Source organism: Halococcus salsus, assembly GCF_009900715.1.
Classification (GTDB): Archaea; Halobacteriota; Halobacteria; order Halobacteriales; family Halococcaceae; genus Halococcus; species Halococcus salsus.
The window spans coordinates 222,054-278,465 of sequence record NZ_JAAAJC010000002.1; the positions used below are offsets into that span (position 1 = coordinate 222,054).

At 68.2% G+C, this 56,412-nt stretch carries 55 protein-coding genes (2 of these 55 running past the window's edge); 27 read left to right on the forward strand and 28 right to left on the reverse strand.

The genetic code is table 11. From position 1 onward, the window contains the following. The 8 genes from GT355_RS08240 to GT355_RS08275 form a co-directional block, all read left to right on the forward strand. Positions 1-889: the 3' portion of an acyl-CoA mutase large subunit family protein gene (locus GT355_RS08240; RefSeq protein WP_160134213.1), read on the forward strand. The gene continues 812 nt to the left of window position 1, outside the view; the window shows 889 of its 1,701 coding nt (coding positions 813-1,701); the start codon falls outside the window, past its left edge; it ends in the stop codon at positions 887-889. 62 nt (positions 890-951) lie between these two features. Then, a complete protein-coding gene (locus GT355_RS08245) occupies positions 952-2,859 on the forward strand; it encodes an acetate--CoA ligase (RefSeq protein WP_160134214.1) in 1,908 nt (635 codons plus the stop codon). A 123-nt stretch (positions 2,860-2,982) separates the two neighbouring features. Further along, positions 2,983-4,632, forward strand: coding sequence for a bacterio-opsin activator domain-containing protein (locus tag GT355_RS08250; RefSeq protein ID WP_160134215.1), 1,650 nt, complete (start codon positions 2,983-2,985; stop codon positions 4,630-4,632). 149 nt (positions 4,633-4,781) lie between these two features. Beyond that, positions 4,782-6,758, forward strand: coding sequence for an acetate--CoA ligase (gene acs / locus GT355_RS08255; RefSeq protein ID WP_120073051.1), 1,977 nt, complete (start codon positions 4,782-4,784; stop codon positions 6,756-6,758). 12 nt (positions 6,759-6,770) lie between these two features. Continuing rightward, positions 6,771-7,382, forward strand: a complete 612-nt coding sequence (locus tag GT355_RS08260; RefSeq protein ID WP_160134216.1) for an acetate uptake transporter — start codon at positions 6,771-6,773, stop codon at positions 7,380-7,382. A gap of 229 nt (positions 7,383-7,611) precedes the next feature. Continuing rightward, positions 7,612-7,923: a DUF4212 domain-containing protein gene (locus GT355_RS08265; RefSeq protein WP_160134217.1), complete on the forward strand. Its 312-nt coding sequence runs from the start codon at positions 7,612-7,614 to the stop codon at positions 7,921-7,923. Beyond that, positions 7,924-9,783, forward strand: coding sequence for a sodium:solute symporter family protein (locus tag GT355_RS08270; protein ID WP_160134218.1), 1,860 nt, complete (start codon positions 7,924-7,926; stop codon positions 9,781-9,783). A 24-nt stretch (positions 9,784-9,807) separates the two neighbouring features. After that, entirely contained in the window at positions 9,808-10,245 is a 438-nt protein-coding gene (locus GT355_RS08275) for a hypothetical protein (protein WP_160134219.1), read from the forward strand. Positions 10,246-10,288: 43 nt separating this feature from the next. On the opposite strand, the gene GT355_RS08280 is transcribed toward GT355_RS08275, so the two are convergent. The 6 genes from GT355_RS08280 to GT355_RS08305 all read right to left on the reverse strand — a co-directional run bounded on the left by GT355_RS08280 (position 10,289) and on the right by GT355_RS08305 (position 14,473). After that, positions 10,289-10,723: a universal stress protein gene (locus GT355_RS08280; protein ID WP_120073061.1), complete on the reverse strand. Its 435-nt coding sequence runs from the start codon at positions 10,721-10,723 to the stop codon at positions 10,289-10,291. 114 nt (positions 10,724-10,837) lie between these two features. Then, on the reverse strand, positions 10,838-11,218 hold the full coding sequence (locus GT355_RS08285) for a universal stress protein (protein WP_160134220.1): 381 nt from the start codon (positions 11,216-11,218) through the stop codon (positions 10,838-10,840). A 31-nt stretch (positions 11,219-11,249) separates the two neighbouring features. Continuing rightward, positions 11,250-11,525: a DUF7520 family protein gene (locus GT355_RS08290; protein ID WP_120073065.1), complete on the reverse strand. Its 276-nt coding sequence runs from the start codon at positions 11,523-11,525 to the stop codon at positions 11,250-11,252. 177 nt (positions 11,526-11,702) lie between these two features. After that, on the reverse strand, positions 11,703-13,484 hold the full coding sequence (locus GT355_RS08295) for a cbb3-type cytochrome c oxidase subunit I (RefSeq protein ID WP_160134408.1): 1,782 nt from the start codon (positions 13,482-13,484) through the stop codon (positions 11,703-11,705). Between the two features lie 150 nt (positions 13,485-13,634). Next, complete coding sequence (locus tag GT355_RS08300; protein ID WP_120073069.1) at positions 13,635-14,003, reverse strand: DUF6684 family protein; 369 nt, start codon at positions 14,001-14,003, stop codon at positions 13,635-13,637. Positions 14,004-14,068: 65 nt separating this feature from the next. Next, positions 14,069-14,473 carry a DUF7541 family protein gene (locus tag GT355_RS08305; RefSeq protein ID WP_120073070.1) on the reverse strand — a complete coding sequence of 135 codons (405 nt, stop codon included), beginning with the start codon at positions 14,471-14,473 and terminating at the stop codon, positions 14,069-14,071. A 133-nt stretch (positions 14,474-14,606) separates the two neighbouring features. On the opposite strand from GT355_RS08305, the gene GT355_RS08310 reads away from it, so the two are divergent. Further along, entirely contained in the window at positions 14,607-15,467 is an 861-nt protein-coding gene (locus GT355_RS08310; protein ID WP_160134221.1) for a cytochrome c oxidase subunit 3, read from the forward strand. A 36-nt stretch (positions 15,468-15,503) separates the two neighbouring features. Here GT355_RS08310 and GT355_RS08315 read toward each other — a convergent pair whose 3' ends face one another. After that, positions 15,504-16,646, reverse strand: a complete 1,143-nt coding sequence (locus tag GT355_RS08315) for a CBS domain-containing protein (protein ID WP_160134409.1) — start codon at positions 16,644-16,646, stop codon at positions 15,504-15,506. A gap of 94 nt (positions 16,647-16,740) precedes the next feature. Here GT355_RS08315 and GT355_RS08320 point away from each other — a divergent pair, with 94 nt between their 5' ends. Next, on the forward strand, positions 16,741-17,049 hold the full coding sequence (locus tag GT355_RS08320) for a lycopene cyclase domain-containing protein (RefSeq protein ID WP_160134410.1): 309 nt from the start codon (positions 16,741-16,743) through the stop codon (positions 17,047-17,049). On the opposite strand, the gene GT355_RS08325 is transcribed toward GT355_RS08320, so the two are convergent. The 6 genes from GT355_RS08325 to GT355_RS18240 form a co-directional block, all read right to left on the reverse strand. Continuing rightward, entirely contained in the window at positions 17,046-17,459 is a 414-nt protein-coding gene (locus GT355_RS08325) for a Rieske (2Fe-2S) protein (RefSeq protein WP_120073077.1), read from the reverse strand. The two genes, GT355_RS08320 and GT355_RS08325, sit on opposite strands and share 4 nt — an antisense overlap. A 62-nt stretch (positions 17,460-17,521) precedes the next feature. Beyond that, a complete protein-coding gene (locus tag GT355_RS08330) occupies positions 17,522-17,878 on the reverse strand; it encodes a hypothetical protein (RefSeq protein ID WP_160134222.1) in 357 nt (118 codons plus the stop codon). Positions 17,879-17,978: 100 nt separating this feature from the next. Further along, the gene (locus tag GT355_RS08335; RefSeq protein ID WP_160134223.1) at positions 17,979-19,118 is read right to left on the reverse strand and encodes a pyridoxal phosphate-dependent aminotransferase; all 1,140 of its coding nucleotides are present in this window, start codon (positions 19,116-19,118) and stop codon (positions 17,979-17,981) included. A gap of 115 nt (positions 19,119-19,233) precedes the next feature. Beyond that, complete coding sequence (locus tag GT355_RS08340; RefSeq protein ID WP_160134224.1) at positions 19,234-19,722, reverse strand: Lrp/AsnC family transcriptional regulator; 489 nt, start codon at positions 19,720-19,722, stop codon at positions 19,234-19,236. 80 nt (positions 19,723-19,802) lie between these two features. Further along, positions 19,803-21,413 carry a bacterio-opsin activator domain-containing protein gene (locus GT355_RS08345; RefSeq protein WP_160134225.1) on the reverse strand — a complete coding sequence of 537 codons (1,611 nt, stop codon included), beginning with the start codon at positions 21,411-21,413 and terminating at the stop codon, positions 19,803-19,805. A gap of 74 nt (positions 21,414-21,487) precedes the next feature. Beyond that, positions 21,488-26,323 (reverse strand): PAS domain S-box protein, encoded by a 4,836-nt coding sequence (locus GT355_RS18240; RefSeq protein WP_160134226.1) that lies wholly within the window; start codon positions 26,321-26,323, stop codon positions 21,488-21,490. A gap of 83 nt (positions 26,324-26,406) precedes the next feature. Between GT355_RS18240 and GT355_RS08355 the strand changes: the two genes are divergently transcribed. The 5 genes from GT355_RS08355 (at position 26,407) to GT355_RS08375 (ending at position 32,182) form a co-directional block, all read left to right on the forward strand. After that, entirely contained in the window at positions 26,407-26,973 is a 567-nt protein-coding gene (locus GT355_RS08355) for a thioredoxin family protein (protein WP_160134227.1), read from the forward strand. 72 nt (positions 26,974-27,045) lie between these two features. After that, a complete protein-coding gene (locus GT355_RS08360) occupies positions 27,046-28,344 on the forward strand; it encodes an ABC transporter substrate-binding protein (RefSeq protein ID WP_160134228.1) in 1,299 nt (432 codons plus the stop codon). Beyond that, positions 28,341-29,243, forward strand: coding sequence for an FAD-dependent oxidoreductase (locus tag GT355_RS08365; protein ID WP_160134229.1), 903 nt, complete (start codon positions 28,341-28,343; stop codon positions 29,241-29,243). The genes GT355_RS08360 and GT355_RS08365 overlap by 4 nt, the downstream gene beginning before the upstream one ends. A gap of 64 nt (positions 29,244-29,307) precedes the next feature. Further along, positions 29,308-30,957, forward strand: coding sequence for a long-chain fatty acid--CoA ligase (locus GT355_RS08370; RefSeq protein ID WP_160134230.1), 1,650 nt, complete (start codon positions 29,308-29,310; stop codon positions 30,955-30,957). Between the two features lie 73 nt (positions 30,958-31,030). Beyond that, positions 31,031-32,182 (forward strand): acyl-CoA dehydrogenase family protein, encoded by a 1,152-nt coding sequence (locus GT355_RS08375; RefSeq protein WP_160134231.1) that lies wholly within the window; start codon positions 31,031-31,033, stop codon positions 32,180-32,182. Positions 32,183-32,200: 18 nt separating this feature from the next. On the opposite strand, the gene GT355_RS08380 is transcribed toward GT355_RS08375, so the two are convergent. Both GT355_RS08380 and GT355_RS08385 read right to left on the reverse strand, forming a co-directional pair. Further along, positions 32,201-33,391: a GNAT family N-acetyltransferase gene (locus tag GT355_RS08380; protein ID WP_160134232.1), complete on the reverse strand. Its 1,191-nt coding sequence runs from the start codon at positions 33,389-33,391 to the stop codon at positions 32,201-32,203. Positions 33,392-33,432: 41 nt separating this feature from the next. Continuing rightward, a complete protein-coding gene (locus GT355_RS08385; RefSeq protein ID WP_160134233.1) occupies positions 33,433-34,248 on the reverse strand; it encodes an undecaprenyl-diphosphate phosphatase in 816 nt (271 codons plus the stop codon). Between the two features lie 120 nt (positions 34,249-34,368). Between GT355_RS08385 and GT355_RS08390 the strand changes: the two genes are divergently transcribed. The 3 genes from GT355_RS08390 to GT355_RS08400 are packed head-to-tail and all read left to right on the forward strand — an operon-like array spanning position 34,369 to position 38,540. Beyond that, entirely contained in the window at positions 34,369-35,922 is a 1,554-nt protein-coding gene (locus GT355_RS08390) for an O-antigen ligase family protein (RefSeq protein WP_160134234.1), read from the forward strand. 57 nt (positions 35,923-35,979) lie between these two features. After that, a complete protein-coding gene (locus GT355_RS08395) occupies positions 35,980-37,155 on the forward strand; it encodes a thiolase C-terminal domain-containing protein (protein WP_160134235.1) in 1,176 nt (391 codons plus the stop codon). Further along, positions 37,155-38,540 carry a zinc ribbon domain-containing protein gene (locus tag GT355_RS08400; protein ID WP_160134236.1) on the forward strand — a complete coding sequence of 462 codons (1,386 nt, stop codon included), beginning with the start codon at positions 37,155-37,157 and terminating at the stop codon, positions 38,538-38,540. The genes GT355_RS08395 and GT355_RS08400 overlap by 1 nt, the downstream gene beginning before the upstream one ends. Positions 38,541-38,583: 43 nt before the next feature. On the opposite strand, the gene GT355_RS08405 is transcribed toward GT355_RS08400, so the two are convergent. After that, a complete protein-coding gene (locus GT355_RS08405; protein ID WP_120073103.1) occupies positions 38,584-38,793 on the reverse strand; it encodes a DUF8007 family protein in 210 nt (69 codons plus the stop codon). 82 nt (positions 38,794-38,875) lie between these two features. Between GT355_RS08405 and GT355_RS08410 the strand changes: the two genes are divergently transcribed. Further along, on the forward strand, positions 38,876-39,250 hold the full coding sequence (locus GT355_RS08410) for a cupin domain-containing protein (RefSeq protein ID WP_160134237.1): 375 nt from the start codon (positions 38,876-38,878) through the stop codon (positions 39,248-39,250). Then, positions 39,243-39,866, forward strand: a complete 624-nt coding sequence (locus tag GT355_RS08415; RefSeq protein ID WP_160134238.1) for a DUF8052 family protein — start codon at positions 39,243-39,245, stop codon at positions 39,864-39,866. Before GT355_RS08410 ends, GT355_RS08415 begins: the two co-directional genes overlap by 8 nt. A gap of 33 nt (positions 39,867-39,899) precedes the next feature. Here the strand turns inward: GT355_RS08415 and GT355_RS08420 are convergent, their stop codons facing one another. The 3 genes from GT355_RS08420 to GT355_RS08430 form a co-directional block, all read right to left on the reverse strand. Beyond that, complete coding sequence (locus GT355_RS08420; protein WP_160134239.1) at positions 39,900-41,627, reverse strand: carbon starvation CstA family protein; 1,728 nt, start codon at positions 41,625-41,627, stop codon at positions 39,900-39,902. A 105-nt stretch (positions 41,628-41,732) separates the two neighbouring features. Continuing rightward, complete coding sequence (locus GT355_RS08425; RefSeq protein WP_160134240.1) at positions 41,733-42,695, reverse strand: ArsA family ATPase; 963 nt, start codon at positions 42,693-42,695, stop codon at positions 41,733-41,735. A 1-nt stretch (position 42,696) separates the two neighbouring features. Then, positions 42,697-42,990 carry a DUF7990 family protein gene (locus GT355_RS08430; protein WP_120073113.1) on the reverse strand — a complete coding sequence of 98 codons (294 nt, stop codon included), beginning with the start codon at positions 42,988-42,990 and terminating at the stop codon, positions 42,697-42,699. Between the two features lie 191 nt (positions 42,991-43,181). Here GT355_RS08430 and GT355_RS08435 point away from each other — a divergent pair, with 191 nt between their 5' ends. Further along, positions 43,182-43,571, forward strand: coding sequence for a DUF2267 domain-containing protein (locus tag GT355_RS08435; RefSeq protein WP_160134241.1), 390 nt, complete (start codon positions 43,182-43,184; stop codon positions 43,569-43,571). A gap of 18 nt (positions 43,572-43,589) precedes the next feature. Here the strand turns inward: GT355_RS08435 and GT355_RS08440 are convergent, their stop codons facing one another. Beyond that, positions 43,590-43,808, reverse strand: coding sequence for a hypothetical protein (locus GT355_RS08440; RefSeq protein WP_120073115.1), 219 nt, complete (start codon positions 43,806-43,808; stop codon positions 43,590-43,592). Between the two features lie 110 nt (positions 43,809-43,918). Here GT355_RS08440 and GT355_RS08445 point away from each other — a divergent pair, with 110 nt between their 5' ends. The 3 genes from GT355_RS08445 (at position 43,919) to GT355_RS08455 (ending at position 45,403) form a co-directional block, all read left to right on the forward strand. After that, entirely contained in the window at positions 43,919-44,668 is a 750-nt protein-coding gene (locus GT355_RS08445) for a CehA/McbA family metallohydrolase (protein ID WP_160134242.1), read from the forward strand. Positions 44,669-44,744: 76 nt separating this feature from the next. Continuing rightward, entirely contained in the window at positions 44,745-45,059 is a 315-nt protein-coding gene (locus tag GT355_RS08450; RefSeq protein WP_160134243.1) for a DUF433 domain-containing protein, read from the forward strand. After that, positions 45,056-45,403: a DUF5615 family PIN-like protein gene (locus GT355_RS08455; protein WP_160134244.1), complete on the forward strand. Its 348-nt coding sequence runs from the start codon at positions 45,056-45,058 to the stop codon at positions 45,401-45,403. The genes GT355_RS08450 and GT355_RS08455 overlap by 4 nt, the downstream gene beginning before the upstream one ends. Here GT355_RS08455 and GT355_RS08460 read toward each other — a convergent pair whose 3' ends face one another. Together GT355_RS08460 and GT355_RS08465 are read right to left on the reverse strand one after the other, a co-directional pair. Next, positions 45,404-46,678, reverse strand: a complete 1,275-nt coding sequence (locus GT355_RS08460) for an RNB domain-containing ribonuclease (protein ID WP_160134245.1) — start codon at positions 46,676-46,678, stop codon at positions 45,404-45,406. Positions 46,679-47,050: 372 nt separating this feature from the next. Continuing rightward, positions 47,051-47,353 (reverse strand): DUF7562 family protein, encoded by a 303-nt coding sequence (locus tag GT355_RS08465; RefSeq protein WP_120073124.1) that lies wholly within the window; start codon positions 47,351-47,353, stop codon positions 47,051-47,053. Between the two features lie 83 nt (positions 47,354-47,436). Here GT355_RS08465 and GT355_RS08470 point away from each other — a divergent pair, with 83 nt between their 5' ends. Together GT355_RS08470 and GT355_RS08475 are read left to right on the forward strand one after the other, a co-directional pair. Next, a complete protein-coding gene (locus GT355_RS08470) occupies positions 47,437-47,916 on the forward strand; it encodes an RNA-binding protein (RefSeq protein ID WP_160134246.1) in 480 nt (159 codons plus the stop codon). Positions 47,917-47,967: 51 nt separating this feature from the next. Further along, entirely contained in the window at positions 47,968-48,387 is a 420-nt protein-coding gene (locus GT355_RS08475) for a DUF7988 family protein (RefSeq protein ID WP_160134247.1), read from the forward strand. Here the strand turns inward: GT355_RS08475 and GT355_RS08480 are convergent. Next, complete coding sequence (locus GT355_RS08480; protein ID WP_160134248.1) at positions 48,374-49,111, reverse strand: SDR family oxidoreductase; 738 nt, start codon at positions 49,109-49,111, stop codon at positions 48,374-48,376. The two genes, GT355_RS08475 and GT355_RS08480, sit on opposite strands and share 14 nt — an antisense overlap. Before the next feature lie 103 nt (positions 49,112-49,214). On the opposite strand from GT355_RS08480, the gene GT355_RS08485 reads away from it, so the two are divergent. Beyond that, positions 49,215-49,976, forward strand: coding sequence for an SDR family NAD(P)-dependent oxidoreductase (locus tag GT355_RS08485; protein ID WP_160134249.1), 762 nt, complete (start codon positions 49,215-49,217; stop codon positions 49,974-49,976). Here GT355_RS08485 and GT355_RS08490 read toward each other — a convergent pair. From GT355_RS08490 to mutS, 5 genes are all read right to left on the reverse strand, one after another. After that, positions 49,961-51,316, reverse strand: a complete 1,356-nt coding sequence (locus tag GT355_RS08490) for an MFS transporter (RefSeq protein ID WP_160134250.1) — start codon at positions 51,314-51,316, stop codon at positions 49,961-49,963. The genes GT355_RS08485 and GT355_RS08490 overlap by 16 nt on opposite strands. Positions 51,317-51,412: 96 nt before the next feature. After that, the gene (locus GT355_RS08495) at positions 51,413-52,831 is read right to left on the reverse strand and encodes a dihydrolipoyl dehydrogenase family protein (protein ID WP_160134251.1); all 1,419 of its coding nucleotides are present in this window, start codon (positions 52,829-52,831) and stop codon (positions 51,413-51,415) included. Between the two features lie 55 nt (positions 52,832-52,886). Continuing rightward, on the reverse strand, positions 52,887-53,831 hold the full coding sequence (locus GT355_RS08500) for a sugar kinase (protein ID WP_160134252.1): 945 nt from the start codon (positions 53,829-53,831) through the stop codon (positions 52,887-52,889). A 51-nt stretch (positions 53,832-53,882) separates the two neighbouring features. Beyond that, positions 53,883-55,976 carry a DNA mismatch repair endonuclease MutL gene (gene mutL / locus GT355_RS08505; protein ID WP_160134253.1) on the reverse strand — a complete coding sequence of 698 codons (2,094 nt, stop codon included), beginning with the start codon at positions 55,974-55,976 and terminating at the stop codon, positions 53,883-53,885. Further along, positions 55,969-56,412, reverse strand: partial view of a DNA mismatch repair protein MutS gene (gene mutS, locus GT355_RS08510; protein ID WP_160134254.1) — the final stretch only. It continues 2,184 nt past the right edge of the window; only the last 444 of its 2,628 coding nucleotides appear in the window; its start codon lies beyond the right edge, outside the window — the gene reads right to left on this strand; its stop codon occupies positions 55,969-55,971. The genes mutL and mutS overlap by 8 nt, the downstream gene beginning before the upstream one ends.

A 56,412-nucleotide genomic window follows, 5' to 3' on the forward strand; every position in this document is an offset into this window, starting at 1 on the left:
GGAGCGCGGGCTAGAGGTGGACGAGTTCGCGCCCCAGTTGTCCTTCTTCTTCAACTCCCACAACTCGATCTTCGAGGAGGTCGCCAAGTTCCGGGCCGCCCGCCGGATCTACGCCCGCGTGATGGACGAGTGGTACGACGCGGAGAGTCCGAAATCGAAACAGCTCAAGTTCCACACCCAGACCGCGGGCCAGTCGCTCACCGCCCAGCAACCGCTCAACAACATCGCGCGGGTCACGATCCAGGCGCTCGCCGGCGTGCTCGGGGGGACCCAGAGCCTCCACACCAACTCCTACGACGAGGCGCACGCGCTGCCCTCCGAGGACGCGGTGCGGGTCGCGCTCCGAACCCAGCAGGTGATCGCCGAGGAGTCCGGTGCGGCCGACATCGTCGACCCGCTCGGCGGGAGCTTCGCGGTCGAGGCGCTCACCGACGAAACAGAAGAAGAAGCGATGGCGTACATCGAGGAGATCCGCGAGATGGGCGAGGGGTCGGTCCGCGACGGCGTGCTCCACGGGATCGAGGACGGCTACTTCCACCGCGAGATCCAGGACGCCGCCTTCGAGTACCAACAGCGCGTCGAGCGCGACGAGGAGACGGTGGTCGGCGTGAACAAGTACGCCAGCGAGGCCGACACCAGCCCCGACCTCCTCCACGTCGACGAGACGGCGGAGGAACACCAGCGCGAACGGCTCGAATCGGTGAAGGCCGACCGCGACGACCAGGCGGTGCGCGAGGCGCTGTCGGAACTCGAAACCGTCGTCGAGGCTGGTGAGAACACCATGCCGGCCATCGTCGAGGCGGTGAAGGTCGGGACCACGATGGGCGAGGTCATGCAGGTGTTCGAGGCGCGCCACGGCTCCTACCGCGAGACGGTGACCCTCGCGTAACGGCGGATCCCCCGTTCGGTGAGGCGAACCCTTTTCTCCGCAACCGACGGAGCTTCGAGGCGATGGAGGGCGACGACGTGGTCGAGCCGAGCCCGGCGTTCCGCGACCGTGCGAACTGCCGGACCGACCCCCGCGACCGGTTCGCCGACGACTGGCCCGGTTCCTGGGCCGCCGCCGGCGACCTGCTCGACTGGGTCGAACCCTACGAGTCGGTGCTCGCCGGCGACCGACCGCCGTTCGAGTGGTTCACCGGCGGAACGCTCAACGCCTGTCACGAGTGTCTCGACCGCCACCTCGCCGAACGCAAGAACCACCTCGCGCTCCGGTGGGAGGGCCAGCTCGGCGAGCGCCGGAGCCTCACCTACCTCGACCTCTATCACGAGGTCAACGCGTTCGCGGCCGCGCTCCGGGACCTGGGTGTGGAGGAGGGCGAGGTCGTCACCCTCTACATGCCGGTCATCCCCGAACTCGTCGTGGCGATGCTGGCGTGTGCCCGCCTCGGTGCCCCACACTCGGTGGTGTTCGCGGGCTTCTCGGCCGACGCGCTCGCCGACCGGATGGACCGCGCCGACTCGCGGTATCTGATCACCTGTGACGGCTACTACCGCCGTGGCGACGCGATCAACCAGAAACGCCGGGCGGACAACGCCCGGCTCGCCATCGACCACGCACTGGCGGCGACCGTCGTGGTCGAGCGGCTCGGCGGCGCGCGGCTCGGGGCCGACCAGCACGACTACCACGCGCTGGTCGACGACCACGTGGGTAGGGAGATCGCCCCGGTCGCCCGCGACGCCGGCGACGTCCTCTTTCTGATCCACACCTCCGGTACCACGGGCCGACCGAAGTCCGTCGCCCACACGACCGGGGGCTACCTCGCTCAGGTCGCCTGGACCGCCCGGAACGTGCTCGATATCACCCCCGGCGACACCTACTGGTGTTCGGCCGACATCGGCTGGGTGACGGGCCACTCCTACATCGTCTACGGGCCGCTCGCGCTCGGCACGACCACGATGCTCTACGAGGGGACCGCCGACCACCCCGAGAAGGACCGGATCTTCTCGCTGATCGAGCGCAACGCCGTCGACGTGTTCTACACCGCCCCCACGACGATCCGGTCGTTCATGAAGTGGGGCCCGGAGTATCCCGCACGTCACGACCTCTCGAGCCTCCGCCTGCTGGGGACCGTCGGTAAACCGATCGACCCCGAGGCGTGGCACTGGTATCACGACCACGTCGGCGGCGGCTCGTGTCCGGTGGTCGATACCTGGTGGCAGACCGAGACGGGCGCGATCCTCGTCTCGACCCTGCCGGGTGTGGACGGGATGAAACCCGGCGCGGCGGGACCGCCCTTGCCGGGCATCGACGCCGCCGTTCTCGCGCCGGACGGCACCGAGTGTCCGACCGGCGAGGTGGGGACGCTCGCGATCCGGTCGCCGTGGCCGGCAATGCCGCGCGAGCTCGCGACCGGGACCGACTGGGGGAGCGCCGCCGTCAGCGACGACTGGCAGTACCGCTCGGGCGACAAGGCGGTCGTCGACGCCGACGGCTACATCCGGGTGCTCGGGCGGGCGGACGACGCGATCACCGTCCCGGGTCGGCGGGTCGGCGCGGCGGAGATCGAGGGCGCGGTGGTCGGGGTCGACGGCGTCGCCGAGGCCGCCGTCGTCGGTGTGGAACATCCGACACGGGGAACGGCGGTCCACGCCTACGTCAGCCCCGAAGCCACCCGGACGGCCGACGACGCGCTTCGCGAGGCGGTGCTCGGGGCGGTCGAGGCCGCCATCGGGCCGATGGTTCGACCCGAACGGGTGGTGTTCACGCCCGAACTCCCGAAGACCCGCTCGGGCAAGATCATGCGCCGGCTCCTGAAAGACGTCGCCAACGGCGAGCCCTACGGCGATATCAGCGCGCTCCGCAACCCCGAGGTCGTCGGCGAGCTCGAATCCGGCGACGGTGTTTCGGAAGAATAGGTATTTCCGAAACGCCGTCACCGGTCCAGGGCGGTGGTTTCGGTCGTCGTTCGGGAGATTCGGTCGGTTCGGTCCGTACGGACGGAAGAGCTATTTCGGAAGAGCGGATACGAACGAAACGAGATGGTAGAGATGGCCGCGTTTCTCTGCGAGCGGGGGTACGAGGGGCTCCGCCGGGCGACCCGGACCCACCGGGCCGACCTCGTCGTTCGGCTCTGTGGTGAGGTGGGACTCCGGCCGAGCGAAATCGTCGCGGTCGGGATCGACGACCTCCACGAGGTCGACTCGGTCGAGTTTCTCGCCGTCGACGGGCGCGAGGCGTTCGTTCCGGAGGCGGTGGGCCACGCCCTCCGGAAGTACGCCAGCACCGTCGACGACGGCCCCCTGATCGACGTCTCGCCGCGCCGGGTGCAGATGCTGGTTCGGGAGACCGGCGAGCGGGCGGCCGAGGCGACCGGCGACGACCGGTTTCGCGGGGTGTCGACGCGCGACCTCCGGGCCGCCCACGCGCGTCGGCTCCTATCCGACGGGACCGACCCTCGGGTCGTGCTCGCGGTGAGCGCCTACGAACGGCTGTCGGCGCTCGAACCCCACCTCGCGGCCCCCGACCACGAGGCGGTCGCCGCGGCGTTCGCCGAGGACGGGAACCGGGCCGAGCGCCCGCCGGCGCGGCTCCAGCGGGCGGTGACGGTCGCGGCCGACGTGGGCGAGGCGCTCGCCGCCGCGACCGAGCCGTCGGCGATCCACGAGACCGTCTGCGCCCGGCTGGCCGACACCGACGGCTACCGGTTCGCGTGGACCGCGACGGTGACCGGGGACGACACCGCGGTCCACGCGCACGCGGGCGTGGCGGCCGACACCGTCGAACGGACCCTCCTCGACCGGGCGGAGCTCGTGGAGGAGGCGCTCGACGACCGAACGGTCCGGACCGAGGCGGGCGAGTCGTCCACGCTCGTCGTCGTCCCGCTCGTGAGCCAGGAGCCCACCCGGAGCGTGCTGGGACTCGGGGTCGCGAGCGGGGCGGTCGTCCCGCTCGAACGCGACCTCCTCCAAGTGCTCGGCACACAGATCGGCCACGCGCTGGCGGCGGTCGAGCGCAGGCGGCTCCTCCTCGCCGACAGCGTGACCGAACTCCGTTTCGACGTCGACACCGAAGCGGCCGTTCTCCCGCGGGTCGCGGCCGGGCTCGACTGTACATTCGAGCTGGTGGGAGTCGTCCCCACGGACGAGGGGTTGTTGTGTTACGTCGCGGTCCGGAACGCAACCCCGGACGCCGTCCTCGAACGGGCGACGACCACCGACGCGGTCGGGGACGTCCGGTTCGTCGGCGACGACGAGGACGGGGTGGTGCTCGAGGTCACGCTCCATCGCTCCCCCCTCCGGACCTTCGTGACGGCGGGCGGCTACGCCCGGTCGTACGAGGTCGACGCCGGTGGCGGGACGATCGTCGGCGAACTCGCCCCCGACACCGACGTTCGCGGCGTCGTCGAGGCCGTGGCCGACACGTTCCCCGGGGTCCACCTCGCGGCGAAGCGGAAGGCCGACCACGAGGTCGCGACCGGCGGGGGCTTCCGGGGACCGCTCGCCGACGACCTCACCGACCGCCAGGCCGCGGTGCTCCGGGCGGCGTTCTTCGGCGGCTACTTCGAGTGGCCGCGCGACTCCACCGCCGAGGAGCTGGCCGACTCGCTCGACGTCTCGCCGCCGACCCTCCACCACCACCTCCGGGTCGCCCAACAGAAGCTCCTCCGGGCCTTCCTCGACGGCACGTGACCGGCGACGACCGGCCTCGGTCGGTTTCGGCCTGACCGGCCACTCCGCGAAACCCGGTGACGGGACGCGGTTCGCACCGCGTCACGGGCGGTCGTTACGATAATTAGCTAGTTGGCTTATGAAGAATGGTGTAGAACGTGGGGTCGGGTATGAGTGACCAAGACATCGAACTCGAATCCCGACTGACCGAACAGGAGTACTTCGAGCCACCGGAGGAGTTCGTCGAGCAGGCGAACGTCTCGGACCCGGCGGTCTACGACCGCTTCGACGAGTTCCCGGAGGGGTTCGAGGAGTACGCCGAGATGCTCGACTGGGACGAGGAGTGGGACACCGTCCTCGACGACTCGAACCCGCCGTTCTACGAGTGGTTCGTCGGGGGCGAGCTCAACGCCTCCGCCAACTGTATCGACCGCCACCTCGACGACCGCGGCGACGAGACCGCCATCCTCTGGGAGGGCGAGGAGGGCGAGACCCGACACATCTCCTATCGCGAACTCCACGAGGAGGTCAACGAGATGGCGGCCGCGCTCCGGGCGTCGGGCGTCGAGGAGGACGAGGTCGTCACGATCCACATGCCGATGGTCCCGGCGCTCCCGGTCACGATGCTGGCGTGTGCCCGGATCGGCGCACCGCACTCGGTGGTGTTCGCCGGCTTCTCGGCGACCGCGCTCTCGGACCGGGTCAACAGCGCGGACTCCGACCACGTCGTCACCATCGACGGCTACTACCGACGGGGTGACTTCCTGAACCACATCGAGAAGGCCGACGAGGCGATGGGGAACGTCGACCACGACCCCGAAGTACTCGTCTGGACGCGCCACGACGAACCCGAGGTCGACGTCAGCGACGACTACACCCTCGTCTCGGACCTCCTCGCCGAGCACGAGGGCGAGGAGGTCGAGCCGGTATCCCGGGACGCCGAGGACCCGCTGTTCCTGATGTACACCTCGGGCACGACCGGCCAGCCCAAGGGCTGTCAGCACCGGACGGGTGGCTACCTCGCCTACGCGGCGGGGACCTGCAACTACGTCGAGGACATCAAACCCGAGGACACCTACTGGTGTTCGGCCGACATCGGCTGGATCACCGGCCACACCTACATCGTCTACGGCCCGCTCGCGCTCGGGACGACGACCGTGATGTACGAGGGCGCGCCGGACTACCCGGACAAGAGCCGGACCTGGGAGATCGCGGAGGCCTACGACGTCGACATCTTCCACACCTCCCCCACTGCAGTGCGCCAGTTCATGAAGTGGGGCACCGAGCACATCGAGGGCTACGACTTCGACTTCCGGCACATGACCACCGTGGGCGAGCCGATCCAGCCCGAGGCCTGGCTCTGGTACTACAAACACATCGGCGACGAGGACGCGGTGATCGTCGACACCTGGTGGCAGACCGAGACCGGCGGCCACCTGATCACCAACCTGCCGGCGATCCAGGACATGAAACCCGGGAGCGCGGGGAAGCCCGCACCCGGCATCCAGCCCGCGATCTACGACGACGACGGCGAGCCGGTCGACGCCGAGACCGGGCAGGCCGGCAACCTCGTTATCGAGCGACCGTGGCCCGGCATGCTTCAAACCGTCTACGGTGACGACGAGCGGTTCATCGCCGAGTACTGGGAGCGCTTCTCGGACACCGACTCGAACGACTCCGAGGACTGGGTCTACGAGGCGGGCGACGGCGCGGTCCAGGCCACCGACGGCTACTACCGCATCCTCGGGCGGCTCGACGACGTCATGAACGTCGCCGGCCACCGGCTCGGCACCATGGAGCTCGAATCCGCGGTCTCAGAGGTCGACTCGGTCGCCGAGTCCGCGGTGGCCTCGCGCGAGGACGCCGAGAAGGGCGAGGTGCCCGACGTCTACGTCACTCTCAGGGAGGGTGTCGAGGAGTCCGAGGAGGTCCGCCAGGAGATCGTCGAGTCGATCGAGGAGGGGATCGGGAAGTTCGCCAGACCCAACGAGGTGATCTTCGTCGACGACCTCCCGAAGACCCGCTCGGGCAAGATCATGCGGCGGCTGCTGGAGAACATCTCGAACGGCGAGGAGCTCGGCAACACCACGACGCTCCGGGACCCGAGCGTCGCCGAACGCATTCGCGACCAGATCCACGCGAACTGAGGAGCCCCCAACATGCCACTCGACACCGACATCGGCGATCCCGCACCGCTCGGTCTCGTGAGTTTCGGGCTCACCACCGTGCTGTTGAGCCTCGTCAACGCCGGCCTCCTGCCGAGCGCCGGCGAGGCGGTCGTGTTGCCGTTGGCGCTCGCGTTCGGCGGAACCGGACAGCTCGTCGCGGGCGTCCTCGAATTCCGTACTGGGAACACCTTCGGCCAGACCGCCTTCTTCAGCTACGGGGCGTTCTGGTGGTGGTTCGGCCTGCTCCTGCTCTTCGACGGCAACGGCTGGCTCTCGATCCACACCCAGACCCTCGGGGCGGCGCTGCTCCTCTGGGGCGTGTTCACGTTCTACATGTGGATCAGCACGTTCGCGCTCAACTGGGGGCTCTGGAGCGTGTTCCTCACGCTGTGGGTCACGTTCGCGCTCCTCGGGTTCGGCGACCTGCTGGGCATCGACCTCCTCCTGATGCTCGGCGGCTACGTCGGCATCCTCTCGGGCGCGCTCGCGATGTACGTCAGCTTCGCCGAGGTGGCGAACTGGTCGTTCGGCCACACGGTCGCCCCGCTCGGCGACGCGCCGATGGGGAGTAGCTCGACCACCACCGCCGACACCGCCGACTGACCGCCACGGCCACGCGCCTCACCCCGCGCGCCCGTTGACTGTGCGGGGCATAAGCGCCCTCGATTAGCGGCGTAACTCATCCGTAGCATACCGGAAACCTACACAATCTTTATTAACACTCCCGTCACTGGCACACTCATGGCAGATGTAACAACCTGTCCGTGTGACGTGGCGTCGCGTCGTTCACCGTTCCGAACCGTCCACCCGTCGCCGCCGGAGGTCGGTGGGCATGGGTGAATCCGAGACGGGAACGAAGTCGGACGGCGAAACTCGGAGTGGGACGGGCATCAGCGAGGCCAACGCCAAGGAGTACTGGCGGCGGAACGTCAAGCTGATCGCCGGGCTGTTCGTCGTCTGGTTCGTCGTCTCGTTCCTCGTGGCGATCATCCTCGCGGAACCGCTCTCGACGGTCAACATCGGGGCGGTCCCGCTGCCGTTCTGGTTCGCCCAGCAGGGGTCGATCATCGTCTTCGTGGCGCTGATCTGGATCTACGTCTGGCGGATGAACAAACTCGACCGCGAGTTCGGGGTGCAAGACTGAATGACCGGACTCTCGACCGCACTGGTCCCGGCCCAGCTCGGGCTCGGGATCGACACGTGGAGCCTGATCCTGATCGCCCTCTCGATCGTTCTCTACTTCGGCATCGCCATCGTGATGCACGTCGGCGACACCGACGACTTCTACGTCGCGGGTCGGACGATCCCGGCGTGGGCGAACGGCACGGCGGTCGCCGCCGACTGGATGTCCGCCGCATCGTTCATCTCGCTCGCGGGCCTCGTCTCGTTCTTGGGGTACGACGGCACCGTCTACCTGATGGGCTGGACCGGCGGCTACGTGGTGCTCGCCCTGCTCATCGCGCCGTACCTCCGCAAGTACGGCGAGTACACCATCCCCGACTTCATCGGGGACCGCTACTACTCGAACACCGCGCGCGGCGTCGCCGCGCTCGCGACGCTGTTCGTCTCGCTGACCTACATCGCCGGGCAGATGCGCGGCGTCGGCATCGTGCTCAGTCGATTCCTGGGTGTCGACATCAACCTCGGGATCATCGTCGCGCTCGGGCTCGTCGCACTGATCGGCGTGCTCGGCGGGATGAAGGCGATCACCTGGACCCAGGCGGCCCAGTACTTCATCCTGATCTTCGCGTTCGTGCTCGTCACGGTCGCGATCTCGCTCAACCTCACGAACAACCCCTTCCCACAAGGCGCACTCGTCACGAGCGACATTGCCTCACGACTCGGCCAGTTGCAGGCCGAGATCGGTGCCGGGGAGTACTTCTTACCCTTCCAGGAGTACTCACAGCTCCAAGTCTTCGCCATCGCGATGACGCTGATGCTCGGGACCGCGGGGCTGCCCCACGTCATCATGCGCTTTTACACCGTGCCGAGCGCCTCGGACGCGCGCCGGTCGGCGGGCTTCGCACTGCTATTCATCTCGATCCTTTACGTGTGTGCGCCCGTGCTCGCGGTCTTCGCGAAGTTCAACCTCATCAGCACGCTACACAACACGCCCGTTCAGGAGGCTCAAGCCATCCCGTGGGTCAGTCGGTGGTCCGAGACCGGCCTGCTCACGATACAGGACCTCAACAACGACGGCGTCATCCAGATGGCGGGCGGCCTCGGGGCGACGGGCAGCGAGGTCATCGTCGACGCCGACATCATCGTGCTCTCGACGCCCGAGGTCGCGGGGCTCGCACCGATCGTGATCGGCCTCGTGGCGGCGGGCGGGCTGGCGGCGGCGCTCTCGACGGCGGACGGACTACTGATCGCGATGTCGAGCGCCGTCTCGCACGACATCTACTACAAGATATTCAACCCGGACGCCTCCGAGCGCCAGCGCCTGCTCATCGCGCGGGTCGTCGTCATCATCGCCGCGGCGGTCGCGGCGTACCTCGGCATCAACCCGCCGGGCTTCGTCGGTGAAGTGGTCGCGATCGCCTTCGGGCTCGCGGCCGCCAGCCTGTTCCCGGTGATCCTGCTCGGGATCTTCGACCCACGGATGAACCGCGAAGGGGCCATCACCGGCATCCTCGTCGGGTTGGTCTTCACGCTCGTCATGGTCGTGTTGATGACCTCCGATTCGATCTTCGGGACGGCGGATCCGATCCTCCCGACCTTCCTCGGGCTCGAAGCCCAGGGTATCGGGCTGGTCGGGACCATCCTCAACTTCGTGGTGGCGTTCGCGGTCTCGCGGGTCACGCCGCCGCCACCCGAGGAGATCCAGAACCTCGTCGAGGACATCCGGCTGCCCCAGGGCTCGCGGACCGGCAGCGAGACGGCCGCCGACGGCGGCGAGGTCCAGGCGGATGGTGGCGAGGTCCGGACCGACGGCGGTGCCGACCTCGCGACGGCCGCCCGCGACGCACGAACGGATTCCCCGAATCGGGACGAAACGAACTAACGTCGTGACTCGTTTCGTTTTCGAATGAACCGGCCCGACAACACCGAACTCGCGCTGCTCGCGTTCCGCCGAGCCATCGGTCTCTGGGCGGGACTGTCCGTGTTCTATCTCGCGGGCTACTACCTCTTCGGCTACCCGTTCCCGACGCCGGTCGACCTCGTCGCGATCCTCGTGGTCGTCTGTCTCGGCGTGGTCCTCGGGGTCGCGTTCAGCTTCGCCTCGCCGCTCCCGCGCGGGACCGGCCTGCCACGGATCGTCCGGACCGCCCTGATCGCGATCCCCGCCCTCGGGATCGGCATCGCGCTACAGCTGTTCATCGAGGGGCCCCAGGGCGACCGGGCCTACTACGCCATGTTCGCGCTCGCGGCCTGGCTCGGCTCGACGTTCATCACCGAGGACGAGACCGACGAGGAGGAGGGAGCGGACACGTCCGACTTCGACGTCCTCGATCTGGGTCGCTGACGCTCGCTCGAACACCGACGCCGGAAAACGGTTCGGCCGCGATTCACTCGGTCACGCGAACGAGCAACACCGGCACCGTGGTGTGTCGCAACACGTTCTCCGCGACGCTGCCCAACAGGACGTGGCTGAGTCCCGTCCGACCGTGGGTCCCCATCACGACGAGGTCCACGTCGTCGTGGTCCTCGACGTACTCGGTGATCCGTTGGTGAGGCGTTCCCCGTCGGGTGGCCGTGGTCGTCTCGAGCCCCGCCCGCTCGGCCGCGTCGCTGACCGCCTCGACGGCGCGCTCGCCGCGGGCTTCGAGGCGGCGCTGGATCCGTTCGCGGTCGTCGACGTCGAGGGTCCCGATCGTCCCCATGTTGGCGACGTAGAGCGCGTGAACGCTCGCGTCGTACTTTCCGGCGAGGTCGACCGCCCGCTCGATGACCTCGTCCATGAGTTCGCTGCCGTCCGTCGGCACCAGTATCCCCTGATACATGGGTGACGTGACGTGGCTCGGTTATTTATTTTTATCGACCATTATAGTTCGTCGGGAGGCGGAAAGACGGTCGGGGTGCACGTAGTGAGGGTCGTCAGAACGATATCGGGAGGTTCACTCGTTCGGTTCGCCCGCGACCAGCACCGGCCGGTCGGTGTTCAAGATTACCGACTGTGCGCCGTCCCGGAGCTGGATCTTCCCGGCGGGCGAGTGGCGACGACCGCCGACGCACAGCAGGTCGGCGTCGTACTCGGCTGCCGCCGTGACGAGGGCGGTCGGCGGGGCGGACTCGACCGCCTCGACCGTGGTTTCGACCCCGTTCTCGCCGAAGAGGTCGGTGACCCGTTCGACCGCGTCGTCGACCGTCCCCGGCGTGTCGGTGGCGTGGACCACGACCACGTGGAGGTCGTCGGGTGCGGCGGGCAGGTCGAGGATGGCGCGGGCGGTCGTGAGCGCGCGGTCGTGGTCGCCCGCCCCCATGACGACGGTGTACATGGGGGCGAATGGACGTGCTCGGCCTTACCGATTACGCCGTGTAGTGTCGGGAGACGTAGCCGACGGCCAACAGCACGACCCCGAGCCCGACACCCAGGGTGAGCATGCCGTAGACCGCGAGCCCGACCGGCGTCGGCTGGATCTCGAAGAGGAAGAACAACGAGACCGACTGGAGGTCCTGGATCCCGAGGGCCCCGAGGAGATAGCCCCAACAGCCCGCGATGGCGACGACGACGACGTAGACGAACAGCACCACGCTTCGACCGTCGTAGCCGGCGATGCGCCCGGCCGTCGGGTTCTCGGACATACATCGTCTACCGGGCGCTGGAGGATTAGCCTTTTGTCCGCGCGTCCCCGAACGGCGCTATGGCCGAAAAGGAGTACCTGCTAGCTATCCTCGTCGGGATCTCGGTGTCGATGGTCGTGCTGACGTTCGCGCTGGTCATCAGCTGAGGACCGCCGGTCGAAGACCGCCAAAAAACGCCTATTCTTCCGCGTCGGTCGTCGTGTCGTCCTCGACGTCCATGGCTTCGCCGCCGTCGGTTCGAGCCGCTTCCTCCTCGCCGCCGTCGGTGAGCGCGGTCTCGATACGGCGCTCGTTCCAGCGCCACTCGTGGGTGAACTGGTTGGTCTCCTTCAGGTTCCACGGGTCGGTGTCCTCGATGGTAGGTGCCTCGAACCACGACTGGACGAAGTTCCAGAGCCAGATCGCCTGGCCGACGAGGATCAGGAACGCCCCGAGCGTGGCGACCTGGTGGAAGATCTGCATCATACCCTGCGGGCCGATCGAGAGGCTGTACGTTGCGTAGCGCCGGGGCATCCCGAGGTAGCCGAGGAAGAGCATCGAGAAGAACGTGAGGTTGGTGCCGACCATCGAGAGCCAGAAGTGCCAGCGCGCGAGCGTCTTCTGGTACATCTTCCCGGTGTAGAGCGGGAACCAGTAGTAGAGCCCCGCGAAGGCCGCGAAGCCGATCAGCCCCATCACGATGTAGTGGAAGTGACCGACCACGTAGTAGGTGGCGTGGAGCGTGAGGTCGACGGGCACCGCCGCGAGGAAGACGCCCGTCACGCCGCCGATGATGAAGTTCGAGACCGCCCCGATACTGAACAGCATCGGCGCGGTGAGTCGGATGTCACCGCCCCACATCGTGGTGATCCAGTTGAAGACCTTGACGGCGCTCGGGATCGCGATGGCGAGCGAGACCGCCATGAAGCTCGCGCGGAGCCGGGGGTCGATACCCGTCGTGAACATGTGGTGGGCCCACACGCCGAACGAGAGCACGCCGATCGCGAGCGTCGAGTAGACGACGAACTTGTAGCCGAAGAGTTTTCTCCCACTAAATTTCGGGATGATGAGGCTCAACAGCCCCATCGGCGGGAGCGCGAGGATGTAGACCTCGGGGTGGCCGAAGAACCAGAAGAGGTGTTGCCAGAGGATCGCGCCGCCGCCGACGAAGAAGGTCGTCCCGAAGTTCCGGTCGAGCAGGAGCATGACGAGCGCGCTCCCGAGCACGGGGAACGCGAAGAGGATCAGGCCGGCTTGGGTCAGGACGGTCCAGCTGAAGATGTCGAGGTTCGCCCAGCTCACGTCCTCACCGCGTTCGGTGAAGACGGTGGCGATGAAGTTGATCGCGCCCATCGTGGTGGAGATCCCCGAGAGGTGGAGGCCGAGCAGCATGTAGTCGACCCCGAGCCCGGCGGTGCCGGACTGGGTGCCGCTCCCGACGCCCGCCGAGAGCGGGGTGTACATCGTCCAGGCGGTCTGGGCGGGCTGGATGTCGGTGAAGGGCACCACGATGAACCCACCCCAGATCAGGAGGGTCGCGGGCGGGAGCATCCAGAAGGCGATGGAGTTGACCCGCGGGAACGCCATGTCGTCCGCGCCGATCAGGAGCGGGATGAAGTAGTTCCCGAACGCGAAGATGATCGGCGTCCCGAACAGGAACAGCATCGTGATGCCGTGGCTGGTGAGCATCGAGTTGTAGAACTGCGGCCCGATGATCGCCTCGCTCGGCGTGAGGAGTTCGGTCCGCATCAGCGTCACCATCAGCCCGGCGACCACGAACGTGATGACCGCGAAGACACCGTAGAGGATACCGATGTCCTTGTGGTCGACGGTCGTCAGCCACCGGATCAACCCGCTGGGTTTCTCGTTGGAGTAGCCGGACTCCCGACCAACCGCGCCGCCGCCACCAACCGGGGTGTACGAGCGCCAGTCCTCGAGCCGGGAGAGCCACGCCGCCACCCCCACGAGTAACAGCCCCATTAACACCGTCAGTACTAGCTGCGCGTCTGCCATGGATCGTGGGACGAACCACGGGGTAAAGAACCCTTAGATCTCGGCCACACTCTTCCCCCGGGTCCGTGTTCGGCCGCGGTGCTGTCGAACCGTCGAAAACCGCGGCCGCGGAGTGACTCAGTTCGTGTCGTCCTCGTCGGGCTCGGCGTCGAGGGTGTCCTCGACCATCTCGTAGTCCTCGCCCGCCTCCTCTTCGGGTTCCTGTTCGGAGAGCGTAGCGTCGGTCGACGAGAGGTCGACCTCGCTGTCGGCCTCGCCCGTCGTGCCCTCGTCGCGCGAGATGATGCGACCCGAGAAGTAGGTGAGCGCCGCCAACGCGACGAACGGGATCACCAACAGTCCCATGCTGACGGTCTCCATGTAGAGGTTCGGCCCCCACGGCTGGACCGCGAGGAACACCACCACGAAGAACAGGATGATCCCGAGCGGAATGATGTTGACCGTGAGGTCGAGGAGGGTTTCACGGTCGAAGGTGCGCTCTGCCATTGCCCCACCCTCGCGGCGCGCGAATCAATAGGCTGTCGGTTCGTCGGCAGTCGAGGGGGAGGTCGTCAGGCCGAGCCGGCTTCCACGAATCGGCCGCTCGCGCCCGCGACCGCGACCACGACCCCCGCGATCAGCATCTCCGCGCCGCGGCCCACGATCCCGTTCGGCTGGGTCAGGACCGCGACGAGCGCGTCGACCGAGACCGCATCGAGCTGGGTCGCGGTGAGCGCGCCGCCGAGCACCACGAGCACGACCCCGAACCCGAGCAGAACGTTCCACGGTCGCTTGGCGTAGCCGGATTCGAGGAGGATCCCCGCGACGCTCCCGACGAACAGGAGGAGGCCGCCGACCGCGACCGGGAAGACGTTGAACAACAGCCCCAGCTCCGAGAACACCAGCCCGAGCACCACGATGATCGGCCACGGGCTCGACATCCGGTACTGGTCGCTGAGACCAGGCTGCTCGTCCATAGCGGGAGGAGGGTCGCGAGCGTAACAAACCCATCGGAAGCGGTCGTCGCCGTCGGTCGGGGGCGGTCGTCGCGGAAGCGGCGACCCCGAACGGTGTAGGAGGACTTTTACTGGTCGGTGTGCAACCGCCGCCATGGGAACAGCGGACGATACGAGCGACGACGGCGGCGGACATCACCTCCCGGCGGTGACGGACTTCCCGCGCGGGTTCGGCGAAGCCAGCTGGTGGCCCTACATCGCGTCGGTCGGCGCGGCGGGGATCTACATCGGCGCGGCCCTGTTCTTCATGGGCCACAACGGGGCTTCCATCGTGCCCGCGATCGCGGGCCCCGCCGTATTCGGGGTCTCGATCGTCGTCACGCTGGCTGGGATCTTCGGCTGGCTCTACCACGCCTTCGTCGCGAACTACTGGGAGCGCGCCGCCGACGAGCACTCGGGGAACATGCTTCGGTTCGGGATGTTGTTGTTCCTCTGTACCGAGATCTTCACCTTCGGTGCGGGCTTCGTCTACTACTTCTTCATCCGGACCGGGAGCTGGTCGGGTGCTGAGATCCCCGCCGAACTCCTGAGCCCGCTCGTCGCCGCCAACACCGTCCTGCTTGTCGTCAGCAGTTTCACCTTCCACTTCGCCGAGGTCGAACTCAGAAAGGACAACCACCGACGGTTCACCGCGTTGCTCGGGGTCACCCTCCTGCTCGGGCTGGTCTTCATCGGCGGCCAGATCTACGAGTACAACCTCTTCATCGTCCACGAGGGCTTCACGCTGACCTCCGGCATCTTCGCCAGCGCCTTCTTCGGACTCACGGGCCTCCACGGGCTCCACGTCTCGATGGGGGCGGTCCTCATCCTCATCGTGCTCGCGCGTGCGCTCATGGGCCAGTACTCCGCCGAGCGCCACACCTCGGTGAGCACGGTCTCGATGTACTGGCACTTCGTGGACGTCGTCTGGCTCTTCCTCGTCGCCGTGATCTACATCGGCGCGGTCGCGCCGTGACCCACCACACGTAACGTTCGAAAACCGAACCGCGGCTCAGATCTCGTTGAGCTTTCTGAGGATCTGGCCCCGGCGCTGTTCGTCCGCCCGGATACCCTTGCGTTCGAGCACGTTGCGTTCGAGCTTGTCGAGCGCCACCCGGAAGGCGCTCTCCGCACCGTAGCCCTCGCCCGTGCCCGCGACCTGGCCCTTGTCGGTTCGGAGCCGGATGCCACACCGGACCAGCGGCATCCCGCGGAGTTTCTCCTTGTGTTCGTGGAAGCGGACGTGGGCGTGTTGGACCTGCATCTCACCGAACTTGTCGGCGACCTGCGTCACCGACTCGCGGACGCCGTCGCGGGTGATGGTGTCGAGCAGCGAGATGTTGGTGATCTGGACGTCGATGTGGTCCTCCTCGGTGAAGGTGAGCGCCCGGAGTACGTCGGTCTTGGTGAGGACGCCCGCGACGTGGCGGTCGTCGTCGCCGGGCGTGACGATGACGCCGTTGTAGTCGTTGTCGAGCATCTTCGCGACCGCATCGCGAACCGTGTCCGCACCGGAGACGGTCTCCACAGGTGAATTCATCAGGTCGTAGACCGGGATGTCGAGCATCCGCTGTGAGTCGCCCGAGCGCTCGCCCTCGGTCGGCTGGTTCATGTTCCGGACGACGAACTCCACGAGGTCGTGGGTGGTGAGCACGCCCGTGAGGTAGCCCGCGTCGTTGACGACCGGGAGGCGTGAGATGCCGTGCTCGCGGAGGCGGTTGATCGCCTGGCCGACGCGGGCGTCCTCGGCGATCGTGACCACGTCGTCGGTCTTGATCTGGGAGACGGTGAGTGCGTCGAGGTTCTCGAGGACGGCGTCGAGGATCCCGTCGGCGGTGACGATCCCCCAGAGCTCCTCGCCCTCGACGACCGGCGCGACCTTGGTGTTGCCCTCGACCAGCATCCGGGCGACCTCGCGAACGTCGGCGGTGCGCTCGATCCGTGGTGCCGAGTTCATCACCGCGCTGACCTTCGTCGAGTCCTCGACGTGGGACTGCATCAACGAACGCTGGGTTATCACGCCGGCGTACGCACCGTCGTCGGTGACGATCAGTCCCCGCGGGCTCTCCTCGTCGAAGGCCGTCCGCACCTTTCCGAGGCGTTCGTCGGCGCTCACCGCGGTGTAGTCCGTGGTTGCGATATCGGCGATATCCATCGTGCTCACCCCGTAGGGTTGGACGCCGGGGCTAATCAAGACTGTGCCCCGTGTGACCGCCAGAGCCTTGTTCACACCGTGAGTAGTTCCCCGACTGGTGCCCGACATCGACGTGTTCGGTCGGTACACGTATCTCGTGACGGAGGTCGTCTTCGGCGCGTTCGCCTACGCCCTCCTCTCGGCGACCGGCGCGCTCGGTCGTGCCGCCAAGACCGTCGTCGCGCTCTACCCGCTGGCGTACGTCTGGGACCGCTACACCCTCGACGTGGGAGTCTTCCAGATCAACCTCCGCACCGGCAGGGAATTTCTGGGGATCCCCATCGAGGAGCACCTCTTCATGGTCGTGGTGCCCTCGCTGGTGGTGGGCTTCTACGAGGTCGTCAATCCACGGGACGACACCTAAAACGAGAGGTGGGAACTCGAAGACGGCCCGTCGTCGCCGGTGCCGCCGTCCCGGAGGTAGTCGTAGTTGTCGTCGGTCAGCACTACCTCGCCGTCGGTGACGGCGACCTCGACACCGGGCAGCGTCGTCCCCGCCGCTTCGCCGTTGTCGCACTCCCCCGAGCAGGTGTCGAACAGCGAGCCGTGTTTCGGGCAGATGATCTGCCCGTCGCGGATCGGCGCGCCCGAACCCCGGTCGAACCGCTGGGTCTCGTGGGTACAGGTGTTGATCCACGCCTCGATGCCGGGCTCCTCGTCGCAGTGGACCAGGATGACCTCCTGTTCGTTCGTGAAGGCGTCCTCGGCGGTGAAGAGGTACGACCCGCCCTCGGGAACGTCCGAAACGTCCGCGATACGCGTTCCGTCGACCATGTGGGTTGCATGGGATCGGACGGTAAAGCCGTGATGCTTCGAGGGCTGTTCGGAACTCGTCGTTAGCCCGTGGAGCCATTTCGTTTAGCGTTTTGCCTGTCGGCGTGAACGATACCCTCGTAGAGAATCAGCCCACCGCCAGCGAGGACACAGCCGAAGAACGCGACGAACGCGACTGTGTTGTCCTGTATTCCGAAAAGGAGAACACCAAACCCCAGCACGACGAAGAGATAGCCGACGCTCGCGCGCTGAAACCCTTCCAGCCACGAGAGAACGCTTGCGCCCCCGAAGACCAGCGCCGGGAGGACGACGGCCGACGGAGATCCCAGTCCGAGGACCCAATTGAGAAGGACCACAATTCCAGACCCGATGATCGCTAGCAGGTTTCCATACGACTGGCGAGAGGGAAGAGAGCTCATGTCCTCATATTCGTGTTGGAACAATAATAGTTGTTTCGAGGCGAACGCCCCATCTTCCGCTCCCCGATTACGGACTAGGAGCGAAAAGAGAACACAGGACTCACTCCAGAAACGCTTCGATCCGGTCCATCGCCTCGCGCAGCTCGTTCAGTCCCGTCGCGTACGAAACCCGGAGATGGCCCTCGCCGCCCGCGCCGAAGACGTCGCCGGGGACCATCGCCACGCCGCACTCCTCGAGGACCGCCTCGGCGAACGCTTCGGCGTCCGCCCACGGGCTCTCGGGGAAGACGTAGAACGCGCCGGTGGCCTCGAAACAGTCGATGCCCATCTCCGCGAATCGCGAGAGCACGAACCGCCGCCGGCGGTCGTACTGGGCGCGCATCTCCTGGACGTCGTCGTCGCAGTGTTCGAGCGCGTCGAGCGCGGCGTGCTGTGCGGTGGTGGGTGCCGAGAGCATCCCGTACTGGTGGATCCGGTTCATCGCGCGGATCGCCTCCGGGGGGGCGAGCGCGTAGCCGAGCCGGAGCCCCGTCATCGCGTAGGCTTTCGAGAAGCCGTTGAACACCACCGTTCGTTCGCGCATCCCCGGCAGGGTGGCGATCGAGGTGTGGTCGCCGTCGTAGGTCAGGTCGGCGTAGATCTCGTCGGCGAGCACGGTCAAATCGTGTTCGCGGGCGAACTCGGCCACCGGTTCGAGGTGCTCCTCGCGCATCGTCGCCCCCGTGGGATTGTTGGGATAGCAGTAGACCAGCGCCTCAGCTTCTTCGGCCCCAGCCTCCCGGAGCACCTCCGCCGTGAGCCGGAACTCGTCGGCTTCGCGCGTCGGTACCGGCAGGGGCTCCCCGCCCGCGAAGATCACGCCAGGCACGTACGACACGTACGACGGCTGGGCCACTGCGACCGTGTCCCCCGGGTCGCAGAACGCGCGGAACGCCGCGTCGATGGCCTCCGAAGCCCCCGCCGTCACCAGGATCTCCTCGTCGGGGTCGTAGTCGAGGTCGTACTGGCTCACCACCCGACCCGCGATGGCCTCCCTGAGTTCTCGCATCCCCCGGTTCGCGGTGTAGGAGGTCTTCCCCCGTTCGAGCGAGTCGATGGCGGCCTCGCGGGCGCTCCACGGTGCGGTGAAGTCGGGTTCGCCCACCCCGAGCGAGATCACGTCGTCCATCTCCTCGGCGAGTTCGAAGAAGCGCCGGATGCCCGAGGGCGGGACCTGCTCGACTCGTTCGGCTATCTTCACGCGAGCCACCCCCGGTGGCGAGTAGCGCGGAACCGTCGGTTCCGCGGACCATGTGAGCGGCGGCTACGCCGCCGCGAGCAGACGTGAGCAGGGAGCGCGGAACGCGCGACCGTGTTCATGGCGAGACCGACAACCGGTCGTCGTCCCGGTCGCCGTCGAACTCGATGCCGTGTTCCTTGTAGGACTCCATCAGGTAGTGGGTCACGGTCTGGGTTATTTCAGGGACTGGCGCGACCTTCTCCGAGACGAATCTCGAAACCTCACCCATCGAGTCGGCCTCGACGGTCATCGAGAAGTCGTACTCGCCGCTCACGAGCCGGAGGGATTCCACCTCGGGAAAGCCCACGAGCCGCTTCGCGATGTCGTCGTAGCCCGTCTCGCGGTCGAGGGTGACGTTACACTCGACCAGCGCACGGACGGGTTCGTCGTCGGTGTTCCGCCAGTCGACGACGGCGCTGTACCCGCGGATGACCCCGTCGGCTTCGAGCGCCTCGATGGTCGATTCGACCTCGCTCTCCTCGGCCCCCGTCATCCGGGCGAGGTCGGCGGTCGTGTATCGGGCGTTCTCGCGGAGCAACGACACCAGTTCCGCGCGGGTGTTCATGTCGCGAGGTACGGCCACTGTCGCAAAAAGGTTGCTCCCGACCGGTTTTCGCGGCGGGCCGGTCCGGACGTCGTCCGGAGCTACCCCTCCTCGTCGAGGAACGCGGTCAGGAGCTTTCGTTGGGCCTTCCGGAGGTGGCTGTGGAGCGTCGGCGAGGAGATCCCCATCGAGGCCGCGAGCTCCTCGGCGGTCGAGCCGCGCGGCCAGTCGTAGTAGCCCGCGAAGAACGCCGCCCGCACGGCCGCGCGCTGTTTCTCGGTGAGTCGGTCGTCGACCGCCTGCCGGAAGCCCGCCTCGGTCCCGACGGGGAGCTCGACCGCGCGCTTCGAGAGGAACGCCGTTCCGGGGTAGGCCGCCTCGAAGGCGTCGACCACCCGTCGGACGTCCGTGTCGGCGGCGACCTCACAGACCAACCGCGCCTCGCCGTCCTCGGCCGTGAGCCGTCGGACCGTCCCGCCCATGTCGATCGCGATATCGGCCGGCCCCTCGGTGGTGGCGAACTCGAACAGCCCGTCCTCCTCGCCACCGGAGACGAGACGTGCCTCCACGATCCCGGGGAACGTCTCGGCGAGGTCGAGCACGGATTCCGGCGGCGTTCCCTCGATCGTGACGTACTGGAGGACGGTGTCGTCGGCCGCCGGAACCATGCCGTCGAGGCTGTAGCGACAGTCGAGCCGGTCGGTGACCGCGACGGGGAACGCGGTGTCGTCCGTCAGGCGGAGGGTGACCGCGACCGCCGTATCGGAGAGCAGGAGCTTCATGTTCTGGGCGGCGCTGATCGCGAAGCCCGCGACCTCGCCGAGCACCGTGAGCCCCGCGCGCTCGCGCTCGGCGAAGGCGTCCGGGTGGGTCGCCGAGAGCCCGAGCACGCCGTAGACGACCTCCCGATAGGAGAGGGGGACCATCGCCATCGGTCCGGAGCTGCCGTGTGCGTCGGCCATCGAGGGGGACGGCTCCTCGACGACTTGGACCGTCCCGGTTTCGAGCGCGCGAACGCCCGGGTCCGCCAGCCCGCCGTCGGTGGCGACCGCCGCGATGTCCTCGACCCCCGCACCGGTCTCGACAGCGAGGCCGCCCGTCTCGTCGCGTTCGGCGATCCACGCGACCCCGTAGAGGTCGGAGGCCGCGATCCGCTCACAGACCGTGCGTTCGATCTCCTCGCGGGTCGCGGCCCCGACCAGCCCGCGGATGATCCCCTGGATCACGACGTTGATCCGGTCGAGCCGGGCGAGTTCGTCGCGCTGGCGTTCGAGCCGGCGCTCGCGTTCGGCCAGCGCCTTCTCGGCGCGACGCTGGCCCACCGCGTTCTCGACCCGGTTGGCGAGGAGTTCGTACTGGTCCACCCCGCCACCCTTCCGGAGGTAGTCGGTGACGCCCATCGAGATCGCCTCGCTCGCGGCCTCCTCGCTGCCCTTGCCGGTCGAGAGGATGAACGGGAGCTTCGGGTGGGAGTCGCGAACCGTCGCGAGGAGCTCTAGCCCGTCGGTTCCAGGCATCCGGTAGTCGCTGACGATACAGTCGACCGAGGCATCGTCGAGGTGGTCGAGCGCCGCCGCGGCGCTGGTTTCGGTCTCGACGACGAACCCGTCGATCCCCCCGAGCACCGTCGCGGCGAGCGAGACGATCGCCGGCTCGTCGTCCACGAACAACACCCGGATCGGGTCGGCATCCGCCGCCGCGGATCGCTGCATCGCCACAATACATATCTCTACAGCGGGAACTACAAAAAATATCGCCTCTCGGCCTCGTACGTGACGTCGTCCGACTACGTCGTGACCTCGAAGCGAGCACCGTCGGTCCCGTCGACCGCACGGACGTCCCAGCCGTGGGCCTCGGCGATGTTCCGGACGATCATCAGGCCCAGCCCGGTCCCCGATTCGGTCGTCGAGTAGCCGTGTTCGAAGATCTTCTCGTGTTCGCCCTCGGGGATCCCCGGGCCGTCGTCGGCGACGTAGAAGCCGTTTTCGAGTGCCCCGACGACCACCGACGCCTCCTCGCCGGCGTGGTCGAGCGCGTTGCGAAAGAGGTTCTCGAACAGCCGCGTGAGGCGGTCGGGGTCGGCCTCGACGGTGTCGAGCGCCTCGACGGTGAGGCTCGCCGTCTCGGTGCCCGCCGTCCGCCACGCACGCTCGGCGACGTCCTCGAACGCGACGGGTTCGGTCTCGCCGATGACCTTCCCCTGACGGGCGAGGGTGAGGACGTCCTCGATCAGGGTGTCCATTCGGTCGAGCGCCCACAGCGCGTCCTCGTGGTGGTCGGAGGGGGCCTCGGCCTCGGCGAGTTCGACCCGGCCGCGCGCGACGCTCATCGGGCTCCGGAGGTCGTGGCTGATCACGCTCGCGAACTCGTCGAGGAGTTCGTTCTGACGTTCGAGCTCGCGCTCGTGGCGCTTCTGCTCGGTGATGTCGGTGTAGAGCGAGTAGCCAGCGAGGTTGCGCGTGTCGGGTTCGAGCGGGACGATGTGGAGCAGGAAGTCCCGAACCCCGTCCGCGGTCCGCCGACGGACGGTCGCCTGGAGGCTCTCGCCCTCGATGAGCGCCTCGTTGAACGTGTCCGCCTCGGCTTCGTGCTCGGCCGGGACGATGTAGTCGTCGATGTTCTCGTCGATGACCTCCTCGCCGGGGTAGCCGAAGATCCGCTCGAATCGGGCGTTCACCCGTCTGGCGATCGGTTCGCCGTCGACCAGTTCGTAGCTCACCGCGGCGTCGGTGACGTTCTCGAACAGCGCGGTCAGCCGGTCGCGTTCGGTCACGAGCTCGTGCTGTCGCTCGCGGAGGAGGTGTTCGCGCTCGGCACGCTCCATCGCGGCCCCGGCGTTGGTCACCAGCAGCTTCGCCAGCGAGAACTCCCGGTCGGAGAAGGCCGCCGGCTCGACCGAGCCGACGATCATCAGGCCGTAGCCGTCGATGGGGAGCATCATCTCGCTCCGCATGGGCGTCTCGGGGTTGTAGACCCCCGGTTCGTCGTCGACACGGTCGTAGGAGCGGGGTTCGCCCGTCTCGAACGCCTCCCACGAGAGGCTGCCCTCGCCGGCGAAGGCCGGGGGCGCTTCGATCACCTCCATGCTTCGGTCCGACGTGACGACCGGTCGGAGGACGTCGTCGGTCTCGTCGTATCGCCAGATGGCGCTCAACGGGATGTCGAGCACGTCGTCGACCGTCGCGACGGCCGTCTCGGCCACCGCGTCCCGGTCGACCGCCGTCATCATCCGTCGGGTCGCGTCGTGGAGGGCTTCGAGGTCGTGTTCGTGTTTTCGGCGTTCGAGCTCGCGGCTCGCCCCGCGGGCGACGAGGTCGACGAAGCCCTGCTCGGCGCTCGAAAACGGGTCGCGCGGGTTCGGGTCCGCGAAGCAGAACGTCCCGTAGACCTCGTCGTCGACGGTGAGCTTCCCGCCGATGTAGCTATCGAGGTCGAACGACTCGCGTGCGGGGTCGCCCTTCCACCCCGCCGCGACCGCGTCGTTGACCGCGAACGGACCGTCGGTCTCGACCGTCCGTCGGCAGTAGACCGACGACAGCGGACACTCCGCCCCCGGCTCGATGGCCTCGTGCGAGCCGTGCGTCGCCTCGATCCGGAGCGTTCCGTCCTCGATGTGGGTCATGAATCCGACGTCGGCGTCGAGATACGCACAGCCGAGTTCGAGCAGCCGGTCGATCCGCTCGTCGAAGTCGAGCCCGCTGCTCGACGTCGTCTCGTAGAGCTTGCGTCGGTACCGCTCGTTCTCCTTCTTCTCCGAGACGTCGCGGATGACGCCGACGCTGCCCTCGTATTCGCCGTCGGTCCGGAGCAGCGTGACCTGGGCTTCGCAGGGCCGGAGGCTGCCGTCGGCCAGTCGAACCTCGAACTCGAACGAGGCGGTGTCGCGCTCGGCGTCGTGGCTGAGGAGTCGGCGGACGACGTCGGTGCCCGCCTCGATCGCCTCCCCATCGAGGATCGCCGAGATGTGCTCGCCGATCAGCGCCTCGCGGGTGTAGCCCACGACGTCGAGGAGGCGGTCGTTGGCCGCCATGAACCGACCCTCGGTGTCGAGCGCGTAGATGCTGTCGCCGGCGGTGTCGAGCATCCGGCGGTAGCGCCGGAGCTGCTCCTCGCGCGCGAGCCGGTCGAGCGCGGTCGCGGCGTTCGCGGTGAGCATCCGGGCGAGTTCGATGTCGGCGTCCCCGAAGTCCCCCTCCGTCGAGACGATGCTGAGGGTCCCGTGGTCGCCGATCGGGACGTAGAGCGCGCTCTCGACGTCGACACGGGTGTCAATCACGGCGCTCCCCGAGGCAACGATGGGCTGTTCGGCCTCGAACGCGCGCCACGGGAACCCCTCGTCGCGGTCGTAGCTCGGCCGGTCGCCGTGCTGCTCGGCACCGCTCGGCGTCAGCGCGACGGGGTCGAGGGTATCGGTCTCCGGATCGTAGAACCGGACCGCGGCCAGCGAGAAGCCGAGGACGTCCTCGACGGCCGCCGCGGTGGCGTCAGCCACGTCGGGGCGGCCCTCGGCGCGCATGAAATCCCGGGTCGCCTCGTGGAGCGCGGCGACGGTCCTCGCGCGGTCGCGGCGCTCGGTGGTGTCGCGGATCGCACCCGCGACCCCACGGAACTCGCCGTCGGCGAGTCGGAGCGCGAGGTGGTCCTCACATGCCACCCGGTCGCCGTCGGCGGTCCGGATCTCGAACTCGACGGTCGTCTCCTCGGCACCCGTCGACAACATCTCGCCGACGAGCTCCTCGAACATCTCCGCGGTCTCGGGGTCCTTGATCTGCTCGACGCTCTCGCCGAGGACGTCCGCGGCCTCGTAGCCCGTGAGGTCGGTGAAGCCCTGGTTGACGAACTCGAAGCGGCCCTCGCTGTCGAGCACGTAGACCGCGTCGGTCGCCGTCCGGTACCGTTCGGACTCGCGCTCGCGGGCCTTTCGGTCGGTGATGTCGCGCCCGGTGCCGACGGCCCCCTGGAACTCCTCGGTCACGATCTGCGCGCCGCTGAACTCGTGGGGGATGACCGTACCGGTCTTCGTCACGAACGCCGACTCGACGGTGACCCGCTCGCCGCGCTCGACCACCGCCTCGATCTTCTCCCGGAGCAGCGCGTGGTCGGCCGGCGGGATGAACTCGAGGCAGTTCATGCCCGCTATCTCCTCGGTCGAGTAGCCGACGACCGACTCGAAGGTCTCGTTCCACCTGAGCATCCGGCCGTCGGCGTCGAAGGCGTAGATCGGGTCCGGCGTGGCGTCGAACAGGCTCTCGATGACCGCCCGTTCCTCGTGGAGTTCGCGCTCGCGCGCCCGCCGCTCGGAGACGTCCCGGAACACCCCCTGTATCAACCGCCGGTCGTCGAGCTCGACGATGCTCGCGCCGACCTCCACCGGGACGTGCTCGCCGTCGGCACGCTCGACCACCAGTGGTGACCCGTCGAGGACGCCCACGGACCGTTTCCCGTCCACGAACGACTCCTCGTCGAAGAGCTCCCGATACCGTTCCGCCTCGTCCTCGGGATAGAGCTCGGTGTAGTCCGCCCCGAGGAGCGACTCGCGGTCGCGACCGAGGAGCGCCGTGGCGGCGGCGTTGGTCTCGACGACCTCCCCCGTGGCCGCGTCGACGACGAGGACCGCGTCCGGCCCGGTGTCGAGCAGCGCCCGGTACTTCCGTTCGGACTCGGCGAGCGCGCGTTCGCGGCGTTCGAGCTGGCCCCGCGTCTCGGCGGCGTGGATCGCCTGCGCGATGGTGCCGGCCAGCTCCGTGAGCGCGTCGCGTTCGTCGGCCTCGAACGCCCGTCGGTCGGCGTATATCCCGAGCACACCGTAGGACGCCTCGTCGTACGACAGCGGCAACGTGATGACCGAGTCGAACCCGTGGCAGTCCACCGTCTCGCGCCACGACTCGAACGTCCCGTCCTGGCCGTCGTGATAGACCTGGGGTTCGCCCGTGCGCATCGCCCGACCGATCGGACCGTCGTCGAGCGTCGTGTCGTCGAGCGTCGTGTCGTCGAGCGTCGTGTCGTCGGTCGGGCGGTCGTCGAACGCCGCTCCGTCGCCGGCGCGTTCGCGAACCGCGAACCCGTCGTCGGTCGCCGTGGCGATCCACGCCTGGCTGTACGACGCGGAGCCCGCGAGGCACTCACAGACCCGTGTCTCGATCCCCTCGCGGGTCGACTGGCGAACGAGTTCGCGCTGGACCTCCGCCACGACGGCGTTGATCCGGGCGAGGTCGGCGGCACGGTCGGTGGCGCGGTCGGCCTCGACGGCGTGTTCGATCCGGTTGGCGAGGAGTTCGTACTGTTCGCTCCCGGTGCCCTTCCGGAGGTAGTCGGTGACGCCGGCCGAGATCGCCTCGCTCGCGGCCTCCTCGCTGCCCTTGCCGGTGAAGAGGATGAACGGCACCGCCGGGTGGGAGTCGCGAACCGCCGCGAGGAATTCGAGCCCGTCCATCCCCGGCATGGTGTAGTCGCTCACGATACAGTCGACCGCCCCCGGCGCGTGCTCGAACCGTTCGAGCGCGGCCGAAGCCGACGTCTCGGTCGTCACGTCGACGCCGTCGAGGAGGCGGTCGAGGTGGGTCGCCCCGAGGTCCGCGACCGAGCGCTCGTCGTCAACCCACAACACCGAGATCTCGTCCATCGATATGGTCGAATGATGCCGTACTGAGAAAAAGCTTCCTCGGGGCGGAAACACCTTTGCGTCTTCGGGGGTTCGAAGGGCGTATGACGCTCGAAGAGTCCGCACGCGAGCTCGAACGCGGCGACAGCGCGCCCGGCTTCGAACTCCCGGGGACCGACGGCGCGAGCCACGCGCTCGTCGATTATCACGACCACGACGCGCTCCTCGTGGTCTTCACCTGCAATCACTGTCCCTACGCCCAGGCGAAGATCGAGGCGCTCAACGGACTGGCCGAGAGCTACGAGGAGGTCGCGGTCGTCGGTATCAACGCCAACGACGCCGAGGAGTACCCCGACGACTCCTTCGAGCGGATGCAGGAACTCGTCGAGGACGGCACGGTCCGCTACGACGCCTACCTCCGCGACGAGTCCCAGGAGGTCGCGCGGGCCTACGGCGCGGTCTGCACCCCCGACCCGTTCCTGTTCGCGAAGCGCGACGGCGGCTTCGAGCTCGCCTATCACGGCCGCCTCGACGACGCCACCGGCCCCGACGAGGAACCCTCGGGCGAACACGGCTTCGAGATGGCGGGCGCGATCGAGTCGGTATTGACGGGGGTCCCCGTCGACCAGCAGTTCCAGCCCTCGCGCGGCTGCTCGATCAAGTGGAAGTAGGTTCGGAGTACTCCCAAACTTCGGCCGGCCGAAAAGGAAAACGGCTTTATATCTTAGGCTGGCCTAAACCGTATGGCGAGCGACGAGACGGGAGACGGCGTATCGACGCGACGCGACTACGTGAAGTACGGCGGCGCGCTCATCGGCGGCGGGCTGTTCGCCGGCTGTACCGGTAGTGGAGGAAGCGGCTCGAACGGTTCGGGTGGTGCGAACGGATCGTCGGGGTCGACCGGGACGCAGGCCGACACTGCCTCGGGCGCGTCCGGTGACGGCACCGAGACGGGAGGCGGGACGAACGAAACCGACGGGACGACGAGCGGGGCGGCGAACGCGTACTCGGTGACGATGGCCCCGATGGGCGAGGTGACGTTCGAGGCGGTCCCGAAGACCATCTTCACGCGGTTGACCCACCTCGCGGGGATGGCGTTCGCGCTCGGGCGAGGGAACGACGTCAACGCGATGCACGCGCCCGACTACTACGACGCGCTCTGGAACCAGTTCACCCCGCGCCTGCCGGGGGTGTCGCTCGACTGGTCGGGACTCTACTCCTCGTGGGAACCGAGCAAGGAGAAGCTCTACGAGCTCGACAGCGACGTGCACCTCGCCGACCCCGCGAGCGTCTTCGCGGTCGAGGGCTGGAACGAGAGCGACCTCGCCGAGATCGAGGAAAACGTCGCGCCGTGGTTCGGGAACCAGTACAGCGACACCCACGCGACCCCGCCGAAGGCCTACCAGGACCAGTACCGCTACTACTCGCTCTGGGACATGTTCGAGAAGGTCGCGGCGGTGTTCCAGGAGCAGGAACGGTACCGGGCGCTGTCGTCCATCCACTCGGACCTGCGCGACACCATCGAATCGGAGCTCCCGGCGAAGGGCGAGCGGCCGACCGTGGCGCTGCTCGGCCTCAGCGACCTCGAAAGCATCTACGCCTACAAGGTCGGCGTCCCCGGCTTCCTGGTCGCGCACATCCGCCCGCTGAAGCCGGCCGAGACGTTCGGCGACGACGTCTCCTCGGGTGATACGGTCGATACGGAGACCCTGCTCGCGGCGGATCCCGAGGTGATCCTCGCGCTCGGCGGGATGCACCCCGACACCGACATGCCCGGCATCCGGAGCGGGCTCGCGGACGACCCGGTTGCGGCGGACGTCACGGCGGTCAAAAACGACCGAGTCTACGCCCAGGGCGCGCGGTATCAGGGTCCGATCCTCAATCTCTTCCAGCTCGAGATGAGCGCGAAACAGCTCTATCCCGAGCGGTTCGGCGAGTGGCCGACCTACGAGAAAGGCCCGTACCCGGAGATCCCCGCGAACGAGCAGCTCTTCGACCGCGAGCGCGTCGCGAGGATCATCACCGGCGAGGGAACGACGTGAGCGAGACGGTGCCCACCGAATCCGACGTCGTCGTGGTGGGCGGCGGGCCGGCGGGCTGTTCGGCGGCGGTGTTCACCGCGCGCTACGGGCTCGACACGACCGTCTTCGACCGCGGCCAGTCGTCGCTCCAGCGCTGTGCGTACCTCGAGAACTACCTCGGCTTCCCGGCGGGCATCGACGTCGCGACGTTCTACGACCTCATCCACGACCACGTCGAGACCTCGGGGGCCGACCTCGTTCCGGACATGGTTCAATCGGTCGAACGCGCGACCGACGGCGGGTTCATCGTCGAACCACAGGAGGGCGAGCCCGTCCACGCGAAGCGAGTCGTCGCGGCGACCCGACAGGGCGCGGACTACCTCCGGCCGGTGGTGGGGGAGGCGGCCTTCGACGAGTACGTCCACGACGGTGAGACCTACGAGCGCTTCGACCCCGACTACGCCGACCGCGACGGCAGCACACCCGTCGACGGGCTCTACGTCGTCTCTCCGGGTGGCGAGGCCGACGTCCAGGTCGTCGTCGCGGCCGGTCGTGGCGCACACGTCGCCCGCACCGTGCTCGCGGACGCCCGCCGGGAACACGGCTATCCGGACGACCTCGCGGCGCACTACGACTGGCGGCGACGCGAGGCCGAACTGACCGGGGAGTGGGCGGACCGCGACCGGTGGCGGGAGCTGTTCGCGGAGCGAACGCCCGACGACCACGGGCTCGACGCGGAGCGCGCCGTCGAGCTCCGCGAGCGCGAGATCGACCGGCGGTTCGACACCTACATCGACGACGAGACGGTCGCGACCCGAACCGAACGCGGCCAGGACCGACTGCTGGCACACATCGACGACGACCGGATCCTCGCCGCCGCGCGCGAGATCGAAGCCGAGCGCGCGACCGACTCGGACTGACGACCCCGTTTCGCACGGCGATCTGTGGCGAAGAATCATTAGCAAGGAGTGCCTCTACGAGGGTATGCCCGGAGGCACCGACCAGACCATCCGGCCGTTCCGCTGGCGCGCGGAGCGGTTGTATCCCGACACCGAGATCGTCTCGCGAACCCACGACGGCATCGAGCGCTACGACTACGCGGAGTATGGAAGACGAGTCGCGCGGCTGGCGCACGCCCTCAACGACGCCGGTATCACCGACGATGCCAGGGTAGGAACGTTCTGCTGGAATCATCATCGGCACTTCGAGGCCTACTTCGCGGTGCCGGACTCGGGCCGCCAGCTCCACACCATCAATCCGCTCCTGCCCGACGAACACATCCAGTACATCGTCGAGAACGCGGGCGACCAGCTCCTGTTCGTCGATCCCTCGCTGGTCGAGAAGTTGGACGCCGCCTTCGACCCCGACTCGTTCGACTCCGTGACGCGGTTCGTCGTGATGGGCGAGGACGTCCCCGAGACGGAGCTCGACCCGGTGGTGGATTACGAGTCGTTCATCGAGGGCAGGAGCGACGAGTACGACTGGCCGACGCTCTCGGAGGACCGCCGGGCCGGGATGTGTTACACCTCGGGGACCACGGGGCGGCCGAAGGGGGTCGAGTACACCCAGCAGATGCTCTGGTCGCACGCGATGTCGACCATCAGCCCGCAGGGGCTCGCGGTCGACGACGCGGACGTGGTGATGCCGGTGGTGCCGATGTTCCACGTCAACGCCTGGGGGATGCCCTTCTCGACCACCGCCGCCGGCGCGAAGCACGTCTATCCGGGCCCGTCACCCACGCCCGAAGACCTCGCCCACCTCATCGAGTCGGAGGGGGTGACCCTCACCGCGGGCGTTCCGACGGTCTGGTTGGGGTTGCTCGAGTACATGAACGACCACGAGGTCGACCTCTCCTCGCTCGAGGAGATCGTCATCGGCGGGAGCGCCGCGCCGAAGTCGGTGATCGAGCGCTTCGACGACCTCGGGGTCACGGTGCTCCACGCGTGGGGCATGACCGAGATGAGCCCCATCGGGTCGGCGGCGCGGCTCAAGACCGGTATGGAGTCGTGGGAAGCCGACCGCCGATACGAGAAACGCGCCACCCAGGGGCTGATGATGCCCGGTCTGGAGTTCAAAGTCGTCGACGACGATGGGAACGAAGTCCCGTGGAACGGCGAGGACTTCGGCGAACTCCTGGTCCGCGGGCCGTGGGTCACGACGGAGTACTTCGAGCGCCCGGAGGCCAACGAGGAGGACTTCGAACATGGATGGCTCAAGACGGGCGACGTCGTGAGTGTCGACTCCGATGGGTACATCAAGATCGTCGACCGCGCGAAGGACGTCATCAAGTCCGGCGGCGAGTGGATCTCGAGTGTGGAACTCGAGAACGCGCTGATGGCCCACGACGAGGTCTCGGAAGCCGCGGTCGCCGGCGTCCCCCACGACAAGTGGCAGGAACGGCCCGTGGCGTTCGTGGTGCCGACGGACGGTGCCGACGAGGAGCGACTCACCGAGGAACTCCTCGACAGCATCGCCGCCGACTACCCGAAGTGGTGGGTGCCCGACGAGGTGGTCTACATCGAGAGCGTCCCGAAGACCGCGACCGGGAAGTTCTCGAAGAAGGACCTCCGCGAGGAGTTCTCGGACGAGTCCCTGGTCGAGGGCCGTGCCCCCGAGGAGGCCGCCCCGGAGTAGTACACAATAAACGGTTCACAAACGACCCCCGGTTTACACGAACTATTTGGGGACCGCGACCGAAACGTGTGCCATGGAGTTACTGGACGAATCCATCGTGCCGGAGGACGTCCGCGAGGTCAAGCGAGAAGCCCACGAGTTCTCCGAGGAGCACATCATGCCGAACGCCGAAGAGTACTACGCCAGCGGCGAGTACCCCTGGGAGATCCTCGAAGCGGGCCAAGAAGCTGGCCTCGTGGCCCAGGACATCGGCGAGGAGTATGGAGGAAAAGGCTACGGGCTCCACGAGATGCTCGCCATCGCCGAGGAGTTCTATCGAGCCGACGCGGGCATCGCGCTCACCCTCCAGCTCGCGAGCTTCGGGGCCGAGATCGTCGAGGAGTACGGCAACGAGGAGCAAAAGGAGGAGTACATCGCACCCGTCGCGGCCTGCGACCAGATCACGGGCCTCGCGGTCTCGGAACCCCAGACCGGCTCGGACCTCGCGGGAATGACGACCTCGGCCGAGAAAGAGGGCGAGGAGTGGGTGTTGAACGGCGAGAAGTACTGGGTCGGCAACGCGGTCGAGGCCGACTGGCTCACCGTCTACGCCAAGAGCGGTGACGGCGACGACCGATACGGCAACTACTCGATGTTCATCGTGCCCACGGACGCGCCGGGCTACGAGGCCGAACACATCCCCGAGAAGATGGCCTACCGCGCCTCGAAGCAGGGCCACATCGTCTTCGACGACTGCCGTATTCCCGAAGAAAACCTCGTCGGCGTCGAGGGTGCGGGCTTCTACATGCTCGCGGAGTTCTTCAACCAGGGCCGCGTCGTGGTCGGCGGCCACGGCCTCGGGATGGCGGCGGCCGCCATCGAGGAGGCGTGGTCGTTCGTCCACGACCGCGAGGCGTTCGGGCGCGACATCAGCGAGTTTCAGGCGGTCCAGCACGACCTCGCGGAGATGCTGATGGAGTTCGAGCGCGCGCGGGCGCTCAACTGGCGCGCCGCCGACAAGGTCGCGAACCAGGACCAGACGGGCTACTGGGCCGCGCTCGCGAAGGCGACCTCCACCGAGGCCGCCGTCGAGTGCGCCGAGCGCGGGATGCAGCTCCACGGCGGCCGCTCCGTCCTCACCGAGAACCGCATCGCGCGGGTCTACCGCGACTGCCGCGTGCCCGTGATCTACGAGGGCGCGAACGCCGTCCAACGCAACCTGATCTACCGCCAGCGACCCAAATAACGCGGCTTCGGCTCTCCTTCAAAACCCTTCGCTGAGACACACCTCACGCGGTGGGAACAGTTCGTCGAGGAGTGCCTCTGTCGATTCGGACTCGATAGCGAGGTCGCCGGCGACCGTCGCGCGCTCGACCGAGAAATGACCGACGAACAGCTGTGAGAGGGTCGTGATGGGGACGTTCGCGTCCGCCGGCTCGTCCACGCGCGTGCAGGTCGCCTCGCCGGCCCGCACGTCGAGCGCGAACGTGTCGTCGTTCCAGTCGGCGACCGGGTCGGCGACGGAGAGCACGAGACGACCCTCCACCTCGGGATAGTCGAGCGCCGCGAGGGCGGCTCCGACGTCCACGATCCGGACCATCCCGCCGGGCGTGAGTTCGTAGTCGAGGGCGCGCGGGTCGTCGACGAGGTCGAACAGGAGGGTGTCTGGTCGGCTCCGGATACGAACGCGTTCGACCTGTGAGTCGTGATAGGAGAGGAATCGGAGGAGGTCCAGGGAGGCCTCGTGGTCGAGCGCGTTGCACTCGCGGACCCGCATCGTCCGGCCGTCGTCGTTCTCGACCTCGTAGACGACGTAGCCCCGGAGCTCGCCCTCGCGCTCGACGCCGTAGACGTAGGGGTCCTGCTCCCAGCCCTCGAAGACCCGATTTCGCCACCACTCCTCGGTCCGGCGGATCCAGAGCGAGACGCCCTCGCCCGCCGCGTCGAGAACGGGATTCAGCCGCTCGAAATCGTCGGGCCCGAGTTCGCGGAACCGGCCACCGTCCGCGTCGGCGGTGAACGACAGGACCTCGGGGTCGCACTCGACGGTCGCGGTGGTCCCCGCCTGCGCCCAGCCGTACCGTCGGTAGAAGGCGTAGGCGAACGGCCAGAGCGCCGAGAGGTAGTAGCCCTTCTCGCGATATTCGACCAACGACTCGTGGAGAAGGTCCGCGACTAGCCCCCGGCGGCGGTTCTCGGGCGGCGTCGCGACCCCCGAGAGCCCCGCGAGCGGGTGCTCGGTGTCGCGAACGGTGGCCGTGAACCAGTGGTGGACGCCGGTACAGAGCAGGTCGTCGCCGTCGAACATCCCGCGGCGGACGCCGAGCCGCGCCGGGCCCGGAAGCTCCTCGATGGACTCGTAGCTCGTGGGCGTCTCGGCGGGTCGGAAGGCGTACTGGAGGATCCCCCGAAACTCGTCGACACGGTCGTCGGGGACCGCTCGATAGGTGGGCATAGCTCGAACGGCGTCGCGGGCGGTGAAATAGGTATCTCGACTCAGACGAGGAAGACGGTGCTCCCGAGGATGGCGAGCAGCCCGAGCACCACACAGACCAGCCAGAACGAGACCCGCTCGACGATCCGCATCAGCGCGCCGATGGTGAGGTAGCCGACGACCGCGCTGGTGACCAGCGCGACGAGCGCGGTCGTGGGCGCGAGCGCGGGTAGCCCATCGTCGACGACCCCGAGGAGCGCGCCGCCGAGCGCCGCGGGGATCGAGAGCACGAACGAGAGTCGGAACGACGAGGGACCGTCGTGGCCACGGAGGAGGAGCGCGCTGGTGGTCCCGCCCGACCGCGAGACGCCGGGCAGCACCGCGAACCCCTGGAAGAGCCCGACGAGCACGGCATCGAGGAGGTCCGGGTCGGTTCGGGTGCCGCCCTCGTCGCGCGCGAGCCGCTGGAAGAGCCCGGTCGCGACGAGCAACACGCCGATGACCGCGATGAACACCCCGCCACCGAGGCCGGTGACGAGTTCGCTCAGCACGACGTAGGAGCCGATCGCGACGACGCCCGAGACGACCGTCGCGACCGCGAAGAAGGAGAGCTCCGCGGTGTCGTGGGCGAAGGGATCGGTGGGTCGCCAGTCGGGGACGTCCCGGAGCACGTCGACGATCACGCCGCGGTAGTAGAGAACCGCCGAGAGCGCGGTGCCGGCGTGGAGGAACAGCGAGAGCTGGACGGCGACCGTCGCCGGGAGGTTCTCGACCACCCGGAGGTAGATGGTGATGTTCCCCTCGCTCGATATCGGGAGCCACTCGAAGATCCCCTGGAGCACGCCGACGATGAACGCCACCACGACCGACAGGTCCATACGAACGCCGCACAGCGCCCGGATAAAACCGATCCGGTCGCCGCTCTTCCCACACGCCGTTTCGTGGAAGAAATCGGCACAAGTATTATCATACGTACCGTACCGTATCGAAGTACTGCTGTGATCGAACTCACCAGGGATCGGTTCGACGGGGTCGACAACGCCCTCTCCGCACGCCCCTCCGCGTCCACCCCCTTCGTCCGGACCGCGGCGCTGCTGACGGGGCTGCTCGCCATCGGCGTCCCGGCGGTCGCCGCGGCGTTCGACCTCCCGACCGCCGCCGTCGTCGTCGGTGCGGGCCTGTGTTATCTCGTGGCCGTGGTGGCGACCGGTCGGGCGTTCGAGGGGCTCGCGAGCGCCGTCGTCGTTCTGGCGGTGTTCGACATCGGTGCGACGCTCGTGACGGGCCCAGGGATCGCCACCCTTGACCTCGTCGCCGTCGACCTCGTCGCGATACCGCTCGCGGTGTTCCTGGTTGCCGACGCGGTCGAGGACGGTGCCTCGGTCGGGTTGAACGCCGGGTGGCTCGCGGCCGCGTGTCTCGCCGGCTTCGTCTGCTGGACGGTCGCCGCGGGGGCCGTCGCGAACGGCGGCTCCGAGACGGCCGGGCTGATGTACGGGGTCGAACAGCTCCGCTATCTCGTCGTGTTCGGCGTCGCGGCGCTGGTGGCGCGCCGGACGGACGTCTGGTGTGTGGTGACGCCGTTCGTGGTCGCGGTCGCCGGGAACCTCGTCGTCTCGCTCGCCCAGGTCGTGAACGGCGGAATGCTCGGCTTTCCCTTCCTCGGCGAGCCACCCGACCGCTATCTCGGGGCGTTCGCGTTGGGCCCCTACGAGGTCGCCACCGGTTTCTACGCCGGCGGGTTCGTCGGCCACGGCCGCGAGCTGACGATGCTGTTGTTGATGGTCATCCCGTTGGCGGTCGCGGTCGCGGCCCGGCGGTCGTGGCCCGCGCTGCTCGCGGTCGGTGTCGGGATCGTGGGCGCGGTGCTCTCGATACGGGTCGCCGACACCGACGCGGGCTGGGCGACGCTCCTGCTGTTGGGCGCGTGTTTCGGGCTCTACCTCCTCGGGACGCTCGCGGTTCGGACGAAGCGGCGCTACTCGACGCTCGCCGCGCTGCCGGTCGTCGGCGCTCTCGTGGTGGGGTTCCTCGCGCTCGCCCGCGTCGTCCAGTGGATCGTCACGTCGGCCGACGGCGGCGCGCAGGTGTTCCGCACGAGTTCACTCGACATCCGGCTGGAGGAGTACGCCGCGGCGATCCGGCTCGCCGGGCAGTATCCCTGGTTCGGGATCGGCGGGGGCAACTTCTACATTCGCTCGGAGCGCTACATCGGGGAGGCGGACATCGGGGTCCACAACACCGTCCTCGCGAACCTCGCCGCGACCGGCTACGTCGGGTTCGGGCTCTACGTGCTCGCCGTGGTGGCGGTGCTCTGGGTCGCGGTCCGGCTCGCCGTGGCGAACGGCGGGGCCGACCGCCTGCTGTGGGCCGCGATGCTGGCCGCGATGTGCGCCTTCTGCGCATACTCCTCGTGGATGTCCTCGTACAGCTGGGTCGTCGGCAACACCGGGTTCTGGCTGCTCGCGGGGGCGACGGTCGGTGCGACGGCGGGCGGCTACGGGACCACGGAGCGGGAGATAAGTCAGCCCTCCGGACAGCTCGGTTCCTGACGGTCCGTAGCGATCGGTCGAACGTGTTGTTTTACCGGCGGCCCCCATTGGTGGGATATGCGCGACGCCTACGTCATCGGTGCGGGCCAGTCCCCCTACGGGTCGTTTCCGACCGAGACCTATCGCTCGCTGTTCGCGACCGCCTTCGACCGCGCGCTCGACAGCGTTTCGGGTTCGTTCGACCCGGAGCGCATCGACGAAGCGTTCCTGGGCACCCTCGGCGTCGGCGGTCGGCAGATCGGGCTCAGCGGCCCCGCCGTCACCGAGCACGTCGGACTGCACTCGGTCCCCACGACCCGGGTCGAGAACGCCTGCGCCGCGGGCGGCTACGCGTTCCGGTCGGCGGTCACGGCGGTCGAGTCCGGTCGGGTCGACGTCGCGCTCGCGGGCGGCTACGAGGTGATGACCGACACCAGCGCCGACGGCACGCGGTGGTGGCTCGGGGTCTCCGGGGACACCGAATACGAGCGGCTCTCGGGCACGACCTTCGCGGGCGTCTACGCCCAGATGGCGAGCGCGTATCTCGATAGCTACGACGCGACCGGCGAGGACCTCTCACGGGTGGCCGTGAAGAACCACGCCAATGGCGCGGAGAACCCCGACGCCCACCTCGGCTTCGCCTGTTCGATGGACGACGCGACGACCGCGCCGACGGTGGCCGAGCCGTTGAATCGGTACCACTGCTGTCCGATCTCCGACGGCGCGAGCGTCGTGCTGGTCGTCGCCCCCGAGGTCGCGGCGGAGTTCGAGTCGGTGCGGGTCGCGGGTCTCGGCGCGGCGAGCGGTCGGGTCGGGCTGTTCGAGCGCGACACCCTCACCTCGATCCCCGCGAGCGTCGCCGCCGGCGAGCGCGCCTACGACGAGGCCGGCGTGGAGCCCGCGGACCTAGACGTCGCCGAGGTCCACGACTGTTTCGCGATCGCCGAACTCCTCGCCTACGAGGACCTCGGTTTCTGCGAACGCGGCGACGCACCGCGACTGCTTCGAGCGGGCGAGACCGACCCCGACGGCCGACTGCCGGTCAACACCTCGGGTGGCCTGAAATCCAAGGGCCACCCGATCGGTGCGACCGGCGGCGGCCAGGTCGTCGAACTGTTCGAGCAGCTCCGAGGGACCGCGCACGTGCAAGTCGAGGAGCCGGAAGTGGGGCTCGCGCACAACGTCGGCGGCAGCGGCGGCGGCGCGACGGTCACGATCCTCGAACGGGTCGACGAGACCGGGGGTGAGGCCTAATGCGCGGTATCGACGCGGCAGGGGTGTATCTGCCGCACTACCGGCTCGAACGCGACGAGATCGAGGGGGCGTGGGGTCGGAGTCCGCACGCGAGCCTCGCCGTCCCGGCGGCCGACGAGGACGCGCTGACGATGGGGGTCGCGGCGGCCGAAGCGCTGTTCGAAGGTCAGGATATCGAACGTGATTCGGTCGACCTCGTCTGTTTCGCGAGCACCACGCCGCCGGTCGAGGAGGGGATGTGCGCCCCGCGGCTCGGGCGCGCGCTGGACCTGAAGCGAGGGGTCGAGACCGCCGAACACACTCAGTCGACCCTCGCGGGGGCGGAGGCGCTCGCCCGCGCGCTGGACGCGGACGGATCGGCGCTGGTCGTGGTCGCCGACTGCCCGGCGGGCGACCCGTCGGAGGGCTGGGGCGCGGGTGCGGCGGCCTTTCTGGTGGCCGACGACGCCGCCGTCGGCGTGTTGGATCGGGCGTGGCACGCCGACGAGTATCCCGGCGTTCGCTTTCGCGAACGCGGAACCACCGCGGTCGACTCGCTCGACATCACGACCGACGAGCGGGCCGTCGTCAGGGAGAGCATCGCGAACGCGGTGGCGAGACTCGACGCGGACGGGTTCGACGCCGCCGCGCTCCACCAGCCAGACGGACGGATGCCGGGGCGGGTCGTCCGTGGCCTCCCCGGCACACCCGAAACCGAGGTCGGGACCGTCGTGAACGGCGTCGGGGACGCCGGTGCGGCCACCCTCCCCATCGGGCTGGCCCGCGCGCTCGCACACGCCGAGTCGGATGACAACACCCTCGCGGGCTTCTTCGGAAGCGGCGGTGCGGGAGCCGCGTTCGCCTTCGAGGGATCGGTACCTGTCTCGGGGCTCGACGACGGCGACCTCCCGGTGGGGGAGTCGATATCGTACGCGAGCGCGCTCAGGAGACGCGGCGTCGTCACGGACGAGGCGGTCGCGGGCGGCGGGGCGCAGGTCAGCCTACCGTCATGGCGGCGGAGCCTCGACCAGCGCTACCGGCTCCGCGCCGGTCGCTGTCCCGACTGTTCGACCCTCGTCTTCCCGCCCGAAGGAGCGTGTCCCGACTGCGGATCGAGGGAGGCGTTCGAGCCGGTCGACCTCCCGCGGACGGGTACTGTGGAGGCGAAGACGGTGGTCGGACAGGGCGGCGCACCGCCGGAGTTCGCCCCGCTCCAGCGCCGTGGCGGCCCCTACGGGGTCGCCATCGTCGGGTTCGAGGCCGACGGCCACGCCACGCTCCCCGCCCAGCTCACCGACTGCGACCCGGAGTCGGTGGCGGTCGGTGACGAGGTTCGAGCGGTGATCCGACGGATCTACGTTCAGGAAGGGGTCGTCCGCTACGGGGCGAAGTTCGTGCCGAGATGAGGGCAGCGGGGAGTCGAGAGCCGACCCCGGTGCGGGGAGCGGTCTACCGACCGTAGGTGAGTCGGCGGCCGAAGTCGGTCAGCCACTCCGAGAGCCGCCCGAGCGCGATGACGTGGCTCGACACCGCCCGCGCCTCGCGGTCGTCGACCTCGATGTGGCCGCCCTCGTACGGGTCGGCGCTCACACCCGTCGCGTCGACGACGGTGCTCGTCGCACACCGGCCGCAGGACTCGACGTCGTCGGAACTACCCATGCCCGATCGATGGTGTTCGATTCACCTATAGCTTTGCCCGCGGCGCGACAACGGCTTTACTCGTGGCCGTCTTCCGGGTGATGTGAGCTACCACGTCATCGATCCAGCGGATCTGGACCCCACCCCGGACCGCGACGCCGACCGCCGAGCGGTAGGGGAAGCGGCTGGCCTCGAGAACGTCGCGCTGAACGTCTACACGGCCGAACCGGGCGAGACGGTGCCCCTGAAGTACCACTACCACGACGAGCAGGAGGAGGCGTTCGTGGTGCTCGACGGGACCCTCCACGTCGAGACGCCCGAGCGCGAGTACACCGCCACGACGGGCGAGGTGTTCGTCGCCGAACCCGAGAGCCCCCACCGGGCGTTCGTGCCCGCGGACGCCGACGCGAGCGTTCGGGTAGTCGCGGTCGGCGCGCCCGCGGTCGACGACGCCCACGCCTACGAGGCCGATGGCTGAGGGTCGTTCCGAAGCGACCGCCGACGAGGCCCGGTCGGCAACCGAACCCGACGAGACGCGGCCGACGTGGGACGACGCGTATCTCGACGAAGTGGCGAGCCGTCTCGAAACCTCCTACGACCTCGAAGCCGACTACCCCGTCGAGGGGACGAGGTGGGCGCTCTACGGCGAGCTCGTTCTCAAACGCGAGAAGTACTTCCTCCACCCGACGCTCTCGTACGGTCAGCACGACTCCGACGAACACCTCCTCGTTCGGCGGGCGGGGACGGTCGAGCCGGAAACCCTCGGTTCGCTTGTCGAACTCGGTCACCGGCTCGCCGACGAGTGGGTCGTGCCCGACGAGCGCCACTACAGCACCGAGTTCACCTTCGTGCTCGTCGCCCCCGATATCCCCGACGCGGTCGCCGAGTTCGTCGACGGGTTCCGGGACCGGACCCTGCTCAAGTACGGCTACTTCGGCCACTACGAGGTGAACCTCGTGGTGGTCGCGCCCGAAACGGAGACCCTCGTCGCGAGCGAGCAGGCCGACGTCGCCGCGGCGTTCCGGACGTGGGGCGACCCCCCGGCGAGGGAGCGGGGGCCGTTCGGTCGGCTCGCCGACGCGATCTTCGGGTGAATCGGGCCGCGAAAAGCCGATTTCGACCGTCGGCTACTCGTCCGTGCCGCCGTCGGTGGCGGTCGCCGTTCCCCCGCGCGTACTCCGGATGTTGCCGATGCCGAGTCTGAGGAGCGCGAGCGCCAGGAACATGAGGGCCGTCCCGATCACGATCTGGAGGACCAACGACCACGCCGCGGTCTCGGCGTTGCCGAGGATCAATCCCTGATAGAGGTTCTGGTAGTATTCGAGGTAGACCAGCGCGCAGACGGTGATGACCGACATCACCGCCATCGGGACGCCGGTACTGATGAGCTGTTTGCTCTCGTCCCAGTTCGCGAGCCAGACCGTCGCGGTCAGGAGCGCGAGCGCGGCGAGGAGCTGGTTCGCGCTGCCGAAGAGCTGCCAGAGCGGCGTCCAGGTGCCCGAGGCGATCAGGACGTAGGCGACGACGCACTGGAAGAGGCTGTTGGCGTAGCGGTTCGAGGCGACCTCCTCGGCGGTGTTGTCGGGTGTCCCGACGATCTCCTCGAACATGTACCGGCCCAAGCGGAGCGCGGTGTCGGTCGAGGTGAGCAGGAAACTCACCATCACGAGCGCCATGAACGGCGCGCCGAAGGAGGTCGGGATGCCGAGGCTGGAGAGGAAGATCCCGCCGCCGGTGGCGAACTTCGGGAGCGCGAGGCCGACCCCGCCGGTGGCGTCGCCCGCGGTGACGCCCACGACGGCGACCGCCGAGAGCGCGACGATGGCGAGCAGACCCTCGCCGAGCATGCCCCCGTAGCCGATCAGCCGGGCGTCGGTCTCCTTGTTGAGCTGTTTCGACGTGGTGCCCGAGGAGACCAGCGAGTGGAAGCCGCTGATCGTCCCGCACGCGATGGTGACGAACAGCATCGGGAACAGCGGGCTGGCCGCGCCGAGAGCGCTGTTGCCGCCGAAGCTCGTGAAGGCCGGGATGTTGGTCACGAGCGCCTGGTCCGCGGTGCCGAACACCGTGCCGACGATGATGGCGATCAGCGCGCCGCCGACCCCCGCGTACAGCAGGAACGACGAGAGGTAGTCACGGGGCTGGAGCAGCGTCCAGACCGGGAGGACGCTCGCGATGAAGGCGTAGACCAGCACGATCGGAACCCACTGGCCCTGTGAGAGCTGGATCGGGTACTCGATCCCGACGAAGACGCTTGCGAAGACGAGGATCACGAAGACGACGGTACCGGGGATGAAGGGGAGGTCGAGCTGGTAGAGGTAGACCCCGAAGACCAGCGCGAGCGTGATGTAGAGCAGGCTCGCGGTCGCCGCGCTCGGGTACTCCTGGAAGACCAACGCCACGACGAACGCGAACACCGCGACCACGAGGATGATGGTGAGGAAGGCGAACCAGAGCAGGAGGTTCTTGCCCTCGTCACCGATGTACTCGCCGATGATCGAGCCGATCGAGCGGCCCTCGTGCCGGAGACTGCCGCTGAGGGAGACGAAGTCGTGGACCGCCCCCATCAGCGGGTTGCCGATCGCGATCCAGAGCACGGCTGGAAGCCACCCCCACAGCAGCCCCGCCGTGATCGGGCCCACGATCGGCGCGCCGCCCGCGATGCTCGAGTAGTGGTGGCCGAGGAGCACCGGCTTCTTCGCCGGGACGTACTCCTGTCCGTCCTCGTACTTGTGGGCCGGCGTCTCGGCGTCCGCATCGAGCCCGACGAACGACGCGAGGTAGCGCGAGTAGCCGAGGTAGCCGATACTGAACAGGACGAGGATACCGACCACCAGCCAGATGAGTGCGACCATAGGACATGATCTACTATCGAAGTGGGAACATAACGGTTTCCCTCGATCCCCGATTTCGCGGGACGGCGGCCATTCCTGCCGGGAAATCGAGGGCTCGAAGCCGTCTCAGGGCGACGGGGGGCGAACCGCGAGTTCGGCCGCGACCTCGTCGAGCACGTCGGGGGTTATCTCGCCGCTGCGGGCGGCGATCCGGGCGACGACGGGCACCGAGAACGTGGTCTCGACCTCCTCGACCCGCTCGCGCTCGCGCGCACATCGCTCGCGGAGGTAGCGCGCGCCGGTGCCGTCCTCCTCGGGGTCCGGTTCGGGGGTGAGCTTGTTCACGACGAGGCCCGCGACCGCGAGGTCGTGGTCCTGGAGGTGCTCGACGGCCCGCCGGGTCTCGGCCACTGAGAGCTCGTCGGGGTTGCAGACGAGGTAGAAGACGGCGTCCTCGCGGAGTGTACGGCCCGCGAACGCGAACCGCTCCTTTCGCTCGCGGAGGCGTGCGATGATCGGGTCGGTTTTCGCGTCGACGCGGGGTTCGTTGTCGCCGATGGCGGCCATCTCGTACCGGTCGAGGCTCTGCTGGCGCTTCTCGACGAGCCGGTCGACCCAGTCGCCGAGGAACTCCGGAAGCGAGAGCAAGCGGAGCGTGCCGCCGGTGGGGGCGGTGTCGAAGACCACCCGGTCGAACGGCTCGCTCTCGGCGCGCATCACGTGGATCAGGCGGTCGAACAGCGCCGCCTCGTAGGCCCCCGGCGTGTTGTGGGCCATCTCGATCTGGCGGTCGATCTCGTTGACGACCACCTGGGAGACCTGTTCGGCCATCTGCTCACGGATCCCCTGGAGGTGGGCCTCGACCTCGGTGTCGGGGTCGATCTCCATCGCCGAGAGGCCGTCGTAGCCCGTGACTTGGGTCGGGGTGTCCTCGAACGATTGACCGAAGACGTCGCTCGTGCTGTGGGCGGGGTCGGTCGAGACCAGGAGGGTCTCGTCGCCGGCGTTCGCCGACCGGACCCCGAAGGCGGCCGAGACGGTGGTCTTGCCGACGCCGCCCTTGCCGCCGAAGAAGGTGAACCTCGCCATCTCAGAAGTGGAAGTCCCCCTTCCAGTCGAGCACGCTCTCGCGGTCCCACATCCGGCGTTCCCACGCCTCGAAGTCCTCGGCGAGGTAGGGCAGGAGTTCGGCGGTGTAGTACGACACCGGGCTCGGGATGCCGAAGGCGTCGGCGAAACACGCGAAGAAGAAGGCGTCCTCGCTGTCCATCGCCTCGTTCTCGATCCGTTCGAACGCGGGGTGTTCGATCATCCCGTGGTAGAGACCGTGGAGTACCTCCGTGGCCGCCTCGCGAAACCGTGCGAACTGCTCGTAGACTGTCATGGTGGGGGTCGGCCGTCGTGACGGCCCGTTCGACGCGAGATAACACCCGGAGCCGAATAACGTTCCGGTCGGCCACGTCGGGTGGGTCGTCGATCGACGGTCGAGGCGTGGGGAGACCGGCCCTGGAAACGGCTCGCCGCCCTGAGGGTGCAGGCACGATGCGGAAGGAGCACGCGGGAGGAGATGGGGACATGGACGACGAGCAGTTCTTCAGCGATGTCGAATCGCGTGCCGACCTCGATTCGCGCGAGGAGGCGGTCGCGGCGGCCGAGGCGACCCTCGGCGTGCTCGGCGAACGGCTCGGGAGCGGGACGGACGCGCTCGCCGACGAACTACCCGCGAACCTCGCGACGGCGGTGGAGAGCGAGGGTGACGAGGCCGCCGGGTTCTCGCCCGACGAGTTCGTCGACTGGGTGCGGGAGGCCGAACGCGAACAGGGGGCGAGCCTCGACGTCTCCAGCGCCCGCCTCCACGTGCAGGCGGTTTTCGAGAGCCTCGAACGGGCGGTCGGCGGCGAGGCCTGGAACGAGGTCCGCTCAGGGCTCCCCGACGAGTACGAGCGGCTGTTCAAGGCGGGCTGAAACGGAACGGCGGAGAACTCAGTTGCTGCTCGAACTGGAGTCGGTCACCGAGTCGGCGACGTCGCCGAGGTCCGTGTCGCTGCCGTCGTCGCCGTCGCCTTTGTTCCCGGAGAGGAACCGGCGCTTGACGAACCGAAGCCCGAGGAGGGTTCCGGCACCGGCGACCACCGCGCCCGGAATCCCGTAGCGTTTGTACCCCTTCTTCGCGGCTTTCATGACGACCGAGCTACCAAGCATGGTCGGGAGAAACGGCGGACACCGTAAGAGCGCTTCGCCTGCACGCACCGGGTAGAGCACGCACCGGGTAGAGAACAACGATTAACTGGCGGGGTGTCGAAGGGGGTGCAATGGACGGGACCACGGTCACCATCGACCCCCACGTCCACTCCGAGGGGTCCTACGACGGCCGCGAACCGGTCGAACTGCTCCTCGAACACGCCGCCGACATCGGGCTCGACGGGGTCGTGGTCACCGACCACGACGCGATCGAGGAATCCCGTCGCGCGGCCGAGCTCGCACCCGAGTACGGACTTCTGGGGATCCCCGGCGTCGAGGTCTCGACCGCCCACGGCCACCTGCTGGCCATCGGGATAGAGACCCGCCCACAGCGCGGGCAGCCGCTCGAAACCACCGTCGAGCGGGTCCGCGACCTGGGTGGGGTGGCCATCGTGCCCCACCCCTTCCAGCGGAGCCGGCACGGCGTCAAGCGACGAAACCTCACCGACTGCGACGCGATCGAGGCCTACAACTCGATGGTCTTCACCGGCTATCGAAATCGCCGGGCGAAGACGTTCGCCGACGTCGAGCGCTACCCCGTCGTCGGCGGGAGCGACGCCCACTTCCTCCCGAACCTCGGGCGGGCGCACACCGACATCCGCATCGATCTGGACGAGGCGTCGCTGGATGCGGGTTCCATCGACGGCGGGGACGTCGTCGACGCCATCCGGGAGGGCCACACCGAGATCCGGGGCAAACGAACCCCCATCCACCGGAGCGCGCGCCAGTACGCGAAGGGCGCAGTGCGGAAGGCGACTTATCTCACCACGTCACACATGCCGTTCTTCCCGACGCTACCGACCTCGATGCGGGATATGTGAGGGGTCGCTGGCGAACGCGCGTGCGGGACCGTGCAACCCACACGAAGTTTTTATCCGAGAAAGCCAGAGTACCACCATGGCCGAGATCGTCTCGACACCGGGAGTGCTCGGCGGGAAGCCCAGAATCGAGGGGCGACGGATCGGTGTGTTGCACGTCGTCGACCAGATCCAGGGCGGTCGGACGCCCGAGGAGATGACCACACAGTTCGACCTCACGCTCGGCGAGGTCTACACCGCGCTCGCGTACTATCACGAGCATCCGGAGGAGATGCGCGAACTCCGAGAGGAGATCGCCGAGAAGATTCGAGAACACCGAGAAGACGCAATTGCGGGACCTGAGGACTTGTCTGAAGAGGTGCAGTCCGGCGGTGAACCGTCCCAGCGTCCATGACGCTCCGGTTGCTGTGTGATGAGAACATCGAACGAGAGCTGTTCGATGCACTCACGCCGGAGTTCGAGACCATCTGGGTCGTCACGAAAGATGATCTCGAACGCGGAACGGATGACCCGGTTCTGTGGACCTACGCGGCACAGCGTGGTTATACGATACTGACGAACGACGACGACTTCGTGACGGGAGCAGCCGAGGTCGGTTCGGCTCATCCTGACGTGATCCATCTGACCGAAATCATGCCAACGGGCGACGTCGTTCGGACGTTACGCAGGATCAGCCAGTTCACATCCACGGACGAACTCGTGGGTCAGACGGTGTACGTCCCCGGCGACTGGCTCTGATCACTCCTCTACGACCTCGATCCCCCGGTTGTTCACCGCATCCGCATCGAGGCCCACCTCTTCGAGGAACTGCTTATACTCGCGTTCGCACTTCTCGGCGGCCTGCTGCTGGTCGGAGGCGTGGTCACAGAGCCCCAGCAGGTCCTCGGGGACGTCGTTCTCGTGGACGATCCAGTGGTTCACCAGATCCGAGAGCCGACGGATCGGGCTGGTGAAGTGGCCGTAGATGTCGAAGTTGAGCGCGTGGTGGCCCCCGAAGGGGTCGTTCATGTAGCGCGCGCGGGGCATGACCTTCATCACCGCGAACTGGATCTTCCCTAGTTGGCGCTCGGGGGCGTCTTCGAGGGTCGCGTTGACGGCGATCCGGGGGTCCTCGCCCCACGCGTCGCCGGGGATCGAGACCCCATCGAGGTCCTGGATCTCTTGGAGGGCCTCGTCCCACTGCTCGGGTGAGGGCTGGGGGTGGACGCGATACATCGCCTCGACACCCCGATTCCACATCAGCTCGTGCGTCACGGCCTTGTTGGCCTTCAGCATGCACTCCTCGATGATGGTGTGCGCGCGGTCGCGTCGGGGATTGAGCACCAGCGAACCGTCGGCCTTCCGCTGCTCGTGGAGCTGGTCGGCGAGTTCGAAGACCAGAGTACTCTCCTCGTGGAGGTCGCTCTCGGGGTCGTCGAGGCGCTCCTCGGCCTCGGTGTAGGTCAGGCGCGCGTCGCTCCGGATCACTGACTTGTAGATGTCGATGGTTTCGTAGGAGAGCGTCTCGCGGTCGAGGTGCATCTCGACGGTATGGGCGAGCCGATCCTCGTCGGGCACCAGCGAACAGACGGTTTCGGCGAGTTCGGCCGGCAGCATGTGGATGGTGTGGTCGGGGAGGTACACCGTGTTGGCCCGCCGGACCGCCTCGGCCCACATCTCGCTCTCGGGGTCCACGTAATGAGTGACGTCGGCGATGTGGACCCAGAGCACGTACTCGTCGTCCCGCTTTTCGATGCTCAGCGCGTCGTCGAAGTCCCGGGCATCGACGGGGTCGGTGGTCCAGGTCGTGAGATCCCGCAGGTCCTCGCGGTGGTCGAGTTCGTCGGCGATGTCGGCCTCGGTGTCCCCGGTTCGTTCCTCGGCCTCGTCGAGCACGGTTTGCGGGAACTCGTCGTTGATCCCGAACTTCTCGCAGAGCTCCTCGCGTTTGTTCTCGATGTGTCGGGCGAGTTCCTCGTCGATCTCGACCGGGCCTTGGGCCTCGATGGTTCCGGCGGCGGCGTTGTCGCTCATAGCCCGGGTACGTGGAGGTCACAATTAGTCGTTCTGGAGGGTGGTGGTGCGCGGATCGTCAGGGATACGTTTCTTGCAATTGTTGCCGCGATGAGTCGTGAAATCGGCGATTTTCGTCGGCAGAGACAGCGATGCCGAGTCCCGATGCAAACGAGGGACCGCACAGCACCACGCCGCCCGCCCCTGCCACACGCCTCCCCAGCCGACTGCGCTCCTCGCTCACTCGCTCCGCTCGTTCGCTGCGGTGCTCATCCCTCGCACAGTGTTCGCGGCCGCGGGCTCACGTTCGTTCGCCTACGACCGCGAGCGCGCGCCGAGGGGAAAATCGAGAGAAGCGAAGCGGTTCGACGAGGGGGAATCGAGGGCCGAGGTTCAGCGTTCGCGCTCTTCGAGGGTGCCGTAACGCTCCTCGACGAGCCGCCCGTAGCGGTCGACGAACGTCTCCTGGGAGGGGATGCCGGTCTCGTGGAGTTCGGTCACGAGGGCTTCGAGTTCGTCGCGGGGCTGATGGCAGAGGTCGCGATAGCACGCCTTGCAGAGGTGTTCGAACTCCTTGCCGTCCCGGTCCCACCGATCGCCGTGCTTGTCGTACTCGCGCGCCGCCGATCGCTGGACCGACTCGCCACAGGCGATGCAGGTGACGGTCGCTCCCCGTCCTCGCCGAGAACCCCACATAGAGACCTCTTACGCACCATCGCACTTACCTCTTCGCGTCGGTCCAACGCACGATTTATGCCCGCCCGCCGAGACCACCACGCATGGAAGTCAGGTCCCGCCACCACCTCCGGAGCGATGCCGTGGCCACGATCGAGGACGCGCTCGCCGAGGGCTTGGGCGTCGACCTCGATGGCGACACCTACGAACGCGTCGAGTTCGCCGACTCGGACCGCGACCTCGTGCTGGTCGACGGCGACCCGCTGGTCTGTTACTTCGACGACGACCCCTTCGTGACCGTGCGCGGCGCGAACGCCCATCCACCCGAAAAACACGTCGTCACCGTCGATTCGGGGGCGATTTCGTTCGTCTCCAACGGTGCGGACGTGATGCGCCCCGGCATCACCGAGGCCGACCCCGATATCTCGGCCGGTGACCTCGTCGTGATCGCCGAGGAGTCACACGGGAAGGTCCTCGCGGTCGGCCGCGCGACCGCCGCGGGCGACGAGATGGTCGGCGACTCGGGGAAGGTCGTCGACTCGCTCCACCACGTCGGCGACGACCTCTATGGCTTCTCGATCTGAGACACACACGACAACCCCGCCAACCACCTCGTCGACCGGCCGTCACCCGACATGACCCGAACCGCCACCGTGCGTGAGGCCGTGCTCGACCGACACACCGACCTCCTCGAAGCCGTCCTCGCGTGTGCCGACGCTGTCACCGAAACGTGGGACGACGGGGAGACCACCGACCGGGCAGCCCTCGTCGGGCCGTTCGAGCGCGCGCTCGAACAGGCCACCGTCCACCGACGCTTGCCGGCGGTGCTCGTCACGGCGGTCGAAGCCACCGGCGGGAGCCTGTCCGCGGAGCCGGTCGCCGCCCCGCCCTACGTCACCGTGACGAGTCGCGGCCCCGTCCTGCGCGCGACCCTCGAAACGGAACGACTCGTGCTCACCGTCCGCGCCTTCGACGTCGAACGCGACCCCACCCGGTACGTCCGGGGCGCGGCGGCGGTCGAGGACGCGCTCGGGGTCGAGTTCAGAACTCGCTGAGCTTGTCGCGCCGGTAGAGGTCGAGTTCGCTCACCATCGAGCGGTCCTGCCCGGCGGCGAACGCCACCGCCGCCGCGATCTCGTCGGGCTCGGTGACCTCGCCCTCCTCGAACCGTTCCTCGAAGCTCTCCTCGCCGCCGAACTCCGTCCGAACCTCGGAGGGGTTGACCACGGAGACCGCTATCCCATCATCGCCGACCGCCGCCGAGACGCTGAGCGCGAACCCCCGGAGCCACCACTTCGTCGCGGCGTAGACCGGGTTCGACGGGCGGGGGTACTGCCCCGCGAAGCTCCCGATGAAGACCAGGTTTCCCTCGGTCTCCCTGAGGTGTGGCAGGGCGGCCCGCGTCGTGAAGAAACAACCGTCGACGTTCACGTCCATCATCGTCCGGTAGTCCTCGGTCGAGAGCCCCTCGACGCCGGAGCCACGACCGAGCCCCGCGTTGTTGACCACGACGTCGAGCCCGCCGAACGCCTCGACCGCTCCATCCACGAGCGCTTCGACCGCGCTCTCGTCGGTGACGTCGGTCGGGGCCACGAGCGCCTCGGTGCCGTACTCCGCCTCGATGCTCCCGGCGAGCTCCTGGAGGCGCTCCTCCCGGCGGGCGGCGAGCACGACGTTGGCACCCTCGCGGGCGAGCGCGTGGGCGGTCTCGTTCCCGATCCCGGAGCTCGCACCGGTTATCACGGCCGCTTTCCCGTCGAGTCGCTGGTCGTCTGGCATACCCCCACATGACCCCCGGTGCGGTTCGCTCTTTCGGCACCGCGTACACGAAACGTCGTCGTCGTTAGTGATCCTTATCCGGCACGCGCGAGAAGCGAACCGGATGCGATTCGATGAGAAGACGGTGTTCGTCACGGGTGCTGGCGCGGGGATCGGGCGGGCGACCGCCGAGCGGTGTGCCGAGGAGGGCGCGACGGTCGTCGTAACGGACGTCGACCGGGAGGGCGGTGAGGGAACCGTCGAGCGGATCGCCGAATCCGGCGGCGAGGCGACCTTCCACGAACTCGACGTGAGCGACGCCGACGCGTTCGAGGACTGTGTCGACACCGTCGTCGACGAGCACGGCCTCGACGTCGTGGTCAACAACGCCGGCATCGGCCACCCGCCGGCGGTGGTCGAGGAGACCGACGAAGCGGTCTTCGAGCACGTCCTCGACGTCAACCTCCGGGGGGTGTGGAACGGCTGTCACGCCGCGCTACCAGTCCTAAAAGCCCAGGGTTCGGGCGCGATCGTCAACGTGGGTTCGCTCGCGAGCCTGCTCGGCCTCCCGAAGCAGTCGGTCTACTCGCTCACAAAAGGGGCGGTGCTGAACTTCACACGGGCCGTGGCGGCCGAGGCAGGTCCGCACGGCGTGCGCGCGAACGCGGTCTGTCCGGGCTTCACTGACACCCAACTCGGCCAGCAGTACTTCCAGTCACAGGGCGACCCCGAGAAGGCGATCGAGCGGATGACCGCCCAGTACCCGCTCCGACGCCTCGGCGAACCCGAGGAGATAGCGGGCTGCATCGCGTTCCTCGCGAGCGAGGACGCCTCCTACGTCACCGGTCAGGGGCTCGTCGTCGACGGCGGCTACTCGGCGTGGTGAGCAGGGCGAAACTCCTCGCCGAAGACGACGAAGTAGGCCGTCCCCAGGAGACCGACGACCGTCGCCGCGCCGAAGGCGAGCGTCGGTGAGCCCGTGATAGCAGTGCCTGGAACCGCGAGACCGCCGTAGAGCGCGCCGCCGAGCGCGGCGCTCGGGATCACCACGAGGTTGCGCACGAGGTAGTACGCGCCCGTGACCCGGCCGCCAGTTCCGGCCTCGGCGGGCCCCACGATGAGCGCCTTGTGGGCTGGCAACCCCGCGAAGCGCAGCCCCGAGAAGGCGAAGAGTCCCGCGAGCACCAGCGGGTCGGCGGGGGCGGTGATGAGCAGCACGGGGAAGACCGCGTAGACCGCGAACCCGACGGCGACCACCGGCTTGAGACCGACCCGCCGGGCGAGTCGGGCGACGGGAACCATCGTGAGGAGTGCCACGGTCATCTCGATCCCGAGGAGGATTCCGAAGTACGCCTGCGGGGAGAGCGAGACAAGTCCAAAAGCAGGAAGGCGAAGCGAGAGCCCGACTTCGAGGAACCGGGTGACGACGACGACGAAGAAGACGTAGACCATCCCGTTGGCGAACCGGACGAGGGTGTCGGCCACGAGGAGCGGCCGGAGCTCCGAGGGGAGGTCCCTGAGGTCGGCGACGAGCTGGCCGACCCCGCCGAATTCCTTGCCGAAGCTATCACCCGCCGGGTCGTAGAGGACGCGCTGAGCGAGGGTCCCGGCGAGCGCGAAGGCGACCGCGACCGCGAGCACGACGACGAACGCCGAGACCACCTGTGGGTTCGTCATCGAGTCCGTGCTCGTCCCACCGGCGGCGACGAACACCCCGGCGGCGAGCAGCGGCCCCACCAGAAACGCGCTCCGGCGGAAGGTCTCGGTGCTCGCGAAGCCCTCGGCCAGCCGTTCGGGTTCGACGCTCTGTTTCACGATGGCGAAGGTCGCACCGAGCCCGAAGGAACTCCACGCCTGCGCGAAGACGAGGCCGACGAATATCAGGGGAACAGCGAGGCCCCCGAAGGCGGACGCGACGAGCCAGATCGCGAACCCGACCGTCGAGAGGAGTCCGAAGAGCGTGAGCGCCGAGCGCGAGCCGATCCGGTCCGAAATCGCGCCGCCGGGATAGGGATAGACCGCGCTGATGACGTTCGCGAAACTCCCGTAGAGCCCCACGACGACCGCGCTCGCGCCGAGCGCGAACATGTACTCCGAGAGGTAGCGGCTCGTCATCTGGAAGCCGAGGCTGAACGCGAACATCGCGACCGAGAGCACGAGCACGTCGCGTTCGAGCGCGAAGAACTCGCGGAGGGTCGTCCGAACGCCCGCGGGTTCGTTGGCCATGTCCCGCACTCGACTGCTCGGCACAAAAACGATTCCCGGGGAGGGTTCGGATCCCCTCCGGAGGGCTCCGGAGACGACCGAATACGGTCCCGAAACTCAGTCGAGCTGGGCGGCCGTCTCGCGAACGACACCGTCGATGATCTCGGGCGTCGTGGGATGATAGGCCCGGTCCGGAACGTCGCGGACGTCCATCCCGTTCTCGATGATCACCTGCATCGTCTTCGCCATCACGTCGGCGTGGTAGTGGAGGCCCTGATAGCCTAGTACTGTTCCGTCGTTCGCGTCGACCACGAGTCGCGCCAACCCTTCGGGCACGTCTTTGGTCTTGAACACGCCGTCGTCGGAGGCCGCCCTGGTCGCGGTCACGACGTCGAGCCCCGCTTCCTCGGCGGATTCGAGCGAGTGACCGACCCGCACGAACGGGTAGACGCCCGCGCCGGAGAACATCACGTGGTGGTGGACGTTCTCGTACTCGGTGAGCGCCTCGCCCGCGGCGTCGGCGAGGATGTTCTCGGCGGCGACCGCACCCTGTTCCTTCGCGACGTGGAGGATCGGTTCCTTTCGGTTGACGTCGCCGACCGCGAAGAATCGTGAATCCTCCGTGGCCTGCATCGTGTCCGCGACCCAGGCGGGGTCGGGGTCGACGCGGCCCGCCTCGTCGGGTTCGATCCCGAGCGCCGTGTTTTCGAGCCCGAGCCGGTCGAGGGTGGGCCGCCGCCCGGTGAAGAGGTAGAGTTCGTCGGCCTCCACAGTTTTCTCCGCCCCGTCGTGGTCGACGTGGAGGCGAACCCCGTCGTCGGTGGCCTCGATCGACTGCTCGTGGGCCTCGGTGAGGACCTCGATGTCGAACTCCTCGCGGTAGAGGTCGAGGAGTTCGTCGCCGAACTCGGGGTCGGCCTCGTCGAGCGGGCGTTCGTCGTGTTCGATCACAGTCAAATCCATCCCGCAGGCTTCGGAGAGGTAGGGGACCATCTCGATGCCGACGTAGCCAAAGCCCATCACGACGCCCGAGTCGGGAAACTCGGTCCTGTCGAGTACGTCGGAACTTGTGGCGTAGTCGACGTCCTCGATGCCGGGGAGGTCGGGGACGTTGACGCTCGACCCCGTGGCGACCACGACATAGTCGGCCTCGATCTCGCGGTCGCCGACCTCCACAGTGTGGTCGCCGACGAGCCGCGCGGTGTCGTGGACGAACTCGACGTTCTCGCGCTCGGCGAGGTCGTGGACCGCCGCCCGGCGGTGACCCGCGAAGTTCGAGGTGTGCTCGTTCTTGGTCTCCACGACCTCTTCGAGGTCGACCTCGGGCACCCCCGAGAGGCGGTGGTCGTGGCGGACCTGGAAGCGGTGGGCCGCCGCCGAGAGGACCTCCTTCGAGGGCATACACCCGCGAAGAATGCAGAGCCCGCCGCCGGGCTCGCCGTCGTCGATGAGGGTGAGGTCGACGTCCTCCTCGGCGAGGGCGTTCGCGACCGCGACGCCCGCGCTGCCGTAGGCTCCGATGATAACGACGTGCATGACACGACTACGAACTCCGGCGTTTAGCACCTGTCGATGTCCGAAGTTCGGGCGCTCACTCCACGGTGGAGCCACTCATCGAGTCGACGCACCGCTCGACGGTCGCGGGGTCGATGGCCGGTACGGCTCCCTCGATGGTCCGAGCGATCGCTCCGCAGGCCACGCCCGCCGCGAGCGCGCGGTTCGGCGACTCACCCGCGAGCCGGCGTGCCAGAAAGCCGCCACAGAGCGCGTCGAACGCGCCGCGGTCGTCGGTGGCGTCGGTCGCCGGCGCGTCGTGGTCGTCGACCCGGTTGTCGTGCCAGACCACGGCACCGCGGTCCGCCCGAACGAGCACCACGGTCTCGAAGCCGTGGCCGGCGGCGAGCGCGTGGGCGGTCCCCGTCGGCGTCGCGCGGTCGACGAACGCCGCCGCACCCGTCTCGGTGGTGAGGAGGACGTCGGTCGTCGCGAGCAACGGGGAGAGCGCCTCGCGCGCCGACGCCGACTCGACGACCCGGGGTCGCGAGAGCGAACAGACGGTCGTCACCCCGCTCGCACCGCACTCCTCGAAGACCGTGCGGGTGGTCCTGGTCAGCGTCTCCGAGAGGGTGGCGGTCGCGCCACTGGTGAGGACCGTCGAGGCGTCGTCAGTAGTCGATGACGGGACCTCCTCGGGAGTCATCGAGGCCACCGCCGCTTCTCGGTCGTGGCAGGTCATCCCACCGCGCGGCTCGCCCGCCCGCTCCGTGAACGCGAGTCCCTGCCGACCCGAATCCGTCCACCGGACTGCTGTCTCGACACCGTGTCGGCGGAGGTCGCCCGTTACGCGCCGGCCGAGCGGGTTCTCGGGGAGTTTCGAGACCCAGGCGGCGTCGGCACCGAGCCGGCTCGCCGCGATGGTCGCGTTCGACTCGGGACCCGTGACGCCGACCGCGAACCGCTCGGTGGTTTCGAGACGTTCGTGTTTCGGCGGCGCGAGTTCGAGCACGGACGCCCCGAGGGCGAGGAGGTCGGCCATGGGTTCGATTCCGCCCCATCGTATATCAGCCGATGGGAGGTTCGAACGAAGCTACTGCTCCGACTCCCCGATCCGACGGCCGGCGTGACCGGGGTAGTCGCGTTCGAAGCGGTCCGCGAGCGCCGTCTCGCCGATCTCGACCACCACGGGGCGGCCGTGAGGACAGGCGTAGGGGTTCTCGCAGGCGTCGAGGCTGGCGAGGAGCTCCATCACGGAGCCCTCGGTGAGCGAGGTGTTGCCCGTGACGGAGGGGTAGCAGGCGAGGTCCGCGAGCAGCGCGTCGGCCGAGGCCTCGACCGTGTCGTTCGCGTTCCCGTCCCGGACGAGCGCCGAGAGCGCGTCGCGCAGGAGCTCGGGGTCCGCCGCACCCGCGAGCACCGCCGGCACGGCCGTCACGTCGACCCGGCCATCGTCGAGGTCGGCACGGAAGCCGAGGCCCGCGAGCGCGTCCTCGAACTCGGCGAAGAGTTCGGTCTCCGCGGGTGTGAGCTCGATCTCGATGGGTGTCGAGAGCCGCTGGATCCCGGTGTCGCCGGCGAAGCGCTCGCGGAGGCGTTCGTAGTTGACCCGCTCGTCGGCGGCGTGCTGGTCGACCAGCAGGAGGCCGTCGGGCGACTCACAGACCACGTAGGTGTCGTGAAGCTGGCCGAGCACGCGGAGCGGCGGCAGGCTGTCGAAGTCGGCGTCGTCGGCCACGCGGTCGCCATCGAGCGTGGTCTGTGTCTCCCCGCCCGAGAACTTCCGGTCGGCCTCGACCGGCGAGCGCCCTGTCTCTTCGGAACGGTTCGACGGCTCCGGCAGCGTCGACGAACCGTCGTCTCCCTGGTCGCGCTGGCTCGACGGAGCGGCGGGGCCCGCCGAGGACTCCATCGAGGGGTCGGCCGACGCCGTTTCGGCAGGGGTCGCCTCCGACTCCGAGTCGTGTGCGGTGGTCGGGCTCGTCTCGGGTTCGGTGGGTTCGGCCGGCTCCGGGTCCGTGGTCGATGGCCCCGTCCGCGACACCTCGGCGTTCGTATCCCGCGATGTCGACGACGGTTCGGCGCTGTTCGTGGCACCGTCGTCACCGGGTTCGATTTCGGTCTGCTCCGGGGCCGACCGGCCGCGCGGCGCGCCCGACCGGACGAGCCCCGCGTCGAGGAGAGCGGTTCTAACGGCGCTCTTCACCTGCTCCGTCGCGCCGGACTCGTCGGCGAAGCGGACCTCGAGCTTCCGGGGGTGGACGTTGACGTCGACCGATTCGGGCGAGATCGAGAGGAAGACCACCGCGAACGGGTAGCGGTCGGGCGCGAGTTGGTCGCCGTAAGCCTCGACCACGGCATCTCTGACGGCGCGCGCGGTCACGTACCGACCGTTGATGAAGGTCGAGCAGTGTTCGGGGCTCGTGCGGTTCGTCTCCGGATGGCTCACGACGCCCGTGACGCCGTCGAGCGGGCCGTCCGGAAGGTCCGCGCCCTCCACTTCGACCATCGCCTCGGCGACCTCGCGGCCGTAGACCGAGAGGACCGTGGCTTCGAGGCTGCCCTGCCCCGTGGTCGAGAACACCTCGCGGTCGTCGTGTTCGAGCACCAGCGCGAGGTCGGGATTCGAGAGCGCGTAACCCGTCGCCACCCGATTGACGTGCGAAAACTCCGTCGCGTCGCGCTTCAGGTACTTCCGGCGCGCAGGGACGTTGTAGAACAGGTCCGAAACCTCGACGGTGGTGCCCTCCGGACAACCCGCCGGTTCCACAGTTTCGACCTCGCCGCCGGCCAGCCGGAGTTCGATGCCACGGCTCGCACCTCGGGGTTTGGTGCGGATCGTGACCCGCGCGACCGCGCCGATGGCCGCGAGCGCCTCGCCCCGAAAGCCCAAGCTCCGCACCCCGGCTTCGAGGTCCGAGATGTCGCCGATCTTGCTCGTGGTGTGTTTCTCGACGGCGCGCTCGACGTTCTCGCGGGTCATCCCGGTGCCGTCGTCGGTGACGCGGATCCCGTCCTTGCCGCCGCGCTCGACCGTGACCCGGACCCGCGAGGCGTCGGCGTCGAGGCTGTTCTCGACGAGCTCCTTGACCACCGACGCGGGTCGCTCGACCACCTCGCCGGCCGCGATGCGCTCGATCGTGGACTGGTCGAGCCGCCGGATCTCGCTCTCGCCGGACTCACTCATCGTCCAGCTCCCGTTGCCAGCCCTCGACTTTACCCATCAGTTCTACGGGGGATGTCTCGCCGATGTCGGTGTCGCGAAGCGCGTCGAGCACCGATTCCTCGGCCGGGTCGCGTTCGGGGTTGCTCGTCTGGTCGTCCGCGGACGCTTGCCCGCCGTCGGCGCTCGCGGAGCCACGGAACGAGCCCGAGCCGAGGTCGAAGACGGTCTGGACGGGTTCACTGGTCGATCCACGCGCCTCGATCGCCTTCTCCGCCCGGAGTTTCGCGAGCACGTCGCGCGAACGCTCGACCACCGGTCCCGGCACGCCGGCCATGTCGGCGACGTGGACCCCGTAGGAGCGGTCGGTCGGGCCCTCCTCGACGGTCCGCAGGAACGTCACCTCATCGCCATGCTCGTCCGCCGCGACGTGGACGTTCGCGACACGGTCGAGGTGTTC

Coding starts and splice junctions, on each gene's coding strand:
- GT355_RS08275 (WP_160134219.1), top strand. CDS start 9,808: ATGAACCGGCCCGACAACACCGAACTCGCGCTGCTCGCGTTCCGCCGA.
- GT355_RS08325 (WP_120073077.1), bottom strand. CDS start 17,459: ATGGTCGACGGAACGCGTATCGCGGACGTTTCGGACGTTCCCGAGGGC.
- GT355_RS18240 (WP_160134226.1), bottom strand. CDS start 26,323: ATGGACGAGATCTCGGTGTTGTGGGTTGACGACGAGCGCTCGGTCGCG.
- GT355_RS08315 (WP_160134409.1), bottom strand. CDS start 16,646: ATGGATATCGCCGATATCGCAACCACGGACTACACCGCGGTGAGCGCC.
- GT355_RS08460 (WP_160134245.1), bottom strand. CDS start 46,678: ATGAGCGACAACGCCGCCGCCGGAACCATCGAGGCCCAAGGCCCGGTC.
- GT355_RS08375 (WP_160134231.1), top strand. CDS start 31,031: ATGGAGTTACTGGACGAATCCATCGTGCCGGAGGACGTCCGCGAGGTC.
- GT355_RS08385 (WP_160134233.1), bottom strand. CDS start 34,248: ATGGACCTGTCGGTCGTGGTGGCGTTCATCGTCGGCGTGCTCCAGGGG.
- GT355_RS08345 (WP_160134225.1), bottom strand. CDS start 21,413: ATGCAGCGATCCGCGGCGGCGGATGCCGACCCGATCCGGGTGTTGTTC.
- GT355_RS08405 (WP_120073103.1), bottom strand. CDS start 38,793: ATGGGTAGTTCCGACGACGTCGAGTCCTGCGGCCGGTGTGCGACGAGC.
- acs (WP_120073051.1), top strand. CDS start 4,782: ATGAGTGACCAAGACATCGAACTCGAATCCCGACTGACCGAACAGGAG.
- GT355_RS08440 (WP_120073115.1), bottom strand. CDS start 43,808: ATGCTTGGTAGCTCGGTCGTCATGAAAGCCGCGAAGAAGGGGTACAAA.
- GT355_RS08485 (WP_160134249.1), top strand. CDS start 49,215: ATGCGATTCGATGAGAAGACGGTGTTCGTCACGGGTGCTGGCGCGGGG.
- GT355_RS08245 (WP_160134214.1), top strand. CDS start 952: ATGGAGGGCGACGACGTGGTCGAGCCGAGCCCGGCGTTCCGCGACCGT.
- GT355_RS08430 (WP_120073113.1), bottom strand. CDS start 42,990: ATGACAGTCTACGAGCAGTTCGCACGGTTTCGCGAGGCGGCCACGGAG.
- mutL (WP_160134253.1), bottom strand. CDS start 55,976: ATGAGTGAGTCCGGCGAGAGCGAGATCCGGCGGCTCGACCAGTCCACG.
- GT355_RS08290 (WP_120073065.1), bottom strand. CDS start 11,525: ATGTCCGAGAACCCGACGGCCGGGCGCATCGCCGGCTACGACGGTCGA.
- GT355_RS08490 (WP_160134250.1), bottom strand. CDS start 51,316: ATGGCCAACGAACCCGCGGGCGTTCGGACGACCCTCCGCGAGTTCTTC.
- GT355_RS08475 (WP_160134247.1), top strand. CDS start 47,968: ATGACCCGAACCGCCACCGTGCGTGAGGCCGTGCTCGACCGACACACC.
- GT355_RS08330 (WP_160134222.1), bottom strand. CDS start 17,878: ATGAGCTCTCTTCCCTCTCGCCAGTCGTATGGAAACCTGCTAGCGATC.
- GT355_RS08265 (WP_160134217.1), top strand. CDS start 7,612: ATGGGTGAATCCGAGACGGGAACGAAGTCGGACGGCGAAACTCGGAGT.
- GT355_RS08420 (WP_160134239.1), bottom strand. CDS start 41,627: ATGGTCGCACTCATCTGGCTGGTGGTCGGTATCCTCGTCCTGTTCAGT.
- GT355_RS08395 (WP_160134235.1), top strand. CDS start 35,980: ATGCGCGACGCCTACGTCATCGGTGCGGGCCAGTCCCCCTACGGGTCG.
- GT355_RS08250 (WP_160134215.1), top strand. CDS start 2,983: ATGGTAGAGATGGCCGCGTTTCTCTGCGAGCGGGGGTACGAGGGGCTC.
- GT355_RS08360 (WP_160134228.1), top strand. CDS start 27,046: ATGGCGAGCGACGAGACGGGAGACGGCGTATCGACGCGACGCGACTAC.
- GT355_RS08415 (WP_160134238.1), top strand. CDS start 39,243: ATGGCTGAGGGTCGTTCCGAAGCGACCGCCGACGAGGCCCGGTCGGCA.
- GT355_RS08305 (WP_120073070.1), bottom strand. CDS start 14,473: ATGGACGAGCAGCCTGGTCTCAGCGACCAGTACCGGATGTCGAGCCCG.
- GT355_RS08300 (WP_120073069.1), bottom strand. CDS start 14,003: ATGGCAGAGCGCACCTTCGACCGTGAAACCCTCCTCGACCTCACGGTC.
- GT355_RS08270 (WP_160134218.1), top strand. CDS start 7,924: ATGACCGGACTCTCGACCGCACTGGTCCCGGCCCAGCTCGGGCTCGGG.
- GT355_RS08495 (WP_160134251.1), bottom strand. CDS start 52,831: ATGCACGTCGTTATCATCGGAGCCTACGGCAGCGCGGGCGTCGCGGTC.
- GT355_RS08370 (WP_160134230.1), top strand. CDS start 29,308: ATGCCCGGAGGCACCGACCAGACCATCCGGCCGTTCCGCTGGCGCGCG.
- GT355_RS08470 (WP_160134246.1), top strand. CDS start 47,437: ATGGAAGTCAGGTCCCGCCACCACCTCCGGAGCGATGCCGTGGCCACG.
- GT355_RS08340 (WP_160134224.1), bottom strand. CDS start 19,722: ATGAACACCCGCGCGGAACTGGTGTCGTTGCTCCGCGAGAACGCCCGA.
- GT355_RS08310 (WP_160134221.1), top strand. CDS start 14,607: ATGGGAACAGCGGACGATACGAGCGACGACGGCGGCGGACATCACCTC.
- GT355_RS08400 (WP_160134236.1), top strand. CDS start 37,155: ATGCGCGGTATCGACGCGGCAGGGGTGTATCTGCCGCACTACCGGCTC.
- GT355_RS08285 (WP_160134220.1), bottom strand. CDS start 11,218: ATGTACACCGTCGTCATGGGGGCGGGCGACCACGACCGCGCGCTCACG.
- GT355_RS08500 (WP_160134252.1), bottom strand. CDS start 53,831: ATGGCCGACCTCCTCGCCCTCGGGGCGTCCGTGCTCGAACTCGCGCCG.
- GT355_RS08480 (WP_160134248.1), bottom strand. CDS start 49,111: ATGCCAGACGACCAGCGACTCGACGGGAAAGCGGCCGTGATAACCGGT.
- GT355_RS08455 (WP_160134244.1), top strand. CDS start 45,056: ATGACGCTCCGGTTGCTGTGTGATGAGAACATCGAACGAGAGCTGTTC.
- GT355_RS08465 (WP_120073124.1), bottom strand. CDS start 47,353: ATGTGGGGTTCTCGGCGAGGACGGGGAGCGACCGTCACCTGCATCGCC.
- GT355_RS08260 (WP_160134216.1), top strand. CDS start 6,771: ATGCCACTCGACACCGACATCGGCGATCCCGCACCGCTCGGTCTCGTG.
- GT355_RS08435 (WP_160134241.1), top strand. CDS start 43,182: ATGGACGACGAGCAGTTCTTCAGCGATGTCGAATCGCGTGCCGACCTC.
- GT355_RS08425 (WP_160134240.1), bottom strand. CDS start 42,695: ATGGCGAGGTTCACCTTCTTCGGCGGCAAGGGCGGCGTCGGCAAGACC.
- GT355_RS08445 (WP_160134242.1), top strand. CDS start 43,919: ATGGACGGGACCACGGTCACCATCGACCCCCACGTCCACTCCGAGGGG.
- GT355_RS08450 (WP_160134243.1), top strand. CDS start 44,745: ATGGCCGAGATCGTCTCGACACCGGGAGTGCTCGGCGGGAAGCCCAGA.
- GT355_RS08280 (WP_120073061.1), bottom strand. CDS start 10,723: ATGTATCAGGGGATACTGGTGCCGACGGACGGCAGCGAACTCATGGAC.
- GT355_RS08295 (WP_160134408.1), bottom strand. CDS start 13,484: ATGGGGCTGTTACTCGTGGGGGTGGCGGCGTGGCTCTCCCGGCTCGAG.
- GT355_RS08355 (WP_160134227.1), top strand. CDS start 26,407: ATGACGCTCGAAGAGTCCGCACGCGAGCTCGAACGCGGCGACAGCGCG.
- GT355_RS08380 (WP_160134232.1), bottom strand. CDS start 33,391: ATGCCCACCTATCGAGCGGTCCCCGACGACCGTGTCGACGAGTTTCGG.